This window comes from Mycobacteroides chelonae, assembly GCF_016767715.1.
GTDB lineage: Bacteria > Actinomycetota > Actinomycetes > Mycobacteriales > Mycobacteriaceae > Mycobacterium > Mycobacterium gwanakae.
Genome location: NZ_CP050145.1, coordinates 1,092,407 through 1,148,943, shown reverse-complemented (window position 1 = coordinate 1,148,943; position 56,537 = coordinate 1,092,407). Strand labels below are relative to the sequence as shown.

Sequence of the window (56,537 nt, the reverse complement as noted above, 5' to 3'; positions counted from 1 at the left end):
GAACGCGGCCAGCCGACTCTCCTCCTCAAGCCCAGCGCGGCCGAGTGCAGCAATGAGTGCATCGATCACCGCGAAACCGGCAGGCGAGGACATTCGACGGGTGAGCACCAACGGGATGGCGGCCGGGTGCTTACCTACCGCAGTCCAGATGCCCCGCGCGATCCGTTCGACATCGGACCGCCAATTCGCAGACGGCTTGTACGCCGGCACGGCGGCCATCACCGCCGTCACCACCAGCTCCTCCAGCCCTTCCTTGTCATCGACATAGTTGTAGAGCGTCATCGGCCCGGTACCCAGCGCCGACGCCAACGATCGCATGCTCAGCGCTGCCAACCCCTTGGCATCTACGAGTTCCAGTGCGGTAGCCGCTATCTCATCCCTGGTGAAGCGCGCTTTCATCAAGCTCCCTTGACAAGTACATCGTACGTATTGCAGTCTCGATCTATACGTACATCGTACCTATAGAACTCAGGGAGAGACCTCATGACGACCTCCACTACCGAACGTGTCGGATTCTCATCTGCCGGCATTCGATGCGCCGGATGGCTCACCCGCCCCGCCGAGCCCGGGCGCCATCCCGCGGTGGTACTAGTGCACGGCCTGGGCGCCACCCACGACATGATGCTGCCGCAGTACGAGAGGCACTTCGCGTCGGCGGGGATCGCCACGCTGGCATTCGACTACCGCCACACAGGCGCCTCCGAAGGTTCACCGCGCCAACAATTCTCGATGCGAAAGCAACGCCACGATGTCGAGTCGGCCATCGCGTTCCTGCAGAACCACCCAGATATCGATGGCGATCGCATCGCGTTGTGGGGCACCAGCCTCGGAGCCATGCACGTGACATTGGTGGCCGCCGGTCGTGACGATCTCGCCGCAGCGGTCATCCAGTGCCCCATCGTGCACGGGCCCGGGGCCGCGCGCACTTCCAGCCTCTGGTCGATGATGCGGCTCGGCCTCTCAATCGTCGAAGATCTGCTGCGCATGGCATTCGGTCGACCGAGACGGTATGTGCCGATTGTGGGACCACCGGGAAGCTCAGCACTGGTGAGCACCGATGGCGCCCTGGCCGGCTGGGAGTCGACCTGCCCACCCGGCCATGAGTTCGACAACCGGATGACGGCCGCCGAGGCATCCACACTGGTATTCACCTCTGCCCTGCGTCGCGCACGGAAAATTTCCGCACCACTACTGGTCTGCGTCTGCGACCGCGAGGAACTGACGAGTCCCCGTTATGCCGAGCTGGTGGCGCGTGGCGCGCCCCGCGGCGTCGAACTCCACTACGAGTCAGGCCATTTCGATATCTATCAGCCACCGGTGCTGGAGCGTGCGCTCTCCGAGCAAACCCTGTTTCTTCGAGAGCACCTTCATGTCGCACGCTGACATCCTGCGCGCCAACGACGCGAGGTTCCTCGATGCCGTGGCGGACCTCAGCCCGGCGGACTGGCTGGGCCCCAGCCTCTGCACCGAGTGGTCGAACCACGAGGTGTTGGCGCATCTGGTGATTGGATGCAGCGCCCCGGTACGCGGCATCACCGCGGGAGTGATCCGACAATGGTCATTCGACCGAGAAAACACCAGAACGGCAAAAAGTCTGGCAGCCGATCGATCGCCCGAGGAACTCCTGGGCGATTACCGCGGGCTCATCAACCGACCCACCGGAATCGGCAAGGTGTTTCCGCGCAGCCTGCTCCTGGGTGATCACGTGGTCCACGAACTGGACATCCTGTTCGCACTCGACCGCGCATCTTCGATACCCGCGGACATTCTCGTCAAGGTGCTCAACACTCAAGTGGGACTGCCGAATCCGTTTGTCCCCGCATACTTCACCGCACGTGGGCTCCAGTTGCGTGCAACGGATGTCCGCTGGGCTCACGGAAGATCGGGCCCGGAGGTGCACGGCCCGGCCGCCGCGTTCACATCGGTGCTGGCCGGCAGGCCACGAATGCTCGAGTGCCTGAGCGGTGAGGGCGCCGCGGTGCTCACGGAACGACTCGGATCACATGCGCGACGGTAACGGCGCTTAGATGACGAGGGCCACCGATGTCGAGCGGCGCAGCTTGCCGGACGGCGTCTTCGGAATGCTGCCCGGTCCAAGCACCACCACGTTGCGCGGACGCACATCGACCTCGGCAACGACCTCGTGCGCGACCTGCTGCTCGATCCGGCGAACCTCATCCGCGTTCTCGAATGCGTTGGACTCCACCACAACCGCGAAGGTCTCGCGCTGATTCTTGGGGTCCACCCCGGCTTCCAGCCGCACGGCGACCGCACAACCCGGCCGCACACCCTCGACGCGGCCGGCCGCACGTTCGATATCGGTCGGGTAAATGTTGCGGCCCGCCATGATGATGACGTCCTTGACACGACCGCAGACCACGACGTGACCCTTCTCGGTCAGGTATCCGAGGTCACCGGTGTTGTACCAACCGTTTTCGTCCTGCGCGGCCAGGAAACCACCCATGGTCACATAGCCGGGGGTCACCGACTCACCCCGCAGCTCGATGACGCCAACGCCGCGCGGGGGCAGCACATTCAGGTCCTCATCGATGACACGCGCCTCGATGCCGGGCAGCAGCGGGCCGAGTGTCGCCAGGTGGCGCAGATTTCCGCGGGTGGCGGGAACCGCGCGACGCAGGGCGGCCAACAGGTCGGCGTCAACCTCGTCGACGATGAGACCGGAGGCTTCAACCTCCGAGAAGGACACGGCCAAGGCGGTTTCGGCCATGCCGTAGGCAGGAACCATCGCGGAGGGCTTGAACCCAAAGGGCTTTCCGGCATCGCACAGGTCGTGGACCACGGCCGGATCCACCGGCTCGGCGCCGGAGAGCACGAATCGCAGGGTCGAGAGGTCGAAGTCGCCCGGCTTGGCCTGGTTGCGCAGCCGCTTGGCGAACAGCGAGTAGGCGAAGTTCGGGGCGGCCGTCATGGTGCCCTTGTACTTGTCGATCAGCCTGCCCCACAACAGAACATCGCGCATGAAGTCCATCGGGGTGATCTTCACCAGCTCGGCACCGAAGAACATCGGCACCGTGAGGAAGCCGACCATGCCCATATCGTGGAACAGCGGCAACCAGCTGACCATCACGTCGGACTCGGGCTTGTACTTGGAGGCGACGTACATGCCGTGCGCGTTGGCGTAGAGGTTGCGGTGGGTGATCTTGACCGCCTTCGGGGAACCCGTCGACCCCGAGGTCAGCTGCATGAGCGCCACAGCATCCTCGTCGACATCCAGGGGCTCGATCGCATCGGCGTCCCACAGATCCTTGATCTGGACGACGATGACGCCCTTCTCCTCCAGCACCGGTGCGGCGGCGTCGAACGGGGCAGACACGATGACGGCCTTCGCCCCGATCATGTCGACAACCTTGAGGGTGTCCTCGGCCCACACGGCGAGGTCGGTGCGCGGGGTCGGCTGGTGCAGCATCGTCAGCGAGGCACCACGCATCCACACCGCCTGGATCGCCGGGGCGATCTCGACGGGCATACCCACCAACATGCCGATCGCATCGTCAGGTCCGAGACCTGCGGCGGCCAGACCACCGGCCAGCTGCTTGGCGCGCTCGTGGACCTGCTTCCAGGTGTGCCGAACGGGGGTGTCGGGTTCGCCGGTGACCATGCCCTTGCTGCTGGACAGCGCATTGGCGTAGAGCTCGTCGGTAAACCTGCTCACAGTTCCTCCTGGCCTAGGCCTGTTGGGCGAGTCACGCGTCCTTATCGGATGGTCCGCCACAGCTGCCGCGACGCGCGGTAGGCGCGCGCGGGGCCGTTAGCAGCGGATTCATATCGTTCAGGTGACAGTCCGGATGCCTTCGTACGATCCCGTAGCATCTTAGGCTTTTCTTAATCGCCGTCAAAACCCACTGTGATCTGGCCGTTCGGCGTGTCGCACTATTCGGCGTGTCTAGCCGTCGCTGCGGCCCTGGATGACCTGCGCGCCATGCACGGGCCCGCTGGCCACCCGGACGGTCCGGCACACGCCGGCGCCGGCGAGCTCGGCACCCACCTGCACCGCATCGTCGGCCGAGGTACACAAGAACGCACACGTGGGGCCGGAACCGGACACGATTCCGGCGAGAGCGCCCGCGGATTCCCCTGCCCGGAGCGTGCGCCGCAGCCCCGGATTGAGACTCACCGCAGCGGCCTGCAGCTCATTGCCCAGCAGCGGCGCCAACCGGCGTGCATCCCCGGCAGCGAGCGCCCCGAGCAATTCGTCGGACTCGTCGAGCCGCGGCGGATCGCCGTTCTCGCGCAGCCGGTCAATCTCCCGGAACACATCGGGTGTCGACAAACCCCCGTCGGCGAACGCGAACACCCAGTGAAAGACGTTGCGCGCCAAAACCGTGGCCAGCTGCTCACCCCGGCCCGTGCCCAGGGCGGTTCCCCCGTGCAATGCGAACGGGACATCGCTGCCGAGCCGCGCGGCCAGGTGGTGCAGATCGCGGCGCGGCACACCGGCGCGCCAGAGCTCGTTCATCGCGACCAGCACCGCGGCCGCATCGGCGGATCCGCCGGCCATACCGCCTGCGACCGGGATGTCCTTGTTGATGAAGATCGACACGTCGGGGGCGCGGCCCACATGGTCGGCGAAGAGTTCGGCAGCCTGCCAGGCAAGGTTGCGCTCGTCGGTGGGCACCGTCCCCTCGCCCTGCCCGACGACGTCGACCGACAGCACGTCGGCATCCCGAACCGTGACGTCATCGGCCAGTGACACCGCATGGAAAACGGTGGTCAGCTCGTGATAGCCGTCGTCACGCAGGTCTCCGACGGCGAGGTAGAGATTGACCTTGCCGGGCGCCCGAACGGTCACCGCGCCGGTGGGCACCCAATCGGAGACGGTCTCGGACACGCCCATGAGGGTACGTTCTGGCGGCGCACTTGGCCGTTACCCGTCCAACAACGAAGACATCGCGGCTTTACCTGACTAAAGTCAGGTAAATGACCGATGCCCTGGTCGACGGGTTGCGCAGCTTCAACAGAACCGTCACCCAACGAATAGGCGTCCTCGAGAGCGAATACCTCACCCGGGACCGCCCTCTGGGGCAGTCGCGGGTGTTGTGGGAGATCGGCGCCAACGGTTCCGGGCTCTCGGGGGGATGCGATATCCGCGAGCTGCGTGCCCGCCTGGGACTGGACTCGGGGTACCTCAGCCGGCTGTTGCGCGCCCTGGAAGGCGGTGGGCTCATCGAGGTGAATGCCGCGGACGGCGACACCCGGGTGCGCACCGCGCGCCTGACGCCCGCAGGCCACACCGAACTGTCCGAGCTGGATCGTCGCTCGGACGACCTGGCGCGTTCGATCCTGGAACCGCTCAGCTTCAGCCAGCGGCAACGGCTCGCCGATGCCATGGCTGAAGTCGAACGACTCTTTGTGGCCTCGCAGGTTCAGATCGCCGTCATGGACACCCGCTCCCCGAAGGCCCGGTATTGCATTCGCGCCTACTTCGACGAGATCTCGGCGAGATTCTCGGGCGGGTTTGATCCCGCGCTGACGCTCCCCGCCGGCGACGCCGAACTCTGCGCCCCCGCCGGACTGTTCCTCGTCGCAACCCTGCACGAAGAGCCCGTCGGCTGCGGTGGGCTCAAGCTCCTCAGGGACGCTGGCGGCATCATCGAAACGGCCGAAGTCAAACGAGTGTGGATTTCCCCCAATGTCCGCGGTATGGGACTCGGGAAACGAATTCTCGCCGAGCTTGAGCAGCGAGCAATCACCCACGGCGCCCGCACGATTCGCCTGGACACCAACCGGGCTCTTACCGAAGCGATCGCGATGTACCGCTCGGCGGGCTACAGCGAGGTCGCCGCGTTCAACGACGAAAAGTACGCGCACCACTGGTTCGAAAAGCGGCTGAGCTAAGGCGTTTTCGCGGCCCCGATGCAGGTGGCGGTGAGCAGCCTCGTCAGCGTGCTGGCGAAATCCGTGTCCCAGTCTTGCGGAAAGCCCGGCTCTTCCTTGAAATCGTGCTCAAGCCCTTCGGGGGGATGAGTGAACTGCCACAGCATTCCGGACAGCGCGAAGGCCGAAGTGACGATGTCGAGCGCGCTGTTGCGGTCCAGCTCCGGCACCGCGCGTTCTATCGCGTCGACCATCGTCATCGCCGCCGCCTGGTTGACCCGCTGAGCCTCCCGGACCTGGCCGAGTTCGACCTCGTGCTCAAGGTGCAGATAATGACTGCCCAGCAGATCGCAGAACAGCGGTGCCTCGATGAGAGCACGCGACAGCACGGCACCGACATCTGCGGGCGACCGCTCCCGCGAGCCGTCCAATTCCGAGCACACGGATTCGGCCAACGCGGCCATACCTTCTGTCGAGAGCCTCAGCAGCACCTCTTTATGGGAGCTGAAGTAGCGGCGCACCGCGGAGTGATGGACACCCGCACGATTGGCCAAACCCGTGAGAGTGACCGACGCGACACCGGACTCCAGCGCCAGCGAGCGCGCCGCTTCCACGATCGTTGCCGCACGTTGACGCTTGTTCTCCTCCGAACGTGCGCGCCGGAAACCCAGATGTGTCATCCACCTCAAGATAACGCACGGCGTGTGACTTGCGGGCGCACTTACCCGCTGGTAGGTTGCCTGTAACGCACACGCTATGCGTTATACGTGAACGCTTCATGCACTTTCCGGTAAACGATCTGTTCGACAGCACACGGGTGAAGGGGTCCTGCGATTCTCAGCGCATTGAAGCGGGCGTGGATCCCGATGGTCATGGTGCTTGTCCTGGCTATCGCGGGTTTTGCGGTATGGCGCATTCGCGGCATCTTCGGTTCTCATCAGCTGCCCACCTACGCCGGCAGCATGACCGACGACAAAAACAACTCCAAGCCCAAGCACGTGGTCTACGACATCTTCGGCCCGCCCGGAACCATCGCCGACATCAATTACATCGACAAGGAAGGGGAGCCCCACCAGATCAACGGGGCGACGCTACCGTGGTCGATTGAGATCGTCACGACGGCACCGTCGATGACGGGCAACATCCTGGCTCAAACCCGCAATGCTGACGGACTGGGCTGCCGCATCACGGCCAATGGCGAGATAAAAGACGAGAGGTATACCAACGAGGTGAGCGCCTACGTCTACTGCTTTGTGAAGTCCGCATGAGCGGGGCACACGCCAACGGCGAGCCCACATTCATCGCCAAATGGATTCGGCGCCTGTCGGTTCCCATCGTCATCGCATGGGTGGCGGTCGTCGTCATCCTCGCCCTCTCGGCGCCTCAGCTGGAACAGGTCGGTCAAGAGAACACCGTTTCGCTGAGCCCCAACGACGCGCCGTCGATGAAGGCCATGAAGAACATGGGACGGCTCTTCCAGGAGTCGGACTCCAACAGCGCGGCCATGATCGTGCTGGAGGGCGACCAACCGCTGGGCCCCGGCGCGCACAAGTTCTACGACGAAATGGTGACGCAGCTGCGCGCGGACACCAAACACGTTCAGCACGTTCAGGACTTCTGGGGCGATCCGCTCACCGAGTCCGGCGCGCAGAGCACCGACGGCAAGGCCACCTACGTACAGGTGAACCTGGCCGGTGACATGGGCGAGACGCTCGCGAATGAATCGATCGAGTCCGTCCGCGACATCATCAAGAAACTGACCACCGACGCGCAGGGCAACCCCAAGCCGATGCCGGACGGGCTCAAGGTCTACGTCACCGGGCCCGCCGCCCTGCAGACCGACTTGGCCCACGCCGGCGACAGCAGCATGATCAAGATCACCGGGCTGACTTTCATCGTCATCATCGTGATGCTGGCGTTCTTCTACCGATCGTTCTTCACCGTGCTGTTGGTACTGCTCATGGTGGGCATCCAGCTGGGCGCCGCACGCGGAGTGATCTCGGTGCTCGGTGACAACCACATCATCGGACTGTCCACCTTCGCGGTGAACCTCCTTGTGGTGCTGGTCATCGCGGCGGGAACCGACTACGCCATCTTCCTCATCGGGCGATATCAGGAAGCCCGGGTCAAGGGGCTGGATAGCGAAGCCTCGTACTACGACATGTTCCATGGCACAGCACATGTCATCTTGGGCACGGGATCGACGATCGCCGGCGCCATGTACTGCCTGAGCTTCACCCGCATGCCCTACTTCCAGACCCTGGGCGTGCCCTGCGCCGTCGCGGTTCTGACGGCCGTGGCCGTCGCCCTCACCCTGGGACCGTCGCTGATCACCATTGGAAGCCGCTTCGGCCTGTTCGAGCCCAAGCGCGCCATGCGAATTCGCACCTGGCGCCGTATCGGTGCCGCGATCACCCGCTGGCCGGGCCCGATCCTGGCCGCATCGATGGCGATCGCGATCATCGGACTGGCCGCGCTTCCCGGCTACCAGACCAGCTACGACGACAAGAAGTACATCCCCAAGGACATCCCCGCGAACCAGGGCTTCCAGGCCGCCGACCGGCACTTCGACCCGGCCCGGATGAACCCGGAAATGCTGGTGCTGGAGTCAGATCACGATATGCGGAACTCCGCGGACTTCCTGGTGATCGACAAGCTGGCCAAGGCTGTCTACAAGGTTCCGGGTATCGCACGCGTGCAAGCGATTACCCGTCCTCAAGGCACCCCGATCGAACACAGCTCCATCCCCTTCCTCATCAGCGCCCAGGGCGTCGGCCAGGTTCAGAACATGAAGCTGATGAAGGACCGGATGGCCGATATGAAGGTCCAGGCCGACCAAATGGGCCTCATGGTGAACACCATGAAAAAGATGCTGGCCAACATGACCGAGCTCACCGGCGTGATGCACCAGATGATCGTCGAGATGCACACCCTGCAGGGCACCATCCACGACATGCGGGACAGCCTCGAGAACTTCGACGACTTCTTCCGCCCCATCAAGAACTATTTCTATTGGGAGAAGCACTGCTTCGATATCCCGGTCTGCCAGGCGTTCCGATCGATCTTCGAGGTGCTCGACAAGATCGATGAGCTCACCGAGAACATGGACGGCATGGTCCTCTCGATGGAGAAGATGGACGTCATCATGCCCCAGATGGTTGCCGATATGCGGGACATGATCCCGCTCATGGAATCCATGCAAAACATGATGTTGACGATGTACAGCACCATGGGCGGCATGTACAACCAGATGGACGAGATGAGCAAGGACTCGACCGCCATGGGCAAGGCCTTCGACAAGGCCAAGAACGACGACTCCTTCTACCTGCCGCCGGAGATCTTCGACAACCCCGACTTCAAGCGCGGCCTCAAGATGTTCCTGTCCCCCGACGGCAAGACGCTGCGCATGATCATCTCGCATCGCGGTGATCCCACATCGCCCGAAGGACTTTCACATATCGAGCCCATCAAGCTGGCCGCGATCGAAGCCGTCAAGGGCACTCCCCTTGAGGATGCCAAGATCGAATTGGGCGGCACCGCAGCGACATTCAAGGACATGTCCGACGGCGCCCGATACGACCTGATGATCGCCGGCATCTCCGCGCTGTGCCTGATCTTCCTGATCATGCTGCTCATCACCCGAAGCTTCGTGGCCTCGCTGGTGATCGTCGGCACCGTGTTGCTGTCTCTGGGCGCGTCATTCGGCTTGTCGGTCATCATCTGGCAGTACATCCTGGGGCAGGAATTGCACTGGATGGTCATGCAAATGGCGATCATCGTGCTGCTCGCCGTGGGATCCGACTACAACCTGCTGCTGGTGTCCCGGCTCAAGGAAGAACTACCGGGCGGGTTGAAGACGGGCATGATCCGGGCAATGGGTGGCACCGGCAGCGTGGTGACATCCGCGGGCCTGGTGTTCGCCTTCACCATGATGGCCATGGCCATCAGCGATCTGACGATCATCGGCCAGGTGGGTACCACCATCGGTCTGGGTCTGCTCTTCGACACCCTGGTGGTGCGGTCGTTCATGACACCAGCCATCGCGACCCTGCTGGGCCGCTGGTTCTGGTGGCCGCTGAATGTGCGCACCCGGCCATTGCCGCCGCCCAGAACACCTCAGCCGGCAAGTTCGGTACCGCCTCCCCCAGCGCCGGTCGGTGCGGGACCAGATCCGGTGACCACAGAGTTCCCCAGACACGCGTAGTAGGACGAAATCCGCCACCACGCTGGGCTACTCGTGACACCCTCGGTGCATGCCGGTACCGGGTGGCGAATTCCATGGCTACGTCATCGACGCTGTGGCGGGCCGTGGCGGTACGGCACAGGTCTTCCTGGCGCACCGCGATGACGGTCCGGACGTCGCCCTGAAGGTGCTGGATCCACGGCATCGAAACCCCGAGAGTATCGACCGGTTACACCGGGAATTTGATTTAGCCCAAAGATTTTCGCACCCGCGCATCATCACGGTCTACGAACGTGGTGACGATTGGCTGGCCATGGAAGCACTCACCGGCGGCTCGGCGAAAGACTTGGTGGGCACAGATCAAAGCTGGATCATGCCCATCAAGCTAACTACCCTTCAACAGATCGCCGGAGCGCTGGACTATATCCACGACGCCCAGGTGGTGCATTGCGATGTGAAGCCGTCCAACATCATGCGCCGGCGCTCGGGCGGCGCCGTGCTCACCGATTTCGGTATCGCCCAGGAACTTGCTCTCGCCTCCGGGCCGCGCAGGCCCGTGGTGCAGACGTCGCTGCCCTACGCGGCACCCGAGGTGCTGCGCGGGCAACCCGTCACGGCGGCCACCGACCAGTATGCGTTGGCCTGCACCGCGGTCGAACTGTTCGACGGCAAACCCCCCTTCACCGCGCGCACGGCGATGAGACTCGCTGACCTGCACCTGAACGCCACTCCGTGGCCGATCTCATACCGCCATAAGGACATCCCCCGAGCGTTCGATTCGATCGTCGCCAAGGCCATGGCCAAAGATCCGTTAAGCCGCTATCCGACATGTACGGAGTTCATAACACTTTTGACACACGCGATGACCTAATCCCCGGTACCGTCGCCCCATGGCATCTCCAGCTAATTACGATACGTCCGCCCTCACTCGCGAGGACGAGGGATATCACAAAGGCCTGAAGAACCGCCAAGTCCAGATGATCGGGATCGGCGGTGCCATCGGCACCGGCCTGTTCATGGGCGCCGGAAAACGACTGCATGAGGCCGGGCCAAGCCTGTGGCTCGTCTACGCGGTCTGCGGCATCTTCGTCTTCTTCATGCTGCGCGCCCTCGGCGAGCTGGTGCTGCACCGCCCGTCATCGGGGTCCTTCGTGTCATACGCGCGCGAATTCCTCGGGGAGAAAGCCGCTTACGTCGCCGGCTGGATGTACTTCGTCAACTGGGCAGCCACCTCGATTGTGGATGTCACCGCGATCGCCCTGTACATGCACTACTGGGGATCATTCAAGGCCATTCCGCAGTGGACCATCGCACTGATCGCCCTGGTCATCGTGCTCACCATGAACATGATCAGCGTCAAGCTGTTCGGCGAGATGGAGTTCTGGGCCGCACTCATCAAAGTCGTTGCACTCGTAGCCTTCTTGATCGTCGGCATCGTGTTCTTGGCGGGACGATTCACCGTCGAAGGTGCAGCCACCGGGCCCTCGATACTCGCCGACAACGGTGGACTCTTCCCTACCGGACTATTGGCCCTGGTGGTGGTCACCTCCGGTGTGGTCTTTGCCTACGCCTCAGTGGAATTGGTGGGCACCGCAGCGGGTGAGACGGAAAACCCCGAGAAGGTCATGCCGAAGGCCATCAACGCCGTGGTGATTCGTATCGCCGTCTTCTACGTCGGCTCATTGATTCTGCTGGCATTGCTGCTGCCCTACACCCTCTACAAGGAGGGCGAGAGCCCATTCGTGACGTTCTTCTCCCGGGTGGGTCTGCCCTACGCCGGCGACATCATGAACTTCGTGGTGCTCACTGCCGCGCTGTCGAGCCTGAACGCGGGCCTGTACAGCACCGGCCGCATCTTGCGTTCCATGTCGATGAATGGCAGTGCACCGCAACTCTTGTCCCGCATGTCATCCAACGGCGTCCCTTTCGCAGGCATCGCACTGACCGCGTGCTTCACCGTCGTCGGCGTCTTCATGAACATGGTCATCCCGGCCAAGGCGTTCGAGACCGCGCTAGATGTGGCAGCACTCGGAATCATCGCCTCGTGGGCCACCATCGTCATCTGTCAGCTGCGGCTGTACCAATGGACGCAACGGGGCATCTTGCAACGCGGCAAGTTCCAGATGCCCGGCGCTCCCTACACCGGGTACGCCACACTCATTTTCCTGCTGGTGGTGCTGGTGCTCATGTGTTACGAAAACTATTGGAACCTGGTGGCTCTGGGTATCTTCACGCCGCTGCTCATCATCGGCTGGTACCTATCCAAGGAACGCGTCATGCAGCTGGCCCGCGAGCGCGTGGGCTACACCGGGCAATACCCGGTGATCGCGGAGACTCCGATGATGGACGATCCGCCCAACCTCGGAGACAAGTAGAACCTAGACGATCGCCGAACGCTCCAGCAGCCGGGCGAAATCGGCGACATCCAGCGTCTCGCCGCGACGCGCCGGATCGATACTGGCAGCCAGCAGCCGGCGTGCCGACTCGTCACCCGAGCCCGCCCACTCCGCGAATGCGTTACGAGAGGTCTTGCGGCGCTGGGCGAATGAGATGTCGATGAGGTCGAAGAGCTCCTTACGGAACCCGGCGTCGGAGGGCCAGATCGCATCAGGATGGCGGTCGATGCGCACCAGACCCGAGTACACCCGCGGAATCGGCCAGAACACCGCGGGAGACACCGTACCGAGACGCTTCACCTTGCCGAAGTAGCGCACCTTCACACTCGGCACACCGTAGATCCGCGAACCCGGCTCCGCCGTCAGCCGATCGGCCACCTCGGACTGGACCATCACCAAAATGGTCTTCACCGACTCGAATTCGGTCAGAATCCGCAGCAGTGCCGGGACCGCGACGTTGTAGGGCAGGTTCGCCACCATGGCCGTCGGCGGATCCCCGGTGATATCGGCGGGGGTGAGCTTCAGTACGTCTTGGTGAATCACCGAGAACCGGTTGAACTCGCTGTGCGAGTGCTCCTTGACGGTGGCCGGAAGGCGTCGAGCCAACACCGGATCCACCTCGACGGCGGTCACCGCGCAGCCCTTGTCCAGCAGCCCCAGCGTCAGTGAGCCCAGGCCGGGCCCCACCTCGATGACGTGATCACCCTTACCGACACCCGATGCCGACACAATCCGGCGAATGGTGTTGGCGTCGTGAACGAAGTTCTGGCCCAGCGTCTTCGTCGGTCGGAAATCGAGATCCTTGGCCAGTTGTCGGATCTCGGTGCGGCCGAGCAGCCTGATGGTCAGCGGGCACCGACCCTCGCGCTGCATACCGGCCAAGCGCCCCAACCCTGCACAGCCAGCGTCTTCTCGGCGATGGCGATCTGTTCCTCACGCGTCGCCAGGTCGGCACGCGGTGCGTACTTGGCGCCGCCATGGGCCAGCCAGGTCCCGTAATCGAACTGCACGCCGCCGTAGAAGCCGTTGCCCGTGTTGATCGCCCAGTTGCCACCGGCCTCACAGGAAGCCAATGCGTCCCACGCCGAGCCACGAGTCACCGCGGGCACCTCGGTGCCCGGCTTGGCGCCAACCCGCAGCACCGAGTCGCGGGCGGGGGTCAGCACGTTGTTGGACACCGGCATCCGCCCGGTTTCGCGGCCATTGACCGTCAGCACCGAGTACACGATGTCCTGAGTACCGGGAGCGCCCGGGTCTTCGACGACCGAGCGGCTCATGTTCATGTCGGCGTCTTCGATCTTCTGAGGAGTCGGCGCCAGCGGTGCCTGTTCGGTCACCTTGCTGACGCGGATACGCGTCACAGTGATCGGCATATCGGCGGTCACGGGAGTGCTCGGCGCGGGATCGACGGTGTCGAACTGCTGCAGCGGGTTACCGATGGCCTCCAGGAGCGTTCCCACGGTGGGCGCGGCGATACGCGGGGTGCTGATCGCGCCGCCGTCGTTCAGGCGCACGGTCTTGGCACTGACCACCGCCAGTGACATGCCCTCCAACGGGAGACGGCTGCCACGTGTGGCGGCGGTCGGGGCGGTGTCGGTCATGGACAGCTGAGACAGCGCGTCGTTCACCGTGTTGGCGGTGGTCCAGACCTGCTGGGTGCCCTGCCCGTCCACGGAGATGTCCAGCGGGCGCGAGCGCTTGAGCACGATGGTGTCGCCGTCGCGCACCGCGTCGTGCTTGGCGGGAGCGACATCGTCACGATCCGTCAGCGCGTATCCGTAGTCGGCCAGGACCTCGGACACCTGTGACTTGACGGTCGTGACCGTCATGGCGTTCCCGTCGACGTTGAGCGTCAGGGTCTTGTGCGCAGCGATGGCGTAGCCACCGCCCGCGCCGATCACCACCAGCAGGGCGGCCACAAGGGCGCGCAGCAAGGGCGATCGCGTTGCGTTGAGCTTCGTCAGTGCATTCACGAGTAGGAGATTCCTGCGTTCGTTTCGGTGCCTCGATACCGGTAGTCAACGGTGACACCACCCGGCAATCTGATCACGACACGGTAACGAAAGCATCGCGCCGAGGCAACTCATCAACCATCTTGAACACCCTTACTGCCGTCGCCGTGGACGCGGCCGCTAATCGCTCCGGGCGTTGCCCGGTTATCTCGGCGAGGGCCCGGACGGTGTACGGCAGACAGTACGACTCATTCGGTGCACCCCGATACGGATGGGGGGTCAGGTAGGGGGCATCGGTCTCTACCAGCAGTTGTTCGTCGGGAATGAGCGCGGCGGCCTCCCTAAGCGCATGCGCGTTCTTGAAACTCACCGTCCCTGACAAGCTCAAGATCCAGCCCTCAGCGACGCATCTCTTCGCCATCTCAGCATCCGATGAGAAGCAGTGGAAGATAACCGTGGCTGGCGCGCCCTCCGACTTCAGCACATCGAGCACTTCGGCGTCGGCATCGCGGTTGTGAATCATCAGCGCCTTGCCCGTCCGCTTAGCCAGTTCGATATGCCAAGCAAATGCTTCGCGTTGAACCGAGGGCTCCGCGCAGCCCTCCAATCGGCCCGGCCAATACAGATCCAAACCGGTCTCCCCGATGGCCACGACGCGGGGATGTGCGGCCAGATTTTCCAACTCCGCACGCGCACCGTCGGTGAGATCACCGGCACGGGTGGGATGCAGCGCCACGGCGGCGTACACCCGCGGATCACTCGCGGCGGCCGACACCGCCCACCGCGCCGACTCAAGGTCATCGGCCACTGTCACCACACGTCCCACACCTACGGACTCCGCGCGATCGACGATGGCACGCACGTCCTGGTCCGTGACGGCGCCGCATGCATCCAGATGGGTGTGCGCATCGATGAGGGGCGCGAGCGGCTCGGGGTTGGGCGGGGCTTGCCTCTTATTGCCGGGCGTCATCAGAACACCAGTCTATAAAGTTGCTCAGACCATGCCTGAATCATTGGATCCGTTCTACATCACCACCGCCATCGCGTACCCCAACGGTGAGCCGCACATCGGCCATGCGTACGAGTACGTCGCGACCGACTCGGTCGCCCGCTTCAAGCGGCTGGACGGCTTCGACGTGCGTTACCTCACCGGTACGGACGAACACGGCTTGAAGGTGGCGCAGACGGCCGCGGCAGCCGGAATCCCGACGGCGGAACTGGCCCGGCGCAACTCCGACGTGTTCGAGGCGTTGCAGCGCAAGCTCAACATCTCCTTCGATCGGTTCATCCGAACCACCGACCCCGATCACTACGAGGCGTCGAAGGCGATCTGGCGCCGGATGGCCGACAACGGCGACATCTATCTGGACACCTACTCGGGCTGGTACTCGGTGCGTGACGAGGCGTATTACACCGACGCCGAAACCACCGTGGCCCCCGACGGCACCCGCACAGCCACCGCGACGGGAACCCCGGTCGACTGGACCGAGGAACATTCCTACTTCTTCAGGCTGTCGAACTACCAGGACAAACTGCTGGCGCATTACGAGGCCCATCCGGAGTTCATCGGCCCGGCAGTGCGGCGCAACGAGATCGTCAGCTTCGTCTCCGGTGGTCTGCGCGATCTGTCCATCTCCCGCACCACGTTCGACTGGGGTGTGCCGGTGCCCGACCACCCCGAACACGTCATGTACGTGTGGGTGGACGCCCTCACCAACTATCTGACGGGAGTGGGCTTCCCCGACACCTCGTCGGACTCGTTCACGCGGTACTGGCCCGCCGATCTGCACATGATCGGCAAGGACATCAGCCGGTTCCACACCGTGTACTGGCCGGCATTTCTGATGTCGGCCGGAATCGAACTGCCCAAGCGGGTTTTCGCGCACGGCTTCCTGACCAACAAGGGCGAGAAGATGAGTAAGTCGATCGGCAATGTGGTCGACCCGATCAACCTCATCGACACCTTCGGGCTGGACCAGGTGCGCTACTTCCTACTGCGCGAGGTTCCCTTCGGCCAGGACGGCAGCTACACCGAGGACGGCCTGATCGGGCGGGTCAACGCCGACCTGGCCAACGAACTGGGCAACCTGGCACAGCGATCGCTGTCCATGGTCGCCAAGAATCTCGACGGCATCGTGCCCGAACCGGGCGACTTCGCACCCGAGGATCTGGAACTACTCAGCGCCGCGGACAGCCTGCTGGAACAAGCCCGCACCCATTTCGAGGTGCCGGCGATGCATCTCGCGCTGGAGGCGATCTGGCAGGTGCTGGGCGCGAGCAACCGGTACTTCTCGGCGCAGGAGCCCTGGGTGCTGGGCAAAAGTGACAGCGCCGAGGATCAGCTGCGGTTCGGCACCGTGCTGTACACCACGTTGGAGGTGGTGCGGATCGTCGCGCTACTGGTGCAGCCGGTGATGCCCGAGTCCGCGGCCAAACTGCTGGATCTGTTGGGCCAGTCCGAAGATCAGCGGGACTTCTCCGCGATCGGGACGCGGCTCAAGCCCGGTGTGAGCCTGCCCGCACCGACCGGTGTGTTCCCGAAGTATCAGGTGCCCAAGTAGGTCGCGAAAGTGATCCCGGTCACGGTCTGTCACAGATTTCGTCGCGCCGGTGTCTTAAGGGCATCAGCGACTGAAAGGAAGTCACCGAAATGACCGAGAACACCCGAGTGATCGTGATCGGCGGAGGCTACGCGGGAACCCTGGCGGCCAACCAATTGCTCGCCAACAAGAACCTGACCGTGACCCTCGTCAACCCCCGACCGCACTTCGTCGAACGAATCCGGCTGCATCAGCTGGTCGCCGGAAGCAGCACCGCGACCGCCGACTACGCCACCCTGCTCAACCCGGCCATCCGCCTCGTGGTCGACAAGGTCACCCATATCGACGCCGGTGCCCAGAAGCTGGAGCTCGCCTCCGGCACGGTGCTGCCGTACGACTACCTCGTCTACGCCGTCGGAAGTACCACCACAACCCCCGACATCCCCGGTGTGGCAGAACATGCGTTGTCCATCAACGAGTTCGAACACGCCCAGCAGGTACGGGCCCGGTACGAGAGGCTGGCGTCGGACGCGCCGATCGTGGTCGTCGGCGCGGGGCTGACCGGCGTCGAGCTGGCCGGAGAACTGGCCGAGGTCGGTCGCCGCGTGACGCTGATCTGCGGCACACAACTGTTGCCGTCCCTCGGCGATCCGGCCCGCCGCGCGGCCGCCAAGCGACTGGACAAGCTGGGCGTCGAGGTGCTGGTGCCCGCCACGGTGGTGCGGGTGGACGAGGATTCGGTGACGCTGTCCGACGGACGCGTGCTGCCGACCGCGCTCACGGTGTGGACCGCGGGATTCGGGGTGCCACAGCTGGCCTCCGACAGCGGCCTGAGCACAGATGCCCTGGGCAGGCTGCTCACCGACGAGGCACTGGTCAGCGTGGACAACCCGCGCGTCATCGCGGCCGGGGACGCCGCCAGCCCCTCAGGTGTGCCGCTTCGGATGAGCTGCCAGGCCGCCGGACCACTGGCTGCCCGCGCCGTCAAGACGGTGTTGGCGCTGGTCGATGGTCTGCAGCCGGAGGCACGGAGCCAAATCTTCACCGGACAGAATGTCAGCATCGGGCGCAACGCTGCCGTCATCCAGTTGGGCCACACCGACGACACCCCCCGCAAGCTGTATGTGGGCGGGCGCGCAGGCGCCGCCATCAAGGAAATGGTGTGCAACGGAACGCTTTCCATCCTGGCAACTGCCGCAAAACACCCCACGTGGTACTTCTGGCCCCAGGGCGGCAAGCGCGCCGAGGCCCTCAAGGTGCAGGCCTAGCGGTGTCCGACTCCGCCCATGCCGAGCTGTTCACCCACCTGCGCCCGCTGCTGTTCACCATCGCGTACGAAATGCTGGGTTCCGCAACGGAAGCCGACGACGTACTGCAGGAGAGCTATCTCCGGTGGGCGCAGGTGGACCTGAACACGGTCACCGACACCAAGGCCTATCTGGCACAGATCGTCAGCCGCCAATCACTGAACACCTTGCGGGCCAACAGCCGTCGGCGCGAGGAGTACGTGGGACCATGGCTGCCGGAGCCGGTGCGGGTGACCTTCGACGGCAGCACCCACGACGCCTCGACCGACGTGGTTCTGGCCGAGTCGGTGTCCATGGCCATGCTGGTGGTGCTGGAAACGCTGGCGCCGGATGAGCGTGCCGTGTTTGTCATGCGGGAGGTCTTCGGCTTCGACTACGCCGAAATCGCCTCCACGGTATGCAAATCGGAGTCCGCGGTACGCCAGATGGCGCACCGCGCCCGCGAGCATGTGCAGTCGCGCCGGCGCCGGTTCACCCCTACTGATCAGCAGACCGAGGAACTGACCACCAAGTTCCTGCTGGCCGCCGCGGGCGGCGATGTCGACGCACTGGTGGAAATACTCGCCCCCGACGCGGTGTGGACATCGGACGGCGGCGGGAAGGTCAGTGCCGCGCGGCGGCCGGTGTACGGGGCCGACAGAGTGGCGCGCGTCGCCATCGGGCTTTCGCGGGCGGCCGCGTCATTCCCCGACGTGCGCATGGAACTGAGCACGTACAACAGCACGCCCGCGCTGCTGATCTACAGCGAAGGCCGCCTCGACGCCGTGCTGGCGGTATCGATCACGGACGGCAAGGTGGCGCACGTTTTCGCGATCCGCAATCCCGACAAGCTGGCCACCGCCGAAACAGCGCGCCACATCAGCAGATAACCGGTGGCGGCCCCGGCGGGTTGTCAGACACAATCACCGGCGTGTTCTGTGACATCGATACCGCCGCGCGCATTGAGCGCGCCGAAGCCGACACGATTGCCGCGGGAACCGCGCGATGTGACGACGGTGTCGTGATACCGCTGGCCGGGGGCGTCGCGTCCTATGCCGGACCCGATTCACCGATGAACAAAATCGCCGGACTCGGGTGGGGTGGCGTGCCCACCGCATCCGAGCTTGAGGCCGTCGAGCAGATGTTCGCCGACCGCGACACCCCGGTGCAGGCCGAGGTCTCGAGCCTGGCCGATCCGGCGATCGGCGAGCTGCTGACCCGGCGCGGTTACCTGCTGGTGTCGTTCGAGGACGTGCTGGGCCTGACGCTGCGCGATATCCCCGCGCCGGTGCTCCCGGATGACATCACGGTGCGCCACAGCGGGGTCGATGAGCTGGCCAGCTGGCTCGACGTCATCGTCGAGGGGTTCGCGGTCCCCGATGACCAGGGCGTGCCCTCCCACGAATCGTTTCCCCGCGAGGTGCTCTCCCGTGCGATCGATGCACTGTCGACGACGGAGGGTGTGCGGCGCTACATCGCCCTGCGGCAAGGCGTTGCGGCGGGCGGCGCAAGCATGCGCATCCTCGACGGGGTGGCCCAGCTCAACGGCGCGGCGACCGCCGCGCCACATCGCCGGCGCGGTATCCAGTCAGCACTGCTGACCACCCGGCTTCATGAAGCCGCAAGTGCCGCTGCGGATCTGGCCGTGGTCACCACGCAGCCCGGATCGAAATCTCAGCAGAACACCCAGCGTCAGGGCTTCTCACTGCTGTACACCCGCGCGATCCTGGTGAAGGGTCTGCGAAACTAGACCCATGCGCGTCCAGCAGCTCGGCGATCTCGGCGCACCGCCAGCCGTGCTGCGATCCCTTGCCGTCGCCGCGCGCGAGACGGGACGCCCGGCACCTGCCGCATTGACCGGATGCTGGTTCGACTCACGGGCGATCATCGCCCCGTCCCTCGCCGCCCGTGCAGTGCTGCCGCGACAGGCGTTCAGTGGCAATACTTCTCATGTGAACACCGCTCCGCCGGGCGCGGTGGGAGGCGGTTGGATCGGCTATCGGGCATATCCGGACCTGACCGCAGACGCCCGGGCCCCACGGCTCCCCGCTTCGGCCGGAGGCTGGAGTGATGCGGTATTGCGCCTGGATAATGACGAATGCTGGTGGTATGAAAGCCTTCTCGACGAAGAATGCCCTGCGTGGATAGTCCAGGGGCTCACCCATCCCCGCGATCCCGAGGTGTGGTCCATCGAGTGGACGGCTCCCGATCGCGAGCGCCATCGCACCGCCGTCGGCCGCTGCCTGGAGGCCATCGCAGCCGGGGAGGTGTACCAGGCCTGCGTGTGTACGCAATTCCGCGGGGCATTGACGGGAGATCCGGTGGACTTCTTCGCCGATGCGATCACCCAGACCGCGCCGGCCCGAGCCGCCTTCGTGTCGGGCGCCTGGGGTGCCGTGGCCGCGCTGTCACCCGAATTGTTCTTGCAACGCAAAGGATCTGATGTGCGTTCCAGCCCTATCAAGGGCACCCTCGCGGCGACCGAGGACCCCGCCGCGTTATTGAACTCGGTGAAGGACGTCGCCGAGAACATCATGATCACCGACTTGGTTCGCAATGACCTCGGGCGCATCGCGATCACCGGCACTGTCACCGTTCCCGAACTTCTCGCCGTCCACCCGGCACCCGGTGTGTGGCATCTGGTGTCCACCGTCGCCGCGCAGATACCTACGGAGGCCACTGCAGCAGATCTGCTGGCGGCCGCATTCCCGCCCGCCTCGGTGACCGGAACACCGAAAACCCGTGCCCGCCAACTACTGCGCCAATGGGAATCGGATAACCGCGGGGTGTACTGCGGCACCGTCGGCATGCTGTCGCCGGTGGCCGGCCTGGAACTCAACGTCGCGATTCGCACCGTGGAAATCGCACCCGACGGATCCGCCGTACTCGGCGTCGGGGGCGGTATCACCGCAGACTCCGATATCGAAGCCGAATGGCAGGAGTGTCTGCACAAGGCCGCCGCCACGGTCGAGCTCACCGCGACCGCATTGCTCACACCCGGGCTCAAGCCCGCGCTTTGACCACCGCGTCGTAAAGGTCGCGCCTGGACAGCGTCGCGCCGGACTCCCCGATGGCCATCGCGCACGACTCACGCAACCCCATGCCGTCGTCCATCAGCTCCTCCACCCTGGTCACCAGGGTGTCGATTTCGGGGACGGCGGGGCGACCACCGTCGAGCACCACCGTGATCTCCCCCAGCACCTCGCCCTCGGCCCAGACGGCCAACTCACGCAGGGTGCCCCGCAACACTTCTTCATGGGTCTTGGTCAGCTCGCGACATACCGCCGCACGGCGTTCGGGGCCCAGCACCTCCACCGCATCGGACAGAGTCTCGGCCAGCCTGCGCGGCGACTCGAAGAACACACAGGTGCGGGGCTCCGCCGAAAGCTCGGCAAGCCAACGCCGCCGCGCCCCCTGCTTGCGCGGCGCGAACCCCTCGAAACAGAAACGGTCGACCGGGAGCCCCGAAACGGCCAATGCCGTCGTCACCGCCGACGGCCCGGGTAGGCATTTGATCGGTATCCCCTGTTTCACGCATGCGGCGACCAAGCGATACCCCGGATCGCTGATCGAGGGCATCCCCGCGTCGGTGACCACCAGCACGTCGTACCCGGCCTCCAGATCGGCCAGCAGCGGCTCGATGCGGCTGGCTTCGTTCTGGTCGTAGAAACTGATGATCTGGCCGCTGATCTGCACATCCAGCGATTTGGCGAGCGCCCGGACCCGACGAGTGTCCTCGGCGGCCACCACCGCGGTCTTGGCCAGCGCCTCACGCAATCGGGGCGAGGCATCCCCGGGCTCCCCCAGCGGTGTCGCCGCCAGCAGCAAGTTCCCCATCACGCAAGACTAAATCCCCTCGTCGCTCTCGCTCCAGCCCGCCGCACCAACAGGCCCGGGCCGGGCCCTCCCTTACGATCGAGCGTGTGACCGTGCCCGCAACCCTGCCGCCTACGGGGGAGACGTCTCGGAGCTCGGACGGCACCGAGTCCCCGGGGCCCCGGATACCGCCTGCGGATTTCGGGCCCACCGACCGGTTCCAGGGCTGGGTGATGACCGCCGTCATCACGGCAATTGCGGCGCTCACACGATTCATCAATCTCGGCGCCCTCACCGATCGCGGCACCCCTGTCTTCGACGAGAAGCACTACGTGCCACAGGGCTGGCAGGTGGTCACCAACAACGGCGTCGAGGACAATCCCGGCTATGGGCTGGTGGTGCATCCGCCCATCGGCAAACAGATGATCGCCCTCGGCGAATGGCTCTTCGGATACAACGCATTCGGCTGGCGGTTCGCCGCCGCACTCTCGGGCACCATCCTGGTGCTGCTGGTTGCCCGGATCGCCCGGCGGATCGGCCGGTCCACCCTGATGGGCGCCATCGCGGGACTGCTGCTGATCGCGGACGGCGTCAGCTTCGTGACCGCGCGCACCGCATTGCTCGACGTGTATCAGGCACTGTTTGTGGTGGCCGCCTTCGGCGCGCTGATCGTCGACCGTGATCAGGTGCGGGAGCGGCTGCACAACGCATACCTCGACGGGCGCATCGGCGAGACCGCGTGGGGGCCGCGTCTGGGCGTGCGGTGGTGGCGTTTCGGTGCCGGAATCCTGCTCGGATTGGCCTGTGGCACAAAGTGGTCAGGGCTGTACTTCATCGCATTCTTCGGAGTGCTGTGCATCGCCTTCGATATCGCGGCACGGCGCGCCTACGGCGTGCAGCGTCCCTGGGCGGGCACCGGGGTACGCGATCTGGGGCCGGCCCTATATGCGCTGGTGGTCATTCCGTTCCTCGTGTACATGGCCTCGTACTGGTCGTGGTTCGCCTCCGAGACGGCTATCAATCGGCATGCCGAGGGCCGTCAGATCGGTGTCGGCAGTTGGGTACCCGATGCCCTGCGCTCGCTGTGGTACTACACGCACAGCGTCTACACATTCCATTCGACGCTCACCAACGCCAACGGCAATCATCATCCGTGGGAATCCAAACCGTGGACGTGGCCGATGTCGCTGCGACCATTGCTCTACGGCATCGAAGACAAGAACATTCCCGGCTGTGGCGCCAATTCGTGTGTGCGCGCAGTGCTGTTGGTCGGCACCCCGGCCATCTGGTGGCTGGCGGTCCCGGTGCTGTTGTGGGCCACGTGGGCGACGGTGGTCCGGCGCGACTGGCGCTATGCGGCGGCACTGGTCGGCTACTGCGCGGGATGGCTGCCCTGGTTCGCCAACATCGACCGGCAGATGTACTTCTTCTACGCCACCCCCATGGTGCCGTTCCTGGTGATGATGATCGCGTTCATCATCGGCGATTTCCTGCGCAAGCCGGTGGCCAATCCGGAACGAAAAACGTTGCGAATGTTCATCGCCACGTTCTATCTGGCCGTGGTGGTTACCAACTTCGCGTGGCTGTATCCGATCCTCACCGGCGCCGCCATCTCACCGTTCATGTGGAACATGGAGATGTGGCTGCCCAGCTGGCGCTAGAGGAGATCGCGCGATATCGGACAGGACATGCAGCGGGGTCCGCCCCGGCCCGTGCCCAACTCCGATGCCGAGATGGCAAGCACCTCCACACCCGATTCCTCCAGGCGCGCATTGGTCTCCACATTGCGCTCGTAGGCGACAACTACACCGGGAGCCAAGGCCAGGGTGTTGTTCCCGTCATCCCACTGCTCGCGTTCGGCGGTCACCGGATCCAGACCGGTATCGATGACACGCAGCTTCCCGATGCCCATCGCGTCGGCCGCCGCCTCCACGAACGGTGCCGAACCCGAAATGCTGACCCCACCATCGTTACGACGAATGGTGAACGCCGACAGCGAATCCTGAATCGCCGGATACATCACGACGGCGTCGGTGTCGACCATCGTGCAGACGGTGTCCAGGTGCATGGACGCGCGTTCCTGCGCGATGGGCACCGCGAGCACGGTGTGGGCCAGGTCATCGTCGAACAGGCTGCGCGCCAGGGCTTCCGCACCTGCGGGCGTGGTGCGCTCCCCCACACCGACTGCCACCACCCCGGGCCCCAGCAGCAGCACGTCGCCGCCTTCGACGGGAGCCGAATGCGACTCATAGGCCCGCCGCACCCCGAGGAACCGCGGGTGATGGGCATAGATCAGGTCGGTGAGCGAGGTCTCGCGGACGCGCGCCGGAAGTGCCAGCGAGGTGATCGCGAACTTACGCCCGATCCAGAACGACGAGTCGCGCGTGAACAGCAGATTGGGCAGCGGTTCGATGACGAAATCCGATCCGTGGTGCATGGTGCGCACCAACGACGGCTGCGCCACCTTACCGCCCACCGGTAGTTCGTCGAACGTCATCCCACACATCAACACGTAGGCGAGATCGGCCGCGTCCAGCGACCGCAGGTATTCCGAAAGATCCTGCGCAAGCGCATAACCCAACCTGCGTGCGTTCACCGCCGCCGATATGCCCTGCACCCTGGCAGCGCCACTGGCCAGCGCCTCACGCAATAGTTCGGAGAGCAGCAGCACCTCGACACCCCGCGAGCGCAGCACCTCGGCGAAGGCATCGTGCTCCTCCTGAGCGCGCGCCACCCAGGGCAGACCATCGAACAGCAGCTGGTCGTTGTTGCGCGGAGTCAGCCGCTTGAGCTCGTCACCGGGCCGGTGCAACACCACCGCCCGCAGCCGTCCCACCTCTGAATTGGCACCCAGCACTGGCGCATCCGTCATGAGAAGACGCTAGCTTGCCGCGCAATCGAACATGTGTGCGATACCATGAAGGTGTGACAGCCTCTCCACACGCTGTGCAGGCATCCCTGTTCGGCGCCCCACCGGTCCCGCGCCGCGAGTTGGCAGGCGGCGCTTGGCTTGAGGTACACCATGAATGGCTTGGACGTGCCGACAATCTCATGGGTCAGCTGTTGGCGCAGGTACCGTGGCGCGCCGAGCGCCGCCGCATGTACGACCGCACCCTCGACGTCCCCCGGCTGGTCAGCTTCCATGATCTGACCGCGGGCCCGCCACCGCATCCGGTGCTGGAGGCGATCTGCGACCGCCTGAACAGCGAGTACACCGCCGAGCTCGGCGAACCATTCACCACAGTGGGCCTGTGCCAGTACCGGGACGGCACCGACAGCGTCGCCTGGCACGGTGACACCATCGGGCGCGGGCTACGCGAAGACACCATGGTCGCGATCGTAAGCATCGGCGCGACACGCACTTTCGCGTTGCGGCCACGCCTCGGGGGCGAATCGATTCGCATCCATGTGGGCCATGGCGACCTTTTGGTGATGGGCGGCACCTGCCAACGAACCTGGGAACACGCGATCCCCAAGACGTCCAAGCCGGTGGGTCCGCGGATCAGCTTGCAGTACCGGCCCCGCGATGTGCGTTAAGAACGGACGGCGGCCACTGCCTTGACCAGTAGATCCGATGCGCGCTTGCCGTCGGGCAACGCGGGCGGCACCTTGCCGACCGCAACCGGGCTGACCGTGACGACCACCATGTAGCGACCGAGATATGCCGAGTAGTTCAGTATCTCTTGACCGACGGCCCTGCCCGAGGTTCCGCTGAGGACGTCCCGCTTCATGGCGAGGGTGCGCGCACCCTCGATGGCGGGTGCGTCGATCACCTCGGTTTGCCCGGCGATCCCGTTACCGCGGAAGCCGACCTTCTTGCATTCCGCCGACACCGCCGGGTCGAAGGGGACCTCCTGCGAGGTTTCCACCGCGACCGCCACGTACTGATTTCCGGCGCCCGTGGCGGTGAGTGCGGCCATGTTCCCCTTGAGCCCGGCCGGTACGGCACTGCCGCCGCTGTACTTGGCGCAGCCGGGCGGATCCACCGTCATCCCCTGGGGCAGCGGTGCCGGGGAGAGCAGCTTGGGGTCCATCCCCGCCGGTTCCATGGTCTTGACGACGAACTCCGGTCCGAACTGGCTCTTCAGTGAGGCGATGTTTCCGATCTTCACGTTGTGATTGACGGGGTTCTGGACGGTTCGGCCACAGCCCGGCACAACGAGCGCCAGCGCGCAGGTGGCCCAGATTCCCCAGCTCTTGACGGTCACCGGCTTCAACACCCGGCCACTGTATCGATTCGGGCCCAAAAATCGATGGCACCTATAGGGAACAATGTCTGTGTGGCCAAGAGTTAACACCTGTGAGGACGGTATGAGATGAAGACGGCGGCTCGCCTAACGACTGCGGCACTCGGTGTCGGCGCGTTGATGGCTCTCACTACCGGGACGGCGCTCGCCGATGACGCGCAATCGGTCATCAACCAGTACCAGTCGCAGGGCTATCAGGTCATCATCGACCGAAACGGCTCAGCCCCCACCAATAAGTGCACGGTGTCCAACATCCGTAACGGGCAGGACGTCTACCGCACCGAGTATCAGCGGACGTGGATGCCCAGCGGCAAGTGGCTGGTGCTGCCGGTGCGCGTACTCGACCATAAATTGGTGTACATCTCCCTTAACTGCAACGTCTAGTTAGCCTAACCTAACCAGATTTGCCAGTTCGCTGGGCGTTGCACGCCCCACGGGCGGGTACGCGCGCCGCCTGAGAGCGGGCGCAGACGAGAATGTGAATTTGACGTTAATTTCCCCGATTGGGAATCAATCTGGGTATTAGTGCGTTGGACTGGACAGATTCACGAGCGTTGATGATTTAGCGAGTCGGGGATCGGGCATTCGTGTGGTATGCGGACACATTTCCGTAACGGCGATGCCACGAGGAGTGAGGCGAGAGGAGTGAAATCGTGAAGAGATTGTTATTTGCAGGTATTGCCGCAGTCGGCGTCATCGGGGCGTCGCTGGGATCGGCAAGTGTCGCGCTCGCCGGTCCATCGGGATCGGGCGATGCCAGCGCTGTCATCAATGACCTCAAGACCAATGGGTACCGAGTGATCGTCTCCAAGACGGGCGCTGCGGACCTGAGCAAGTGCACCGTGGCGTCTGTCACGCAGGAGTCGCCGGTGAATAATGTTCAGCCGGCCCGGGATGTGCGTAACAACCCCACCACCGTGCCGACTGTCGATCGCAAGGTCGCGCATGTCGCGCTGAGCTGCTGACACAGCAGACACCTGACAATGGCCCGGGCCACAAGCCCGGGCCATTGTTGTCTCTACTTCAAATGATCGACCAGCGTGCCCTCGGCACCGAACAGTTCGGTCCGCCACCGCTCCAGGAGCACTTCGGTGTCGAGATCGTCGGGATGGAAGTCCTTCTTCATATAGACGGCCAACCGGCCGATCATCCCGTCGTTCAACAGAGGTCCGCGGATCAACCCAACCGTCTCGCGCAGCACGCGCCCCGGTTGACGCCGTCCATCCGAGTCGCTCCACGCTATGGAGAACCAGGAGCCCGCGGTGGCGAATGGCACCGTACCCGTCCAGATGACGGCCATCACCGCACGTCGCAGCCATTCCGGCCCACCGACCGCGCGGTAGACGTCGAAGGCGACCGATTTGTGCTCGAGCTCCTCGATGGCGTGCCAGTACAACAGGTTTCGCACCTCATCATCGGTCACCATGGCCTGCAGGTCGCCGCTTTCCAGCAGACGCTCTGCCAGAACCGCGGTGTAGTGCTCGAGTGCCGCGGTCGCGGCCAGCATGGTCAACCGGATGTATTTGAGGCGGTCCATGTTGGGTAGGTACTTGTCGACCAGGTCTTCGACCTTGCCTGATCGGCGCCCGATGGTCTCGACCATCTTGCTGCGGTAGCCCATTTCCGTGAGCTTCTCGTTGAGCTCGCGATGGTGCAGACCGTGCGTGACTTCTTGACCGATGAACCCGGCGACACGTTTTTTGAGTGTGGGCTCGGTGATCCTGTCGGCGTAGCGACGCACGGATCGGACGAAGAACTCCTCCCCCGGCGGGAACACCGCCGAGGCACCCGCCAGTACATGGCTCAACGCGATGTCGTTGTCGGCGAAGTGCCTTCGCATCGGGACCGGGTCACCAAACCAAAACCTGATGCGCCGCGTCTTCGGGTATGAGGCCGTTACCGGAGCAGCCATGTCGCACACCTCCACCTTGATCGTGTAACTCAGTGTTACACGAATCGCTTACGTATTGAAGTAGTGCGTAAAAGTTGGTGTCTTAGGTCCCTACAGCAGCCCCGGAACGATCGCCTTGCGCTCGCGCGGGTACTCGTCAGGGAATGTTTCGCGGTACCACCGATGGATCGAGAGCGCCCGCGGCAGCAGATTGGCAATCGAGAACAGCACGAAGATCAGACTGGGCAGCGTCCACGCCATCAATGCCCAACCGGCCCAGAGGATGATCTCGCCGAAGTAGTTGCCCGCCGACACCCACCTGAACGCACCGCCATACGGAATGCGGTATCCATCGAAACCATCGGCTCGCAGGTTGATGAGGATGCGGTCGGCCTGGAAGTTCACCAACCAGCCACCGAGGGCCACAAGGACTCCGAGAATGAACCGGGGGTCGGTGAACCAGGCGGCACTCTGCAGATGCGCGGCGAAGGCGACCGCATACCCGTTGGCAAAACCATTGACCGCGTTGAAGACGAAGCCGAAGGCAATCCCGCTGTAGGGGAATCGCTTTCCACTGCCCTTACGGGAGAGCGGATAGATCAGTCCGCGGTACAGGTAGTGGCCCTGCCACAACGCATACAGCACGAGCGCCGGTGCGCCGTGGTCGTGCGCGACGGTCCAGAAGGTGACGGTGAACGCCCACCACTGCGGGCATTCGAAGATCAGCCAACCGATCTTGGCGGGTGCGGTAAACCTCTCGTCAGGCTTGGCGAACCGGCCGTAGGGATTGGTGAACCAGAAGCCGCTGACGAAGGTGACGATGGCCAGGACCACGAGGAAGACGACCGCAGCGTGATACAGCTCTGTAAGCACATCGGGACAGTACCGAGTAGACGCTCGTTCTAAGCAGGGTCGATGATGTTCGTCTTCATTTGATTGGCAACCTGACCGGCGACCTCAGCGTTGTCGGTGGCACCGGACGAGGTCACCCCGTACACCGCGTTGCCCGTGGTGTGGATGTGCGTGGCACCGGTGTTGTCGGCCCAGGTGATCGTGATCGGGTTGCGCATGCCGAACGTGTACGCGCCGGGCGAATGCGCCTTGCACGTGTTGAAAGCCTCTGTGATGCGGCGGAATTCGGCTTGGGCGGCGGGCTTGTCGGGATAAATCGCAATGGCCTCGCGCAGTGTCTGATGCGGGTCCGCACTGCTGTCGACATTCAGCTGGCGAAACGCCTGCCAGCCGTCGCCCAAGTCGCCTTGCGACGCCGCGTGCAACACGCCGCACGGGTCCGACGGGTTGATGGCGGGCCCGTAGACCGGCGCCGTGTCGGTATGTGTGGTGTCCGCCGTCGGGAAGCCGAGCGACTTGACCACATCGATCCCGGCGAACAGCGAATCCGCGGCGGCGGCACTGACTTTGAGTTCGGTTACCTCAGGCGTGGAGGTTTCCACCACCGGACTCGCAGGCTGCGAGCAACCGGCAACCGCGACGAGTGCGAGGAGGCCCGATCCGACCCATACTGTCCGCGCCATCTGAGAATTGTGGACTCTCAACCTGGGAAATTCCTGGGTGTTCGGGGTCTAGCAGGTGAAATCTGACGACAAGACCCCCGGCGAGAGCACCATCGCAAGGGCCGAAATGATGAGCAATGCGACATACGCCCAGGCGTGTGCGACATCAGAAAGCCGCGGCGGATGCCGCCGCAGCCACACCACGATCGGCAGCGCTCCGACGAGAAGCGCAGCGGCAGATCGCACATCCACCGCGCCGATGACGTACGGATCGTCCGCTGCTGCTGACGTGCCGGTGAGAAAGACAGCCAATGCCGACACGCTGATCGCCAGTGTCAAGGGATTGGCCAGGGCGGTGGCCATACTCATCGGCTGTCCGCTGCGGCGCAGCAAGGGAACCGTCATCACGCTGCCGCCCACTCCCAAAAACGATGCGACCGCACCGATAGGCACGCCCAGCAGCGGGGAGATGGCGAAGTCAGATAGGGAGCCCTCGATCATGGTGGGGCGGCGCAGGAATCCGGGACGTGCCAGCACATCGGTGATCGTCACCGCGAGATAGAGCACGAATCCCCACATCGCGAGGTGCGGTGGCGCCAGCCTGGCCAGCCCCGCACCGAGAACGCCCCCGCACCCCAGCAATGCGATGAGTGCTACCGCACTTCGTAAGCGTGCCAATACGGCTCGCGGAGTTGCCATGGTGGCGACGGCCGCGTTCACCACCATGACGACCGCCGAGGTCGCCACCGCCACCTCGGCGGCACCCGCGGCGAGCGCACTGTCGGCCCAGACGATCACCGGAACGGTGACGAATCCGCCGCCGAAACCGAACAGCACCGTGGTGAGCCCCGCCAGAATCCCGATCACCACCAACACGATCATGCACATGAGTCCAGTCCAGCCGACGGGGATACTGCGGACAATCGAATGCCAGCTCGATTCATTCGAATTTCAGCCATACCCTGTGGGGATGCGGAACGTACCGCTCGCCGATGTCGACCATCTGCCCCGCGATGTGCTGCCCATAGCCACCGACTACACCAACGGGCAGCTGCTGGATTGGCATGAGCACCGACGCGCACAGTTCCTCTACGGATCCACCGGAACGATGATCGTGGACACCGACGACGGAACCTGGACAGTGCCCAGCCGTCGCGCGGTCATGATCCCCGCGCGCACCCGTCACCGAGTGCGGATGCTGGAGGTACGCACCGGAAGCCTCTACATCGAGCCGTCGGCAATTCCGTGGTGGCCGTCGTCGTGCGTTGTCGTAGACGTCAGCCCATTGATGCACGAACTACTGGGCGCGGCAGCGGATCTGGCGGCCGACTACGACCTCGCGGGGCGCGACGGAGCACTTACCGCACTCCTGCTGCACGAACTGGCATCCTTCACCGCGCTGCCGTTGCATGTCGATGTGCCGCGCTCACCCGACCTGGCACAGCTGTGTCACGAGTACCTCGATGCTCCGGAGGTGTCGGTCTCCAATGCTCAATGGGCGCATCGGCTGAACACCACCGAGCGCTCGCTGACTCGCCGGTTCCGCGATGAGGTCGCGATGAGCCCGGCGGCGTGGCGGGTGCGGGCGCGACTACTCGCAGCGGTTCCGCTGCTACGGCGGCAGTCGGTGACCCAGGTTGCCGGGCGGCTCGGCTATGCCACACCCGCCGCGTTCTCCTACGCCTTCACCCGCGCGTTCGACATTGCCCCGTCCAGCATCCGATGACCTAGAGTTCACAGCTATGAGCCGGACCGCGATCATCATCATCGTCGGAGTTATCGCAGCACTAGCGTTTCTCGCCGTCGGTGCGCTGGTCAAGAAGGTCGGCATACAGGCGGCCGTCACGCACTTCCTGGTTGCCTGGGCCGGCGTTGCCGTGTTCAACATGGGGGTGGGTGTGTTTGAGGCCGGGTACGGCGTCGCCGAAGAACTACCCGTGTTGCTGGCGGTGTTCGGGGTGCCGGCGGCGGTCGCCGGGATCGGCTGGCTTGGCGCCCGGCGCCTCTCGCGGTCCTGACGGCCCACGCCACAGCCTCGACGCACAGGTCAGCGCTTGACGATACTGTGGGGCGTATGACGACAACGTTCGTCGGGATAGCAGCGATCGTGGCGATGACCTTTATCGGTATCGGCATGAACGCCGGTCTCTTCAATACCCGCAGGGCACGACAGGCGATTCCGCCGTTGGTGGCTCGCGCGGCGGCTCCTGTGTATGCGCTCAACCGCCGTATCGGCAATCCGGGCCGCGCCGCGAAGCCCACGGAAGAGCCCGAATCACCTGGCGAACCGCAGAAATGAAAATCCCCCGGGCAAGCCGGGGGTTTTTCTTGGTGGAGCTAAGGGGAATCGAACCCCTGACCTTCTCGATGCGAACGAGACGCGCTACCAACTGCGCTATAGCCCCAAGACGCTAAGACCTTACCAGCCGGTCCCGCGTCAGACCGAATCGTGCGATGAGCCGTAAAAAGCTAAGAGCGTCGACCCCGGCCTACTGACCGACAGCGTGCGGCATGCGGTACTGCCGTGGTTCGTCGTAGTAATCCAGGTGCTCGAAAACCGGGTCCTCGTCATCGATTTCGAGGACGGCGGCACCAGGACGGCGCAGCCGCTGCGGGACCACATCGAGCTCACGGTCCGCGACGTTCTCCACGCCCACCACGCGCGCCCGCTGGTAACGCGCGGCGCGACGACGACGCAGCTGCTCCTCGATGCGGGTCTGACGGCGCAGGTAGCCCAGGTAGAGCACCGCCGCCACACCCAAACCGCCGCAGGCCCACCACGCGGTGCTGGTCGCTGTCGCCGCGACTACCCCGGCGATGACCATTGCGGCGACCAGACCCATCAGCACGCGCTTACGGAAGGCGAACTTGCGCGCGTTCTCCTTGGCCATGACGTCGGGGTCGAATCGGCGGCGACGCGACGAGCTGTACACCGGCGGAGCCTGGTGCCGCTCCCGTGTCGGCTCGGCAGGGATTGCCAGACCCGAGGTGTCGTCCACGTACTCGTACTCATAGCTGCGCGAATCGGTTTCGGCGACGGGCGCCTCTTCCAGATCCTCGAGGTCGTCGGACAACGCGGCCTCGCCCGCCGGCAATGCGGTCGCATCCTCGTCGATGACGTCGACGTCTACAGGCTCGTCGGTCTCGATCTTTTCGGGACGAACCTTGCGCACGGCCATGGCCTTGACGGCCTGCGCGGCGTCCTTGTCTTGTTCGGTGGGCTCGCTGGCGATGACGCCGGTCGAGTCTTCGTCCTCGTCTTCGAGTTCGTCGATGTCCTCGCGACGGAAGTCGGGGTCACTACGGTGACCGGCAGCAGGGCCGGTGCGGCGCAGCAGCTTGGCGGCCTTCCCGTTGAGAACCCGGGTGGCGAGGGCGACGTCGCTCGTGCGCTTCACCACGTCACGCTTGTTGATCAGCATCGGCACCAGGACGAACAGCCACAGCACGACCAGTCCGATCCACAACACCGATTGGGGGATGCTCGGCATCTCGGCCTGCTCCTTTCTGTGCGCGTCAGGTGTGCCTCTGCGCCTTAAGCCTCAGGTCAAGGCTAGGTTGGCGATCTGCGCACGTTATGAGGCGCGCCGATACCAATTACACACCTGTAATTCTACAGGGGCAAGCATCACAGGCCCCAATAGTCACATCAGTCTCAGTAATATTTCGCGAGCCTGCGCCTCACGACGGTTTTTCTCCCGAAAGCGTCGCGAGACGCAGACTCGCTAAGGGGTGTCGGAGCGCGGTGGGACGCTGCGCGCCATGGGGGACATTCCGTGGCCATTTCGCTCAGCCGACGTACTCGCATCCGGTGCGATCTCCGAACGCCGGATGCGCCGGTTGTATCGGCAGCTGTACCCCGGCGTATTCGTGCCAAGAGATGCGCAGCTCTCGGCGACCGAACGAGCGGTCGCGGCCTGGCACTGGTCGCGGCGCCAGGGCATTGTCGCCGGACTGTCGGCATCTGCCCTACACGGTGCGAAATGGATAGACGGCGATCGACCAGCTGAACTCGTGTTTGACAACTACCGGACACCGTCCGGATTGACAGTCCATCAGGATTCGCTACTCGCCAACGAAATCACCGAGGTCCACGGCACGAATGCCACGACGCCCGCACGTACGGCGTTCGACCTCGGACGGCGCCTGCCCCTCGGCCACGCCGTGGAGAGAATCGATGCCCTGATGAACGCGACCGGCCTGACGACCGCCGAGGTTCACGCGGTGCTGGCCCGCCATCCCGGCGTCCGCGGCGTCGTGCGCCTACGCGAAGTGCTTGAACTCGTCGACGCAGGAGCCGAGTCACCACAGGAAACCCGCACTCGCCTGCTCCTGATCCGCAGCGGATTCCCCAAACCTCAGACGCAGATACGGGTGCTCGACAGATTCGGTGACTTCGTGGCACGTGTGGACATGGGGTGGGAGGACGCGAAGGTAGGAGTCGAGTTCGACGGCGCGCAGCATTGGACGGATCCACGCCAACGTTCCCGGGACATCGACCGTGCCGCAGCACTCACGGATGAAGGCTGGACGATCATCCGGGTGACCTCAGAACTGCTTCGGCACCGCCCCGGCACGATCGTCAGCCGCGTCGACGAAGCACTTCAGATGGCGAGTCTGCGTCTCACGACGGTTTTCCCCCCGAAAGCGTCGTGAGACGCAGACTCAGCAGGAACGAGCTCAGGCCCAGGCGGCGTTTCCGGATCGCACCAGCATCGCGGCCACCGATCCACGCACTTCCTCGACCGTCATCGCCACCAACAGATGGTCACGCCAGGCACCGTCGACGTCGAGATACCGCTTGAGCAGCCCTTCCTCACGGAAACCGACCTTGGACAAGACCGCGCGGCTGGCCCCGTTCTCGGGCCGCACCGTCGCCTCCACCCGGTGCAGGGTGACCGGCCCGAAACAGTGATCGAGCCCCAGCGCGAGCGCCGCGGTTGCCACCCCTTGCCGGGTAACCGTGCTGACCACCCAGTACCCGATCCAGGCCGAGCGCAGCGCGCCATGCGCGATATTGCCGATCGTCAGCTGCCCGACGAAATTCCCGTTCAGCTCGATCGCGCACGGAATCATCCGCCCCTTACGCGCCTCGGCCCGCAGACCCGAACACAACGCGGGCCAGGAAGACACGCCGTGGCGCGCCATCCAGTCGACCTCCGAGGACGGTTCCCACGGTTGGAGATGCGTCTGGTCGGCCAGCCGTGCCCGGCTCCACGCCATCCCGTCCCGCAACCGGATGGGCCGCACCGACACCACTCCCGCGGGCACGCGCAGTTTTCCCAGCGGCATCGGCCAACCGGGATGTGCACTCTCTTGACGCCAGACGCTCATCCGCGCTGCGCCAGGAACGCGACCTCGACGATCTCCCCGGTACGAACCTGTTCCACCTCGGCGGGCACGATCACGAGGCAATTGGCCTCCGCAAGCGTGGCGAGAAGATGCGAGGACGCACCCGGCGCGCCCAGGATCTGCACCAGATACTCACCGGTGTCCTGATCACGCATCAGCTGGCCACGCAGAAAACCCTTGCGCCCGGCGATAGAGGTAATAGGAGAAACTGTGCGCGCCTGGACAATTCGGCGCTGCGCGTGCCTGCGCCCCAGAGCCAGGCGGATCAGCGGCCGCACCATCACTTCGAACACCACCAGGGCGCCCACCGGGTTCGCCGGCAACAGGAAGGTCGGCACCGCGTCACGACCCAGCTGACCGAAGCCCTGCACCGAACCCGGATGCATCGCGATGCGCCCGACCTCCATATCGCCCAGCGCCGACAGCGCCTCACGAATCCCCTCCGCGGCGGCACCGCCGACGGCGCCGGAGACGACGACAACCTCTGCCCGGTTCAGCTGACCCTCGAGCACCTCGCGGAATGCGGCGGGCTCCGCGCTGACGATGCCCACCCGGTTCACATCGGCACCGGCATCGCGGGCCGCGGCCGCCAGCGCATAGGAGTTCACGTCATATACCTGGCCGTTGCCGGGCGTGCGGTCGACGTCGACAAGCTCGCCACCCACGCTGATCACCGACAGCCGAGGACGCGGATGCACCAGCACCCGATCACGCCCCACCGCGGCCAACAACCCAACCTGCGCGGCGCCGATGATCGTGCCCGCACGGACCGCGACATCACCGGGTTGCACGTCATCACCGGTGCGCCGCACGTAGTCACCCGAACGCACCGCGCGCAGCACCTTGACCCGCGACTCACCACCCTCGGACCAGCGCAACGGCAGCACCGCATCGGCCAATGTCGGCATCGGGGCACCGGTCTGCACCCGCACGGCCTGCCGGGGCTGCAGCCGAGTGGGAGTGCGCTCCCCTACCCGCACCGTGCCGACCACGGGCAACTCGACCGTTCCGATCTCGCCGCTGGATTCCGCGAGGTCATCTTCCTCATCCGGGGCGCCTTCACCCGGGCTGATCACACGCACCACACCACCGGCAGCCTGCACATCCACGCTGCGCACGGCGTATCCGTCGATGGCGGCCTGGTCAAACCCGGGTAGCGGCCGAGCGGTCACCACTTCCTCGGCGCACAACAAACCCTGGGCCTCGGCGATCGCCACCCGAACCGGGCGCGGCGCGACCGCAGCCGCCGTCACTTTGGCCTGCTGCTCCTCGACCGAACGCACTGGTGCCCTTCTCTACTTGAGCGTTACTCGGAATCAGGCAGCGTGGCAGGTCCCAGACCCAGCCGCTCGACCAACCACTGCCGCAAGCCCGGACCGTAGTCGTCGCGGTCCAACGCAAAGTCAACAGCAGCCTTGAGATAGCCGCCAGGATTTCCCAGGTCGTGTCGGGATCCGCGATGCACGACGACATGCACCGGATGTCCCTCATCGATCAGCAAGGCGATGGCGTCGGTGAGCTGTAGCTCGCCGCCCGCACCCCGTGGAATCCGCTTGAGCGCATCGAAGATCACCCGATCCAGCAGATACCGCCCGGCGGCGGCATAGTTCGACGGCGCGTCCTCGGCCTTAGGCTTTTCGACCATTCCCTTGACGCGCAACACATTTGGGTTGGCAGCATCGGGCACGATCTCGACGTCGAACGCACCATAGGAACTGATCTCCTCGGGCTTGACCTCGATGGCGCAGAGCACCGAGCCGCCGCGCTTGGCCCGCACCTTGGCCATGGTCTCCAATACGCCCCGCGGCCACACCAGGTCATCGGGCAGCAGCACCGCAACGGCGTCTTCGTCGTCGTCAAGGACCGGCTCCACACAACCCACCGCATGCCCGAGGCCAAGCGGCTCGGCCTGGACCACCGATTGCACCTTGATGAGTCCGGGTGCGCGGCGCACCTTCTCAAGCATGGCGTGCTTACCGCGGTCCTCGAGCGTGCCCTCCAGCACCAAGTCCTCGACGAAATGCGCGACGACGCCGTCCTTGCCCTCCGAGGTGACGATCACCAGGCGTTCGGCACCGGCCTCGGCCGCCTCCTCCGCCACCAGCTCGATACCCGGGGTGTCGACCACCGGGAGTAGTTCCTTGGGCACAGTCTTGGTGGCCGGCAGAAACCGGGTGCCCAGACCTGCGGCGGGCACCACGGCGGTGCGCGGGATGGACACGTCAGGGGCCGTCATAGCCACTCACCCTAACCACTGACCACGGGATTGCGTGGTTAAGGCGGTACCGTCACGGAATCGGCTCTCCCCAGAACACCCCAGAGAACATCAAGGACGTCCTGCGGCAACAGATTGTGCAGGCACGACGGGCGATGTCGCCTACCGATCGCGAAAAACAGAACGCCGCACTCGCCGCGCATGTCGCAACCGCGGCTTCGGGGCTCTCGGTGGTCGCCGCCTACCTGCCGGTGGGATCCGAGCCCGGGACGGTGGAGATGCTCGATGCCCTGGCCACCCGCGGTGTCCAGGTTCTGCTCCCCGTCGCACGTCATGACGCGATGGGGACCCCAACCTCACTGAACTGGGGCCAGTACCGACCCGGAGAGCTCATGGACGCACCTTTCGGGCTGCGGGAACCAGCGCCGCCGGTGTTCGGCCCCGCCGCCCTTGCCGACGCCGAGCTGGTATTCGTCCCGGCACTCGCGGTGGACAGACGGGGAAACCGGCTGGGCCGTGGCGCAGGCTTTTATGACCGATCACTGAGGTTCGCCGCAGCCTCGGTGGCGTTGATCGCACCCCTCTATGTCGGCGAGATACTCGATGACATTCCGGCCGGTCCGCACGATGTACCGGTGACCCAGGCGCTGACGGCAGACGGATTGGTCACACTCGGCTGAATCCCCAGGTTGCCCAGTGGCGGACCTAGCACTCCAAACGGTAGAGTGCTAGTGGCGTTTCATGGCTTGCCAGTTCCTGGAGGACCCCTCATGCCCACCTATTCCTATGCGTGTGCCGACTGCGGCGAGAAGTTCGACATCGTCCAGGCGTTCACCGACGATGCCCTGACCGTGTGCCAGAAGTGCTCGGGCAAGCTGCGCAAGCTGTTCAACTCGGTGGGCATCGTGTTTAAGGGCAGCGGCTTCTACCGCACCGATAGCCGCTCGGGCAGCGTGGACGCCGCCGCGAAGGGCGATTCCGGCAGCAAGAGTGAATCCAAGTCCTCCGAGTCCTCGGCGAGTAGCTCATCGACGTCGAGCACTTCGAGTTCCTCCAGCTCGACATCCACCGCCACCGCATCCGCTGCCGCCAGCTGACGAGTTATCCACAGCGGCACATTGCCTGCTGACGTGGGGCTGCGCGTCGTCCTAGCGTGAGGGCATGGCCCGCTCGCCTCTCGATCCCACTGCGCTGCAGCGCGTATCGGCGGCACTCCGCCCCGATTGGGCACGCTCAGCATTGGCCCGGCGCATCGCGGCGGCGATCCTGGTGCTGTTCGCGGCCGTGCTGGCATTTCGCCCCGATCCGGCCGACGATCGTGTCGAGGTGATGGTCGCCGTCCATGACCTGCATCCCGGCACGATCCTCACCGGCGATGACGTACGACTCGAAAAGCGTTCCTCGACAATCCTTCCGGACGGGGTCAGCACCAATGCGGGAACCATTGTGGGTGCGACGCTCGCCGGGCCGGTTCGCCGAGGGGAAATGCTGACCGATTTACGCGTGTTGGGCCCGCGATTGGCAGAGTCGGCCGCCGGCAAGGACGCGCGCATCGTCCCGGTGCCGCTGGGCGATGCCGCCACCGTCGACATGATCCGCACCGGAGATATCGTCGACATCCTTACTGTGGCCGATCGTGGACCCGGCGCACCGGATACAGCGCCACCCGAACCCGCCGTGCTGGCCACCGGCGCCGTGGTGGTGCTGGTGTCGCCGAAACCCTCAACCAAAGGCGTTGGGACGCAGCGGGTGGTAATGGTCGCATTGCCGCCGCAGCAGGCAAATCGTGTCGCCGCAACCGCGTTAGTCCAAGCGATAACGCTGACCTTGCGTTAGTGTCAGACCATGCTCAAGGGATTCAGAGATTTTCTGCTGCGCGGCAACGTCATTGACCTCGCGGTCGCCGTGGTCATCGGCGCGGCATTCACCGCATTAGTCACCAAATTCAGCGACGCCGTCATCCAGCCGCTGATCAATCGGATAGGCACCGGCCCCGATTCGGATCACCCTGCGCTCAAGGTGGGGATCGGCGGCGGCCAATATCTGGACTTCAACGTCCTGATCACCGCCACCATCAACTTCATCCTGATCGCGGCGGTCGTCTACTTCCTGGTGGTGCTGCCGTACAACACGATCAAGGAGCGGTTGGCCAAGTCGGGTGAAGAGCCTGCCGCTCAAACCGAGGCGGAATTGCTCGTCGAGATCCGCGACCTGCTGGCCGAGCAGAAGAAGACGTCCTAACTCTTCTGCCCGGCCCGCCAGGGCAATTACTTCATGTCCCAGGTTTCGCCGTAGGTGGTGACGCTGTCACCGGCGCTACTGATCAACCGGGCGTAGGGGCGCAGCAGCACACCACCGGCCGCACCGGTCACCGTGCCATGGGCATTACTGACCGCAACGGCACCCTTGGGTCCGGCGATCGCCACCGAGAACGTCGCCACTTCCTGGATACCGGGGCCGTTGCCCAGGTCAACGTTGATACCCGCCGAGGGCAGCAGGTTGGTGGTCTGAACGTATGAGGCTTCCGGAGTGCCACCGAAGGCGTTCGGAATACCGTAAAGAATCGAGGTATTGGGGGTGGTGTAGTTGAAGTTCAGCCCCACACCCAGCGACCAGGGGTAACCCACCTGATAACCCAGCTCCAGGGTGCCCTCAAACGCGTCAGAACCGTCGCCCGTCACCTCATACGCGGCGCGGCCCGAATGGAACCACTCACGGGTCAGGCGGTTGCGGTCCAACGGAAACACACCATTCAGGAACGTGTCCCACTGCTGAATCCGCAGTGTCCGACCCTTGCCATCAACCAGGGTCAGCTCATCGTCCAGACCCGCATGCGCCGTCGCCGTCCCGATAACTGCCAGTCCCACAACGCCAGCCACCGCGAGTATCAATCGCATGAGGGTGTTGTGCATGACCTGCCAGATGCCACCTGTTCTCATTTAGCTCCCTCAATACTCGGGCGGATACACGCCTGGACAATGCCTATTTCGCCCGGACCACATTGTTGCCCAAGCGGGCCAAACGTAACGGCCAAATCATCCCTACGAGTTTCCCGAATGTTTCCGGCAAGCTAACTCACAGCCGATGCACAGATTCTGTGATTACGCACCGTTCTTAACTGCGCAGCATCCTGCCGCGACGCACCTATTGAGTAATGGCAATTACTTCATGCCCCAGGTTTCGCCCCGAGTGGCGACACCGTCATCCGCGGAGTCAATGCCGGGCATGAGGACGCAGCAGCACCCCCGCCCCGTCACACCGCTGCACCACGCGACCTAGAGGGAGAAGTCAGCCGCCAAGCGCAGCCATCCCCTGGAGCGGCAGGGGCACCCGCCTCGTCTCGGAACTCCCTTGACCGCGCGATGACGACCTCGCCCTAGGCAAGGCCGCCCATCCTGCGCGAAGAATTCTTGCGTGAAAACGCCTGGTGCCCAGAAGTCAGCGAAAGCTCGCTACTTCATGTCCCAGGTTTCACCGTAGGTGGTGACGCTGTCACCGGCGCTACTGATCAAGCGGGCGTAGGGGCGCAGCAGCACACCACCGGCCGCACCGGTCACCGTGCCGTGGGCGTTCGATACCGCGACGGCACCCTTGGGTCCGGCGATCGCCACCGAGAACGTCGCCACTTCCTGGATACCGGGGCCGTTGCCCAGGTCAACGTTGATACCCGCCGAGGGCAGCAGGTTCGTGGTCTGAACGTATGAGGCTTCCGGAGTGCCACCGAAGGCGTTCGGAATACCGTAAAGAATCGAGGTATTGGGGGTGGTGTAGTTGAAGTTCAGCCCCACACCCAGCGACCAGGGGTAACCCACCTGATAACCCAGCTCCAGGGTGCCCTCGAACGCGTCTGCTCCGGGGCCCGTCACCTCGTAGACCGCGCGGCCCGAATGGAACCACTCACGGGTCAGGCGGTTGCGGTCCAACGGAAACACACCATTCAAGAACGTGTCCCACTGCTGAATCCGCAGTGTCCGGCCCTTGCCATCAACCAGGGTCAGCTCATCGTCCAGACCGGCATGCGCCGTCGCCGCCGTCGCAAAGAGAGCAACAAGAGTCATGACTAGGGCGCCAACCGCCAACAGACCGTGGCGGGCCCAGCCCGATACCTTGCTCAACAGCTTCATTCTGTTCCTATCAGTCCACTCATGGCGAACATGAGAATTTCCTAAGCGACGGACAGAAGGACGATATCGGCACGGTGACCACGCGGCAATCTGAACGCGAGTTCTGTTCGCGGTGGACTCACCCAACTCTGGGCACGTACGTGAAGCCGAAGTTAGCCGAACCCAAGACATCCCCGGGTTAACAATTGGGTGAACGAGCAATTTGCTGGGAAACGCCCAGGCACGACGGGGGAACCGACACCCCGAATGGGTATCCAGGCTTCGCGACCTGCCGGATTTACGCGTTCGATATGCGGGAATTCCTTAGCCGTGATGGGGCGGCACGTTATCGCGCAACCACCGATCACTTTCGTGCAAGCCGCGCGAATCGTTCACATCGCGTTCATCTGGACCCAAACACGGCATCGCCTGGCCGAAGATCCTGTCGATGTCCGCATTGCTGACCGTTGTTCCCCCTTCGCCACTTTTGTGGCGAAGGTCACAATCAGGGCCCTCCGAGGTCGGCACCCGATCAGATCTCCAGACTCGATAGCTGTTCGATGATCTGAATCGCCATCGGTGTCACCGTGGCCATTCCATCGCGCACCGCAGCTCGTGTTCCCGCAATGTTGACCACCAGGGTGCTTCCCGAAATACCCGCCACGCCGCGTGACAGACCAGCCTCGGTGACACCTGCCGCAAGCCCCGACGACCGGATGGCCTCGGCGATGCCGAGCAGCTCACGGTCGAGCAATGGCTGAGTGGCCTCGGGGGTCACGTCGCGCGGGGTGACGCCGGTGCCACCCACGGTCACCACGAGATCCACACCGCCGATGACCGCGGTGTTGACCGCATTCTGAATCTCGGTCAGGTCTCCCTCGACCGCCACCACACCGTCAACCACGATTCCGGCCTCCGAGAGCAACTCGGTGACCAGCGGACCACTGGTGTCCTGGTCGCCGTGGGCCGTTCTGTCGTTGACGATGACGACCAGAGATCGCCCCACCGGTAGCACCTCAAGCTCTGTCATGGAAGCAACCGTAACGGCTCGCAGGGACATCTGAGTCATCGGGCGACCTCACCCAATGTCACATCCACGGTCTTCTCCGGTCCGCCGTTGCCATCGGTGTAGGTCAGCGTCACCTTGTCTCCCGGCGCCTTGGAACGCACGGCGGCCACGAGGCCGTCGGCGCTGTTCACCGGGCGGTTGTCCACCTTCGTGACGACCGACCCGTTCGGCACTCCGGCCTTCTCTGCGGCACCACCGGCAACCACCTCGACGATCTTGGCGCCCTGGATCTCCTTCTCATTGCCAACCCGAACTCCCAGAGAAGCGTGGGTGGCGTGGCCGTTGGCGATCAGCTGATCGGCGACCCGCTTGGCTTGGTCAACCGGAATCGCAAAGCCCAGGCCGATGGATCCACCTTGTGTCTCGCCGCTGGAATCTCCACCCATGGTCGCGATGGCGGAGTTGATGCCCACCAGCTCACCGTTCAGGTTGACTAGCGCACCACCGGAGTTGCCCGGGTTGATGGCGGCATCGGTCTGGATGGCGTCCAGCACGGTGTCCTGGTTACCCGCCTGTCCCGCGGTGAACACCGGGCGGTTCAGCGAGCTGACGATGCCCGTGGTCACCGTGCCGTCCAGACCCAACGGAGAACCGATCGCGACAACCGACTGCCCCACAACAAGATTCGCGGAGGAGCCAAGTGCGACGGGCGTCAGGCCCGAAGCGCCGGTGATTCGGATCACGGCGATGTCGGTGGCGGGATCGATCCCCACCACGGTGAAGGGCGAGTTCTTGCCGCCCGCGATGGTGGCGGTGGTCTTGGCGCCGGGTTCACCCGCAGCCTGAACGACGTGCGCGTTGGTAAGCACCAAACCATCGGCGGAGAGGATGACCCCTGATCCCTCTTCACTCGAACGACCCATGATTGTTTCGAGCTTGACGACACTCGGAAGCACCTTGGCCGCAACCTGTTCCACCGATCCCGCGGGCAGCGCGGACACCTGTTGCGCAGCGGGCTGACGGCCCGGAGCAATAGGAGTCAAGCCGGTGCTGCCGCTGGTGACGACGGGCGCCTTGTGTTGGCGGTCGGCGACGACGGCACCCACAGTTCCGCCCAGCCCACCGGAGACCAGAGCCAGGACGGTCGCACCCACCACGAGCCCGCCACTGCGCTTCCCCCGGGGGGCCTGATTCTGCGGCTGAGGGGGACGCTGCTGGTTCGGCGGCTGCTGCTGTGAGTATCCGTATGCCTGGCCCTGATAGTGGTGGCCGGACTGCGCATGATGCGTCGGCGCTTGTTGCCCGGAGTAGTGACCGGACGGCCGGTAGGCCCAATTGCCGTGGGGGTCGTTGGTCATAGGTACTTCCTCACCCGTCCTTCATAGGCGTTCACGATCGACTAGCTCGGGTGCCACGCTGCCGGAGCGGACTGAGAATCCACTGAGATCTCCCTCGCGTTTGGCGCAGACTTCCGGCGCCCGGCGGTGTCACCACCGTCGGGGTGCCCGACGGGTCCGGGACGGCCCGGAAGAAGCACGTGCATCGACGTACCCGGGGCCGGACTGCCGTCGACCACCGCACCGGGTTCCGTCTCCTCGACCTTGATCGCGCCACCATGTTTGAGCACAACTTGCTTCACGATGGCCAACCCCAAACCCGATCCCGGCATTCCCCGGGCCGGGGTGGCCCGGTAGAACCGCTCGAAGACCAGATCCCGTTCGGCGGGCGGAATCCCAGGCCCACGATCGGAGATCACCAGCTCGGCGTGCGCGGCGTCCACCTGGGCCAGCCGCACCGATACCGTGGTACCCGATGGGCTCCACTTCGCCGCATTGTCGAGCAGATTGAGAACCGCACGCGACAGCCCTGCCGCGTCTCCGTAGACCTGCCACGGCTGCATGACGACGTCGAATTCGATGTCATTGCGACGGCGGCGGACTCGTTCCAAAGTGCCCTCGACCACCTCGACCAGGTCTACCGGCTCATGCACGATGTCGGCACCGTCACCACGTGCCAGATCGACCAAATCGCCCACCAATGTGGACAATTCCTCGATCTGGGCGATCACATCGAGTTGCAGCGCTTCCATTTCCTCGTCGGGTAGACGGGGAGCGCCCGGTTGCATGGCCGCCATCAGCAGCTCGGTATTGGTGCGCAACGAGGTCAGCGGCGTGCGCAGCTCGTGGCCCGCGTCGGTCACCAGACGTGCCTGGCGGTCTCGGGACTCGGCCAGGGCACGCAACATGGTGTTGAAACTGATTGTGAGCCGCGCTAATTCGTCGCTGCCGGTGACGGCAATGGGTCGCAGATCATCGGTTCGGGCGACGCGTTCGGCGGCATCGGTGAGCCTGGCCACCGGCCGCAACCCGGTGCCGGCCACCACGGCTCCAGCGGCGGCCGCTACCGCCACGCCTACGCCGCCGACAATCAGCAGCACCCAGCCCAGTCGCCGCAGCACGGTATCGGTGGGGTCGAGCGATTTCGCCATGATCAACGTGCTGCCATTGTCGAGTCTAAGTGCAAGCACGCGTTGATGATTGACGGTGCGCAGCGACTGCTCGAGCTCGCCGCGGGTGACCGCCTGCTCGGGAGCACCGTAGGGAATGATCTGTCCCTGCTGTGTCGCCGAGAACGTGATGAGCCCCGGAAAGATCAGCTTGGCGTTGACATCGGCGGAGTACGCGGTGCCTTCGATGGCGCGACGCGGGTCCACCGACAGCAGCCCACTGCCGATGAGCAGATTGGCGCGATCGTTGAGCTGCTTGTCGACATCGCGATACAACGCCGTGGATACCAACAGGTATGACGCCACGGCCATCAGCACCACGACCATCGCCACCATCGACATCGCGAGCAGCATCACGCGCCAGCGCAGCGATACCGATGAGCTGGTTGCCCGTAGTGGAGAGAACAGTGCAGACGTCGGTCTGCGCATCCGTAGTGTCGCCATAGGGATTACGGAGGGGTCTCCCGCAGCACGTAGCCGACACCGCGAACGGTGTGGATGAGCCTGAGCTCCCCCTCGGCTTCGGTCTTGCGCCGCAGATAACCGACATACACCTCAAGTGCATTACCGGACGTTGGGAAGTCGAATCCCCATACCTCTTCGAGGATGCGGCTGCGCGTGAGCACCCGCCGGGGGTTCGTCATGAGCATTTCCAGCAGTGCGAATTCGGTACGGGTCAGGCTGATCGACCGAGTGCCCCGGTAAACCTCGCGGGTGACCGGATCGAGCGTGAGATCACCGAAGCTCAGCGTGGCAGCGTCCGCCGACTCGTCGACGGTGGTCCGGCGCAGCAGCGCCCGCATCCGGGCCAGGAGTTCCTCAAGCGCGAAAGGCTTGGGGAGGTAATCGTCGGCGCCCGCATCCAGACCCGCCACGCGCTCGGAGACCGAGTCTCGTGCGGTGAGCACCAGGATCGGCAGATCATCTCCGGTGCTGCGCAGGCGACGGCATACCTCGAGTCCGTCGAGCTTGGGCATCATCACGTCGAGCACCAGCGCATCCGGCCGGTCGGCCGCGATGACATTCAGCGCATCGACGCCGTCCTCGGCCAGATCCACCGAGTACCCATTGAAGGACAGAGACCGTCTCAACGACTCGCGCACAGCGCGGTCATCATCGACTACAAGAATTCGCACAGGTACCAGTGTTAACCGTGCGGCTGAGATATTACTGAGGAAGCCTGAGAATCAGGTCTCGCGTCGTTCAGCGACGGTCGAGATCGATGAGCCCGAGGCGGGCAGCCTTGAGCAGGCGACGGGGAACCTTGTGGTTCTGTCCGCCGACAGTGACATTGACCAGCTCAGTGGCAGTGGCCTTCCACTGCGAACGCCGGCTACGGGTGTTGGAGCGGGACATTCTCCGCTTGGGGACGGCCATGGTCGCGCCCTCTCCTTATTTCTCAGGTTTCTGTGTCATTCGCCCGCGCCGCGCCAACATGTCGGGCGCAGCGAGCGACAATCACCACACGATAGCCGGTGGCGGACATGAGCTGCAAATTTGCTTGGATCAATCCGCGCCGACACGCCGTATCGCGGCGGATTCGTATCGCATTTTCTCACCATAAGACGGCGTGTCGACGCCATCACCTTTGCTCGGCCAACCACTTGGTTGGACCGCTAGATTGACGTTTTAGTGCGTGGGGTAATTTGGCAGCGCACGAGCAGTCGATGCCGACCTCGAGAGGACCACCGTGACCACTGCGCCGGTACGAATTGGGAACTGTTCAGGCTTTTACGGTGACCGAATATCGGCCATGCACGAGATGCTCACCGGCGGTGAACTCGACTACCTGACCGGCGACTATCTGGCCGAACTGACGATGCTCATCCTCGGGCGCGACCGCGCCAAAGCCCCCGAACGCGGCTACGCCAAGACGTTCCTGCGTCAGCTCGAGCAGTGCCTGGGCCTGGCCCAGGACAAGGGCGTGAAGATCGTCGCCAACGCCGGCGGTCTGAACCCCGCGGGTCTGGCGGAGGCCATCCGCGCACTCGCGGAAAAACTGGGAATCGCGGCCAATGTCGCACATGTCGAGGGCGACGATCTCCTGCCCCGTGCCGCAGAGCTCGGACTGGGGTCACCGCTCACTGCCAATGCCTATCTCGGCGCCTGGGGCATCGTGGAATGCCTCAATTCCGGGGCCGACATCGTGGTCACGGGCCGGGTCACCGACGCCTCCGTGATCGTCGGCCCCGCCGCCGCACACTTCGGGTGGCGCCGCGACGACTACGACAAGCTCGCCGGTGCGGTCGCGGCCGGGCACATCATCGAGTGCGGCACCCAGGCCACCGGAGGCAACTACGCCTTCTTCACCGAGATCCCCGACCTTTCGCGTGCCGGGTTCCCATTGGCCGAGGTACATGAGGACGGTTCGTCTGTCATCACGAAGCACACGGGTACCGGCGGCGCGGTCAGCGTGGGCACCGTCACCGCACAGCTGCTCTATGAGATCACCGGGGCGCGGTACGCCAACCCTGATGTCACTACCCGGATCGACAGCATCGAGCTGACCCAGGAGGGCCCCGACCGGGTGCGGGTCTCCGGCGTGACGGGCGAGGCACCACCACCGGACCTGAAGGTGTCGCTGAACGCATTGGGTGGCTTCCGCAATCAGATGACGTTTGTGCTCACCGGACTCGATATCGACGCCAAGGCGGATCTGACCCGCAAGCAGTTGGAGTCCGCCCTGTCTTCCCCCGCGGGAGCCCCGCAGGACATCCAATGGACGCTGGGCCGCACCGATCATCCGAATGCCGACACCGAACAGGCGGCCAGCGCCCTGCTGCACGTGATGGTGCGCGACTCCGACCCGAACAAGGTAGGGCGGCAGTTCTCCAACGCTGCGGTGGAGCTGGCCCTGGCGAGTTACCCCGGCTTCCACGTCACCACGCCTCCCAAGGACGGTGAACCGTACGGCGTGTTCACTCCGGGATACGTCCCCGCGGAGAAGGTTCCGCATGTGGCCGTGCTGGCCGATGGCTCGCGTATCGATATCGCACAGGCCTCCCAGACACTGCCCCTCGCCGACGCTCCGGCAGCGGCGCTGCCCGAACCGCTTCCGGCCGGGCCGGTACGCCGAATCCCACTGGGAACCCTCGCGGGTGCTCGCAGCGGCGACAAGGGCGGCAGCGCCAACGTCGGCGTCTGGGTGCGCACCGATGAGGAATACCGCTGGCTTGCGCACGCCCTGACTATCGACGCGCTGCGTGAGCTGCTGCCGGAAACCGAGCAGTTGGAGGTGGCGCGCTACCTGTTGCCCAAGCTGCGGGCCGTGAACTTCGTCATCCAGGACATTCTCGGCAAGGGTGTGGCCTATCAGGCCCGGTTTGACCCACAGGCCAAGGGAATTGGCGAATGGCTGCGTTCCCGTGAGATCGACGTCCCCGAATCCCTTCTGAAGGAGACAATCTAGTGGCCCAGTGGAACACCCCGGAGCGCAAGGCGCTTCGGGAGACCGTACGTGACTTCGCCGAGCGCGAGATCCTGCCGCATGTCAACGAATGGGAACGTGACGGCCTGCTTCCTCGTGAATTGCACCGCAAGGCCGGCGATCTGGGTCTGCTCGGTCCGGGCGCGCCCGAGGAGGTCGGCGGTGGCGGCGGAGATGCCATCGACCCGGTGATCGTGTGCGAGGAACTGCACTATGCCGGTGTGCCCGGCGGCGTGTTCGCTTCCCTGTTCACCTGCGGCATCTCCACACCGCACATCATCGCCTCCGGCGATCAGCGCCTCATCGACAACTACGTCAAGCCCACCCTGGCCGGTGATCTCATCGGATCGCTGGCCATCACCGAACCCGGCGGTGGGTCCGATGTCGGGCATCTGACCACCTCGGCCAAGAAGGACGGGGATCACTACATCGTCAACGGCGCCAAGACCTTCATCACCTCCGGCGTGCGCGCCGACTACGTGGTGACCGCGGTCCGCACCGGCGGACCGGGGGCGGCCGGAGTCTCGCTGCTGCTGATCGACAAGGACACCCCGGGGTTCGAGGTCGCCCGCAAGCTCGACAAGATGGGCTGGCGCTCTTCGGATACCGCCGAGTTGTCCTTCACCGATGTGCGGGTACCCGCCGAGAACCTGGTGGGTGGCGAAAACACCGGCTTCGCGCAGATCGCCGGCGCCTTCGTATCCGAGCGAATCGGCCTTGCCGCCCAGGCATATTCGAGTGCGCAACGCTGCCTGGACCTGACCGTGGAATGGTGCAGGAACAGGGAGACCTTCGGGCGCCCCCTCATCTCCCGTCAATCCGTGCAGAACACCCTCGCGGAGATGGCCCGCCGCGTCGATGTGGCGCGGGTGTACACCCACGCGCTGGTCGACCGCGCGATTGCCGGTGAAACCAACCTCATCGCCGAAGTCTGTTTCGCCAAGAACACCGCCGTCGAAGCCGGCGAGTGGGTGGCCAACCAAGGCGTCCAATTGTTCGGAGGCATGGGCTATATGACCGAGAGCGAGATCGAACGGCAGTACCGCGACATGCGCATCATCGGAATCGGTGGCGGCACTACCGAAATCCTCACTTCCCTGGCGGCCAAGCTCCTGGGGTTCCAGTCGTGACAATCCTGCGTACCGCCGTCAACACCAGCTCTCCCGAATACGTCGACGCGGCAGCGGCCATGGCGACCAAGCTGGCCGAGGTCAATGCCGAAACCGCGAAGGCACTCGCCGGTGGTGGCGACAAATACGTTGCCCGCCATCACGAACGCGGCAAGCTGCTGGCACGTGAGCGCATCGAGCTGCTCATTGACCCCGACTCCCCGTTCCTGGAGCTGTGTCCGCTCGCGGCCTGGGGCAGCGACTTCACCGTCGGGGCCTCGCTGGTCACCGGCATCGGCGTGGTCGAGGGTGTCGAGTGCATGATCGTGGCCAACGACCCCACCGTCAAGGGTGGTACCAGCAACCCCTGGACACTGCGTAAGGTGCTGCGGGCCAACGATATTGCCTTTAAGAATCGCTTGCCCGTGATCTCACTGGTGGAATCCGGTGGTGCGGACCTGCCCACGCAGAAGGAAGTATTCGTTCCCGGCGGACAGATGTTCCGCGACCTCACTCGGCTCTCGGCCGCGGGCATTCCGACGATCGCTCTGGTGTTCGGCAACTCGACCGCCGGTGGCGCCTACATTCCCGGTATGTCGGACCATGTCGTGATGATCAAGGAACGCTCCAAGGTGTTCCTGGCGGGTCCGCCGCTGGTCAAGATGGCGACCGGCGAGGAGTCCGACGATGAATCGCTCGGCGGCGCCGAAATGCACTCCCGCGTTTCCGGTTTGGGCGACTACCTGGCAGCCGATGAACAGGACGCCGTACGGCTCGGTCGGCAGATCGTCGCGCGCCTGAATTGGGTCAAGAAGGGCCCCAAGCCCGCGGCGGTGATCGAACCCATCGCAAACCAGGAGGAGCTACTCGGCATCGTCCCCGGGGACCTGCGCATCCCGTTCGATCCGCGTGAGGTCATCGCGCGGATCGTCGACGGTTCGGAGTTCGACGAGTTCAAGGAGCAATACGGCTCCTCATTGGTCACCGGCTGGGCCCGGCTGCACGGGTACCCGATCGGCATCCTCGCCAATGCGCGCGGCGTGCTGTTCAGCGAGGAAGCGCAGAAGGCCACTCAGTTCATCCAGCTGGCCAACCAGACCAACACGCCACTTCTCTTCGTACACAACACCACCGGATACATGGTGGGTAAGGAGTACGAAGAGGGCGGCATGATCAAGCACGGGTCGATGATGATCAACGCCGTGTCGAACTCGACGGTGCCGCATCTGTCCCTGATCGTCGGGGCCTCCTATGGCGCAGGGCATTACGGCATGTGCGGCCGCGCTTACGATCCCCGGTTCCTGTTCGCCTGGCCCAGCGCGAAATCCGCGGTCATGGGCGGCACCCAGTTGGCCGGCGTCATCTCCATCGTGAGCCGTGCCGCCGCGGCGGCACGCGGCCAGGCCGTCAACGAGGACGCGGACGCCGCTATGCGGGCTGCCATCGAGGCACAGATCGAGGCAGAGTCGCTGCCCATGTTCATGTCCGGACGCCTGTATGACGACGGGGTCATCGACCCCCGCGATACCCGAGCGGTGCTCGGTATGTGCCTGTCCGCCATTGCCAATGGACCGATCGAGGGGACGTCGAACTTCGGCGTCTTCCGGATGTGAGGGTTTGGAACATATGACTGCGCCTTCGATCACCTCTGTTCTGGTCGCCAACCGCGGCGAGATCGCCCGCCGCGTCTTCGCCACCTGCCGCAAGCTTGGGCTCGGAACTGTCGCCGTCTATTCGGACGCCGACGCCGACAGCCCACATGTGTCCGAGGCCGATGCCGCGGTGCACCTACCCGGCACCTCCAGCGCAGAGACCTACCTGCGCGGTGAGCTCATCATCGCCGCGGCCAAGGCCACCGGCGCCGACGCAATCCATCCCGGTTACGGATTCCTCTCCGAGAATGCCGATTTCGCTCGCGCGGTGGCGGACGCCGGCCTTACCTGGATCGGCCCGCCGGTCACGGCAATCGAGTCGATGGGCTCGAAGATCGAGTCCAAGAAACTCATGGAAGCCGCCGGCGTGCCGGTGCTGGGCCAGCTCGACCCCGACACCGTCACCGCCGATCAGCTTCCGGTGCTCGTCAAGGCCTCCGCCGGTGGCGGTGGCCGTGGTATGCGGATCGTGTCAGATCTCGACAAACTTCCCGCTGAAATCGCTGCCGCACAACGGGAAGCCCAATCCGCATTCGGGGACCCGACGGTCTTCTGCGAGCGCTACCTGGGCACCGGCCGGCACATCGAAGTCCAGGTGATGGCCGACAGCCACGGCACGGTGTGGGCCGTGGGTGAGCGCGAGTGCTCCATCCAGCGCCGTCACCAGAAGGTCATCGAGGAAGCACCCTCGCCCTTGGTGACCCGAATCGACGGCATGCGCGAGCGGCTCTTCGAGGCGTCACGTACCGCCGCGGCGACAATCGGTTATGTGGGCGCGGGCACCATGGAATTCCTGGCCACCGAAGACGGCGAGTTCTTCTTCCTCGAGATGAACACCCGCCTGCAGGTGGAGCACCCGGTGACCGAGTGCACCACCGGTCTGGACTTGGTGCTGTTGCAGATTCAGGTGTCCGAAGGCGGACGGCTCGATCCGGAACCTCCTGCGATCCACGGTCATTCGATCGAGGCGCGGCTGTATGCGGAGAATCCGGCCGCCGAGTGGCAACCGCAAAGCGGCACCGTGCGGCGCTTCGACATACCTGGGGCCAGTGCGGAATTCCAGCTGCCTGGACATCCGGGGCGCAACGGGATCCGCTTGGACTCGACCATTGTCGACGGCAGCGTGGTGTCGGTGCACTACGACCCGATGCTTGCGAAGGTCATCACGGTGGCGCCGACGCGCACCGAGGCCGCCCGGCTGCTGGCCTCGACGCTGGAACGCGCGCGGATACACGGGCTGACCACCAACCGTGATCTGTTGGTCAACGTGTTGCGTCACCCCGCGTTCCTCGCCGGTGACACCGACACGTCATTCCTGAACAAGCACGGCCTGGACATCCTTGCCAAACCGCTGGCTGATGAGGCGGCGCACCAGTACTCGGCGCTTGCCGCGGCACTTGCCGACGCGGCCGCGAACCGGGCCTCGGCGGTAGCCTGCGCGGCCCTTCCAAGCGGCTGGCGCAACCTGGCGTCCGGCTTCCAGACCAAGGAATTCGCGGTCGGCGAGAGCGTCATCTCGGTGCGGTATCGCCTGACCCGGTCCGGCCTGGAGCTGGATGGCGACTGGCCATCCATTGACTTGGTCTCGGCGACACCGGATCACGTGGCGCTCGTCATTGACGGCGTCCGGCGTGGATTCGACGTGTCCTTCTACGGGGCAACTGTGGACGTCGACTCCCCACTCGGTCCGGTGGCACTGGCCGTGGTGCCCCGATTCACCGACCCCAGCACCGAGGTGGCGGCGGGCTCGCTCATCGCGCCGATGCCAGGAGTGGTGCTGCGGGTGGGTGCCGCGGTGGGAGACACCGTCACCGCGGGTACACCCATTGTCTGGCTGGAGGCCATGAAGATGGAGCACACCATCGTCGCCCCCGCCGACGGCGTTCTAGAGATCCTCAATGTCGAACCGGGACAACAGGTCGAGCTCGGCACCGTACTAGCCCAGTTGGCCGCGGAGGCCAATACCGAAGGAGAGCCCACATGACGCAGACCAATCCGTACGTAGAGTCCGACGAGCGCAAGGCGCTGCGCCAGGCGGTGGCCTCGCTCGCCGGTAGCTACGGCCACGAGTACTACCTGGAGAAGTCCAAGACCCACGCACACCTGAACGAGCTGTGGGATGAGGCAGGAAAGCTCGGCTTCCTGGGAGTGAACATTCCGGAGGAGTACGGCGGCGGCGGCGCCGGCATGTACGAGCTCGGGCTCGTGTTCGAGGAGCTTTCGGCGGCCGGGTGTCCCCTGCTGATGATGGTCGTCTCCCCCGCCATCAATGCCACGATCATCGCCCGCTACGGCACCGATGAGCAGAAAAAGAACTGGCTGCCCTCGATGGCCGACGGCACCTTCACCATGGCGTTCGCCATCACCGAACCCGACGCCGGCTCGAACTCCCACAACATCATCACCACCGCCAAGCGCGACGGCGGCGACTGGATTCTCAACGGGCGCAAGGTCTTCATCTCCGGCGTCGACCAGGCCAACGCCGTGCTGGTGGTGGCGCGCACCGAGGAGGCCAAGACCGGCAAGCTCAAGCCGGCGCTGTTCGTGGTGCCTACCGACACCAAGGGATTCGAGTACACACCCATCGATATGGAGCTCACGCTCCCGGAACGGCAGTTCCAGGTGTTCCTCGACGACGTGCGCGTGCCGGGTAATGCGCTCGTCGGCTCCGAGGATGCCGCGCTGATGCAGCTGTTCGCCGGTTTGAATCCCGAGCGAATCATGGGCGCCGCCAGCGGGGTTGGCCTCACCCGGCTCGCGCTGAGCAAGGCCACCGACTACGTCAAGACGCGCCAGGTGTGGAAGACACCGATCGGCGCACACCAGGCCATTGCGCACCCGCTCGCCGAGATCAAGGTCGAGCTGGAGCTGGCCAAGCTCATGATGCAGAAGGCCGCCACCCTGTACGACCACGGCGACGACTGGGGCGCAGCGGAGGCGGCCAACATGGCCAAGTACGCCGCGGCGGACGTGGCCTGCCGGGCCGCCGACCGGGCCGTGCAGTCCTTGGGCGGCAATGGATTGACCTCTGAATACGCCGTGGCGCCGCTGTTGAACCTGTCGCGCTTCGGGCGTATTGCCCCGGTGAGCCGGGAGATGATCCTCAACTTCGTCGCGCAGACATCGCTCGGCCTGCCCCGCTCGTACTAAAAGGAGACACCCCATGAGTGACACTCTCGTCCAGTACGAGGTGGACGGTCGCGCCGCCCGTCTGACGCTCGACTCACCGCATAACCGCAACGCGTTGTCCAGCGGCTTGGTGCGGCAATTACGAGAGGGGCTGCAGCGCGCCGCCGCCGACAAAACGGTGCGCGCCGTGGTGCTCACCCATACTGGCAACACGTTCTGCGCGGGCGCCGATCTGTCGGAGAGCTCAGCGGCATCATCCGATCCCCAGGATGTCGCCAAGGATCGGGCGGGCCAACTCACCGCATTGTTGCGCGACATCCTGGAGCTGCCGCTACCGGTCGTCATCGCCGTCAACGGCCATGTGCGAGCCGGCGGCTTCGGCCTCGTCGGTGCCGCCGATATCGCGGTGGCAGGACCCGACAGCACCTTCGCACTGACCGAGGCGCGCATCGGCGTGGCGCCGTCGATCATCTCGCTGACACTGCTGCCGCGCCTCACCGGCCGCGCTGCCGCGCGCTACTTCGTCACCGGCGAGAAGTTCGACGCACGGGTGGCCGCGGAAATCGGGTTGGTGACCAAGTCCGTCGACAGCTCCGAAGCAGTCGAGGCGGCAGTGACGTCATTGGTCGATGACATCGCGCTCGGTTCGCCCCAGGGGCTGGCGGAGTCCAAGAAGCTCACCACCGCGCCGATCCTCGCCGATTTCGATGCTCGTGCAGTCGAGTTGACGGAAACGTCGGCGCGTCTGTTCGTCTCGCCGGAGGCGCAGGAGGGCATGTTGTCGTTCCTCCAAAAGCGTCCTCCCGCCTGGCAAGTGTGAACCAGTCGGCACTACGCGTGTAGTGCGCTGAGCAACACGAATGAACCGCGTGCCTTTAAGCGCCGTTCGTCGTAGGCTCGGCGGTGATGAGCAACCTCCCTGAGCGGGTTACCGCATCGATGCGGGCCGCAGACGCCGATCGCATGCGTGTCGCGCAGCTGTTATCCGACGCAGCGGCGCAGGGGCGGCTGGAGCTCTCCGAATTCGAGGAACGCCTCACCAAGGTGTACTCGGCAAACACATACGGTGAACTTGATCAGCTCAGCGCCGACCTGCCCGCCGTCGCTACCGCCCAGGTTCGAGGTAAAGACAGCAAGCCAGCACCATCAACGGTGCTGATGGCGATCATGAGTGGATTTGAACGACGGGGCCGCTGGAACGTGCCCGGCAAGCTCACTTCATTCGCGCTGTGGGGTGGCGGCGTGCTGGACCTGCGTTACGCCGACTTCACTTCCAACGAGGTCGAGATCCGCTCGTTCTCCATCATGGGTGGCCAGACGATCCTCCTGCCACCAGAGGTCAATGTGGATGTCCGGGGCGTCGCCGTGATGGGTGGCTTCGATCACTCGGCGAGCGGCACCGGGGTACAGGGCGCACCACATGTGACGGTCAAGGGGTTCTCGCTGTGGGGCGGGGTAAACGTCAAGCGGAAGCGGCGCAAGCGGCGTGAGTCGATGGAAGAGCGCTGACAGCGTCGAAAGCACCGAAGCGCCACAGCGTATTCACAATCTGACGGCGCCGATCGACATCCAGTTCTGATGCCAGGACGGCATCAAGATCATCCAGGGTGAACTCGCCGGACAGCGCTAGGAGTCCGTCAAGATTCACCGCGCCGCCGAACGCTATGTCCCGGCCACGGGCCACCAGATGAGTCCGATCCGCACCGACGATTGATTGCACCACCGCGGGGTAGGCCCAGCCGAGCGGGACACCCGCAGGGGCATCACCGGTGCGCAAGGCCGCCACCTTAGGGGGCCGCAGATACCCGGCGGTGCGCTGTTTGGCCGCCGCCAGTTCCATGGCTGTCGCCAGCCCCGACATCGCTTCGGGGTCGCCGAGCGTGTTGAGCACCAGCCGGCGGAGGTCATCGAAGCTGCGCGGCTCGTGTGCCGCGTCCAATTGCGCGCCGAAATGGTCGATCATCCAGTCCGAGAACGACTTCCGGATGTTGGGCGGGAAGAGTGTAACTCCCAGAAAGACAGAAGGGCCGGCATTGCGGAACAGGTGATAGCGCCCCCGGGGAATGCATATGAAGTCACCCGGAGTCAGGGTGTAGCGGTGCGCTCCGGGCAGCAGTCGGTCGAAGTCAAACGAGACCTTGCCCAACGACGGGTTCTCGAACAACTGGTGGTGGTCGATTCCATCGGCGGGCCACACCCAGAGTTCCTTCACACCAGGGCCCAGATGGAAGATCAGCGATGGCTCGTCGTCCTTGTGTATCCCGAAGGGAGTCCACTCCACATCGGCGATAAACGTGTAGATATCGGCGCCGGACACCAGATCTCGTCCCGGAACAAGGCTGCGCACCAGGGCCTGAGCGAACGCGCCAAGGCCC

58 protein-coding genes and 1 tRNA gene (2 of these 59 running past the window's edge) are annotated in these 56,537 nt (G+C 64.6%); 31 read left to right on the top strand and 28 right to left on the bottom strand.

The features are described 5' to 3' along the window. A protein-coding gene (locus tag HBA99_RS05635) for a TetR/AcrR family transcriptional regulator (protein ID WP_070951445.1) crosses the window boundary here: on the bottom strand, window positions 1-399 show its 5' portion. It extends 210 nt beyond the left edge of the window; only the first 399 of its 609 coding nucleotides appear in the window; the start codon lies at window positions 397-399; the stop codon falls past the left edge of the window. Window positions 400-483: 84 nt separating this feature from the next. Between HBA99_RS05635 and HBA99_RS05630 the strand changes: the two genes are divergently transcribed. Then, window positions 484-1,383, top strand: a complete 900-nt coding sequence (locus tag HBA99_RS05630; RefSeq protein WP_070950122.1) for an alpha/beta hydrolase — start codon at window positions 484-486, stop codon at window positions 1,381-1,383. Continuing rightward, window positions 1,370-2,017 (top strand): maleylpyruvate isomerase family mycothiol-dependent enzyme, encoded by a 648-nt coding sequence (locus HBA99_RS05625; protein ID WP_070951446.1) that lies wholly within the window; start codon window positions 1,370-1,372, stop codon window positions 2,015-2,017. Before HBA99_RS05630 ends, HBA99_RS05625 begins: the two co-directional genes overlap by 14 nt. 6 nt (window positions 2,018-2,023) lie before the next feature. Here HBA99_RS05625 and HBA99_RS05620 read toward each other — a convergent pair whose 3' ends face one another. Next, the gene (locus HBA99_RS05620) at window positions 2,024-3,673 is read right to left on the bottom strand and encodes a fatty acyl-AMP ligase (protein ID WP_057969344.1); all 1,650 of its coding nucleotides are present in this window, start codon (window positions 3,671-3,673) and stop codon (window positions 2,024-2,026) included. Window positions 3,674-3,904: 231 nt separating this feature from the next. Next, entirely contained in the window at window positions 3,905-4,855 is a 951-nt protein-coding gene (locus HBA99_RS05615) for a 4-(cytidine 5'-diphospho)-2-C-methyl-D-erythritol kinase (protein WP_057963791.1), read from the bottom strand. Window positions 4,856-4,938: 83 nt separating this feature from the next. Here HBA99_RS05615 and HBA99_RS05610 point away from each other — a divergent pair, with 83 nt between their 5' ends. After that, the gene (locus tag HBA99_RS05610; RefSeq protein WP_070951447.1) at window positions 4,939-5,856 is read left to right on the top strand and encodes a bifunctional helix-turn-helix transcriptional regulator/GNAT family N-acetyltransferase; all 918 of its coding nucleotides are present in this window, start codon (window positions 4,939-4,941) and stop codon (window positions 5,854-5,856) included. Here the strand turns inward: HBA99_RS05610 and HBA99_RS05605 are convergent. Beyond that, window positions 5,853-6,515: a TetR/AcrR family transcriptional regulator gene (locus tag HBA99_RS05605; RefSeq protein ID WP_070922706.1), complete on the bottom strand. Its 663-nt coding sequence runs from the start codon at window positions 6,513-6,515 to the stop codon at window positions 5,853-5,855. The genes HBA99_RS05610 and HBA99_RS05605 overlap by 4 nt on opposite strands. A gap of 165 nt (window positions 6,516-6,680) precedes the next feature. Between HBA99_RS05605 and HBA99_RS05600 the strand changes: the two genes are divergently transcribed. From HBA99_RS05600 to HBA99_RS05585, 4 genes are read left to right on the top strand one after another with little or no spacing between them, the layout of a single operon-like run. Further along, the gene (locus HBA99_RS05600) at window positions 6,681-7,103 is read left to right on the top strand and encodes an MmpS family transport accessory protein (RefSeq protein WP_109418628.1); all 423 of its coding nucleotides are present in this window, start codon (window positions 6,681-6,683) and stop codon (window positions 7,101-7,103) included. After that, a complete protein-coding gene (locus HBA99_RS05595; protein WP_057968638.1) occupies window positions 7,100-10,039 on the top strand; it encodes an MMPL/RND family transporter in 2,940 nt (979 codons plus the stop codon). Before HBA99_RS05600 ends, HBA99_RS05595 begins: the two co-directional genes overlap by 4 nt. Before the next feature lie 49 nt (window positions 10,040-10,088). Beyond that, window positions 10,089-10,889 carry a serine/threonine-protein kinase gene (locus tag HBA99_RS05590; RefSeq protein WP_057963787.1) on the top strand — a complete coding sequence of 267 codons (801 nt, stop codon included), beginning with the start codon at window positions 10,089-10,091 and terminating at the stop codon, window positions 10,887-10,889. Window positions 10,890-10,908: 19 nt separating this feature from the next. After that, the gene (locus HBA99_RS05585; protein WP_057963786.1) at window positions 10,909-12,393 is read left to right on the top strand and encodes an amino acid permease; all 1,485 of its coding nucleotides are present in this window, start codon (window positions 10,909-10,911) and stop codon (window positions 12,391-12,393) included. Window positions 12,394-12,396: 3 nt separating this feature from the next. Here the strand turns inward: HBA99_RS05585 and rsmA are convergent, their stop codons facing one another. The 3 genes from rsmA to HBA99_RS05570 all read right to left on the bottom strand — a co-directional run bounded on the left by rsmA (window position 12,397) and on the right by HBA99_RS05570 (window position 15,336). Further along, a complete protein-coding gene (gene rsmA, locus HBA99_RS05580) occupies window positions 12,397-13,287 on the bottom strand; it encodes a 16S rRNA (adenine(1518)-N(6)/adenine(1519)-N(6))-dimethyltransferase RsmA (protein ID WP_057968640.1) in 891 nt (296 codons plus the stop codon). Then, window positions 13,260-14,387, bottom strand: coding sequence for a resuscitation-promoting factor (locus tag HBA99_RS05575; RefSeq protein WP_070922709.1), 1,128 nt, complete (start codon window positions 14,385-14,387; stop codon window positions 13,260-13,262). The genes rsmA and HBA99_RS05575 overlap by 28 nt, the downstream gene beginning before the upstream one ends. Window positions 14,388-14,460: 73 nt before the next feature. Continuing rightward, window positions 14,461-15,336: a TatD family hydrolase gene (locus HBA99_RS05570; RefSeq protein WP_057963784.1), complete on the bottom strand. Its 876-nt coding sequence runs from the start codon at window positions 15,334-15,336 to the stop codon at window positions 14,461-14,463. Between HBA99_RS05570 and metG the strand changes: the two genes are divergently transcribed. The 5 genes from metG (at window position 15,218) to HBA99_RS05545 (ending at window position 21,212) form a co-directional block, all read left to right on the top strand. After that, window positions 15,218-16,927 carry a methionine--tRNA ligase gene (gene metG / locus HBA99_RS05565; RefSeq protein WP_338095148.1) on the top strand — a complete coding sequence of 570 codons (1,710 nt, stop codon included), beginning with the start codon at window positions 15,218-15,220 and terminating at the stop codon, window positions 16,925-16,927. The genes HBA99_RS05570 and metG overlap by 119 nt on opposite strands. An 89-nt stretch (window positions 16,928-17,016) precedes the next feature. Beyond that, window positions 17,017-18,174, top strand: coding sequence for an NAD(P)/FAD-dependent oxidoreductase (locus tag HBA99_RS05560; protein ID WP_070951449.1), 1,158 nt, complete (start codon window positions 17,017-17,019; stop codon window positions 18,172-18,174). Between the two features lie 2 nt (window positions 18,175-18,176). Continuing rightward, complete coding sequence (locus tag HBA99_RS05555) at window positions 18,177-19,082, top strand: RNA polymerase sigma-70 factor (protein ID WP_070922712.1); 906 nt, start codon at window positions 18,177-18,179, stop codon at window positions 19,080-19,082. A gap of 41 nt (window positions 19,083-19,123) precedes the next feature. After that, window positions 19,124-19,942: a GNAT family N-acetyltransferase gene (locus HBA99_RS05550; protein WP_070951450.1), complete on the top strand. Its 819-nt coding sequence runs from the start codon at window positions 19,124-19,126 to the stop codon at window positions 19,940-19,942. Between the two features lie 4 nt (window positions 19,943-19,946). Beyond that, window positions 19,947-21,212 carry an aminodeoxychorismate synthase component I gene (locus tag HBA99_RS05545; RefSeq protein ID WP_070951451.1) on the top strand — a complete coding sequence of 422 codons (1,266 nt, stop codon included), beginning with the start codon at window positions 19,947-19,949 and terminating at the stop codon, window positions 21,210-21,212. Here HBA99_RS05545 and rsmI read toward each other — a convergent pair. Further along, window positions 21,196-22,029 carry a 16S rRNA (cytidine(1402)-2'-O)-methyltransferase gene (gene rsmI / locus HBA99_RS05540; RefSeq protein WP_057963779.1) on the bottom strand — a complete coding sequence of 278 codons (834 nt, stop codon included), beginning with the start codon at window positions 22,027-22,029 and terminating at the stop codon, window positions 21,196-21,198. The two genes, HBA99_RS05545 and rsmI, sit on opposite strands and share 17 nt — an antisense overlap. Before the next feature lie 86 nt (window positions 22,030-22,115). On the opposite strand from rsmI, the gene HBA99_RS05535 reads away from it, so the two are divergent. Continuing rightward, window positions 22,116-23,669, top strand: coding sequence for a dolichyl-phosphate-mannose--protein mannosyltransferase (locus HBA99_RS05535; RefSeq protein ID WP_109494160.1), 1,554 nt, complete (start codon window positions 22,116-22,118; stop codon window positions 23,667-23,669). On the opposite strand, the gene arcA is transcribed toward HBA99_RS05535, so the two are convergent. Then, entirely contained in the window at window positions 23,666-24,880 is a 1,215-nt protein-coding gene (gene arcA / locus HBA99_RS05530; protein ID WP_030094551.1) for an arginine deiminase, read from the bottom strand. The two genes, HBA99_RS05535 and arcA, sit on opposite strands and share 4 nt — an antisense overlap. Window positions 24,881-24,933: 53 nt before the next feature. Here arcA and HBA99_RS05525 point away from each other — a divergent pair, with 53 nt between their 5' ends. Beyond that, a complete protein-coding gene (locus tag HBA99_RS05525; RefSeq protein WP_030094550.1) occupies window positions 24,934-25,545 on the top strand; it encodes an alpha-ketoglutarate-dependent dioxygenase AlkB family protein in 612 nt (203 codons plus the stop codon). On the opposite strand, the gene HBA99_RS05520 is transcribed toward HBA99_RS05525, so the two are convergent. Further along, a complete protein-coding gene (locus tag HBA99_RS05520) occupies window positions 25,542-26,228 on the bottom strand; it encodes a DUF5642 family protein (protein WP_057968649.1) in 687 nt (228 codons plus the stop codon). The two genes, HBA99_RS05525 and HBA99_RS05520, sit on opposite strands and share 4 nt — an antisense overlap. 96 nt (window positions 26,229-26,324) lie before the next feature. Here HBA99_RS05520 and HBA99_RS05515 point away from each other — a divergent pair, with 96 nt between their 5' ends. Then, on the top strand, window positions 26,325-26,639 hold the full coding sequence (locus tag HBA99_RS05515; RefSeq protein WP_057963776.1) for a hypothetical protein: 315 nt from the start codon (window positions 26,325-26,327) through the stop codon (window positions 26,637-26,639). Window positions 26,640-26,908: 269 nt separating this feature from the next. Further along, window positions 26,909-27,220: a hypothetical protein gene (locus HBA99_RS05510; RefSeq protein WP_057963775.1), complete on the top strand. Its 312-nt coding sequence runs from the start codon at window positions 26,909-26,911 to the stop codon at window positions 27,218-27,220. Between the two features lie 53 nt (window positions 27,221-27,273). Here the strand turns inward: HBA99_RS05510 and HBA99_RS05505 are convergent, their stop codons facing one another. The 4 genes from HBA99_RS05505 to HBA99_RS05490 form a co-directional block, all read right to left on the bottom strand. Further along, a complete protein-coding gene (locus tag HBA99_RS05505) occupies window positions 27,274-28,167 on the bottom strand; it encodes a metal-dependent hydrolase (protein ID WP_070922823.1) in 894 nt (297 codons plus the stop codon). Window positions 28,168-28,257: 90 nt separating this feature from the next. Continuing rightward, window positions 28,258-29,019, bottom strand: a complete 762-nt coding sequence (locus tag HBA99_RS05500) for a DUF1295 domain-containing protein (protein ID WP_070930970.1) — start codon at window positions 29,017-29,019, stop codon at window positions 28,258-28,260. A 29-nt stretch (window positions 29,020-29,048) separates the two neighbouring features. Continuing rightward, window positions 29,049-29,681 carry a sensor domain-containing protein gene (locus HBA99_RS05495; protein ID WP_101312637.1) on the bottom strand — a complete coding sequence of 211 codons (633 nt, stop codon included), beginning with the start codon at window positions 29,679-29,681 and terminating at the stop codon, window positions 29,049-29,051. Window positions 29,682-29,729: 48 nt separating this feature from the next. Next, on the bottom strand, window positions 29,730-30,542 hold the full coding sequence (locus HBA99_RS05490) for a sulfite exporter TauE/SafE family protein (protein ID WP_070931117.1): 813 nt from the start codon (window positions 30,540-30,542) through the stop codon (window positions 29,730-29,732). Between the two features lie 88 nt (window positions 30,543-30,630). Between HBA99_RS05490 and HBA99_RS05485 the strand changes: the two genes are divergently transcribed. The 3 genes from HBA99_RS05485 to HBA99_RS05475 are packed head-to-tail and all read left to right on the top strand — an operon-like array spanning window position 30,631 to window position 31,959. Next, window positions 30,631-31,386 carry an AraC family transcriptional regulator gene (locus HBA99_RS05485; protein ID WP_070951452.1) on the top strand — a complete coding sequence of 252 codons (756 nt, stop codon included), beginning with the start codon at window positions 30,631-30,633 and terminating at the stop codon, window positions 31,384-31,386. Between the two features lie 16 nt (window positions 31,387-31,402). Then, window positions 31,403-31,678 carry a hypothetical protein gene (locus HBA99_RS05480; RefSeq protein ID WP_030094541.1) on the top strand — a complete coding sequence of 92 codons (276 nt, stop codon included), beginning with the start codon at window positions 31,403-31,405 and terminating at the stop codon, window positions 31,676-31,678. A 56-nt stretch (window positions 31,679-31,734) separates the two neighbouring features. After that, window positions 31,735-31,959 (top strand): hypothetical protein, encoded by a 225-nt coding sequence (locus tag HBA99_RS05475; protein ID WP_030094540.1) that lies wholly within the window; start codon window positions 31,735-31,737, stop codon window positions 31,957-31,959. A 30-nt stretch (window positions 31,960-31,989) separates the two neighbouring features. Here HBA99_RS05475 and HBA99_RS05470 read toward each other — a convergent pair. Both HBA99_RS05470 and sepX read right to left on the bottom strand, forming a co-directional pair. Further along, window positions 31,990-32,065: transfer RNA gene (locus tag HBA99_RS05470), tRNA-Ala, on the bottom strand. Between the two features lie 84 nt (window positions 32,066-32,149). After that, window positions 32,150-33,151 (bottom strand): divisome protein SepX/GlpR, encoded by a 1,002-nt coding sequence (sepX, locus tag HBA99_RS05465; protein ID WP_070916572.1) that lies wholly within the window; start codon window positions 33,149-33,151, stop codon window positions 32,150-32,152. Between the two features lie 271 nt (window positions 33,152-33,422). Here sepX and HBA99_RS05460 point away from each other — a divergent pair, with 271 nt between their 5' ends. After that, window positions 33,423-34,316, top strand: coding sequence for a DUF559 domain-containing protein (locus tag HBA99_RS05460; RefSeq protein ID WP_070922716.1), 894 nt, complete (start codon window positions 33,423-33,425; stop codon window positions 34,314-34,316). A gap of 24 nt (window positions 34,317-34,340) precedes the next feature. Here HBA99_RS05460 and HBA99_RS05455 read toward each other — a convergent pair whose 3' ends face one another. Genes HBA99_RS05455 through HBA99_RS05445 form a run of 3 tightly spaced genes read right to left on the bottom strand, consistent with a single transcriptional unit; the run spans window position 34,341 to window position 37,248 of the window. After that, window positions 34,341-34,994, bottom strand: coding sequence for a GNAT family N-acetyltransferase (locus HBA99_RS05455; protein ID WP_044104202.1), 654 nt, complete (start codon window positions 34,992-34,994; stop codon window positions 34,341-34,343). After that, window positions 34,991-36,295 (bottom strand): molybdotransferase-like divisome protein Glp, encoded by a 1,305-nt coding sequence (gene glp, locus HBA99_RS05450; protein ID WP_070922717.1) that lies wholly within the window; start codon window positions 36,293-36,295, stop codon window positions 34,991-34,993. The genes HBA99_RS05455 and glp overlap by 4 nt, the downstream gene beginning before the upstream one ends. Before the next feature lie 23 nt (window positions 36,296-36,318). Continuing rightward, window positions 36,319-37,248, bottom strand: coding sequence for a UTP--glucose-1-phosphate uridylyltransferase (locus HBA99_RS05445; RefSeq protein WP_030094535.1), 930 nt, complete (start codon window positions 37,246-37,248; stop codon window positions 36,319-36,321). Between the two features lie 29 nt (window positions 37,249-37,277). Between HBA99_RS05445 and HBA99_RS05440 the strand changes: the two genes are divergently transcribed. The 4 genes from HBA99_RS05440 (at window position 37,278) to mscL (ending at window position 39,468) form a co-directional block, all read left to right on the top strand. After that, window positions 37,278-37,907, top strand: a complete 630-nt coding sequence (locus HBA99_RS05440) for a 5-formyltetrahydrofolate cyclo-ligase (protein WP_420892101.1) — start codon at window positions 37,278-37,280, stop codon at window positions 37,905-37,907. 90 nt (window positions 37,908-37,997) lie between these two features. Continuing rightward, window positions 37,998-38,324 carry an FmdB family zinc ribbon protein gene (locus HBA99_RS05435; protein WP_070951453.1) on the top strand — a complete coding sequence of 109 codons (327 nt, stop codon included), beginning with the start codon at window positions 37,998-38,000 and terminating at the stop codon, window positions 38,322-38,324. 64 nt (window positions 38,325-38,388) lie between these two features. Further along, window positions 38,389-39,063 carry an SAF domain-containing protein gene (locus HBA99_RS05430; protein ID WP_070951454.1) on the top strand — a complete coding sequence of 225 codons (675 nt, stop codon included), beginning with the start codon at window positions 38,389-38,391 and terminating at the stop codon, window positions 39,061-39,063. A gap of 9 nt (window positions 39,064-39,072) precedes the next feature. Next, window positions 39,073-39,468, top strand: a complete 396-nt coding sequence (gene mscL, locus HBA99_RS05425; protein ID WP_030094531.1) for a large-conductance mechanosensitive channel protein MscL — start codon at window positions 39,073-39,075, stop codon at window positions 39,466-39,468. Window positions 39,469-39,494: 26 nt separating this feature from the next. On the opposite strand, the gene HBA99_RS05420 is transcribed toward mscL, so the two are convergent. The 8 genes from HBA99_RS05420 to rpmF form a co-directional block, all read right to left on the bottom strand. After that, window positions 39,495-40,124 (bottom strand): porin MspA, encoded by a 630-nt coding sequence (locus tag HBA99_RS05420; protein ID WP_070952325.1) that lies wholly within the window; start codon window positions 40,122-40,124, stop codon window positions 39,495-39,497. 555 nt (window positions 40,125-40,679) lie between these two features. Continuing rightward, a complete protein-coding gene (locus HBA99_RS05415) occupies window positions 40,680-41,285 on the bottom strand; it encodes a porin MspA (RefSeq protein WP_412457851.1) in 606 nt (201 codons plus the stop codon). A gap of 369 nt (window positions 41,286-41,654) precedes the next feature. Continuing rightward, window positions 41,655-41,858, bottom strand: a complete 204-nt coding sequence (locus tag HBA99_RS24795) for a hypothetical protein (RefSeq protein WP_081347609.1) — start codon at window positions 41,856-41,858, stop codon at window positions 41,655-41,657. 4 nt (window positions 41,859-41,862) lie between these two features. Beyond that, a complete protein-coding gene (locus HBA99_RS05410; protein ID WP_070943063.1) occupies window positions 41,863-42,399 on the bottom strand; it encodes a MogA/MoaB family molybdenum cofactor biosynthesis protein in 537 nt (178 codons plus the stop codon). Beyond that, entirely contained in the window at window positions 42,396-43,697 is a 1,302-nt protein-coding gene (locus HBA99_RS05405; protein WP_030094527.1) for a S1C family serine protease, read from the bottom strand. The genes HBA99_RS05410 and HBA99_RS05405 overlap by 4 nt, the downstream gene beginning before the upstream one ends. 41 nt (window positions 43,698-43,738) lie before the next feature. Beyond that, complete coding sequence (locus HBA99_RS05400) at window positions 43,739-45,274, bottom strand: HAMP domain-containing sensor histidine kinase (protein WP_030094526.1); 1,536 nt, start codon at window positions 45,272-45,274, stop codon at window positions 43,739-43,741. Between the two features lie 20 nt (window positions 45,275-45,294). Then, window positions 45,295-45,981, bottom strand: coding sequence for a response regulator transcription factor (locus HBA99_RS05395; RefSeq protein WP_030094525.1), 687 nt, complete (start codon window positions 45,979-45,981; stop codon window positions 45,295-45,297). A gap of 67 nt (window positions 45,982-46,048) precedes the next feature. After that, window positions 46,049-46,222 carry a 50S ribosomal protein L32 gene (rpmF, locus tag HBA99_RS05390; protein ID WP_005063395.1) on the bottom strand — a complete coding sequence of 58 codons (174 nt, stop codon included), beginning with the start codon at window positions 46,220-46,222 and terminating at the stop codon, window positions 46,049-46,051. 313 nt (window positions 46,223-46,535) lie between these two features. On the opposite strand from rpmF, the gene HBA99_RS05385 reads away from it, so the two are divergent. The 7 genes from HBA99_RS05385 to HBA99_RS05355 all read left to right on the top strand — a co-directional run bounded on the left by HBA99_RS05385 (window position 46,536) and on the right by HBA99_RS05355 (window position 55,671). Continuing rightward, complete coding sequence (locus HBA99_RS05385; protein ID WP_044104193.1) at window positions 46,536-48,254, top strand: acyclic terpene utilization AtuA family protein; 1,719 nt, start codon at window positions 46,536-46,538, stop codon at window positions 48,252-48,254. Next, entirely contained in the window at window positions 48,254-49,402 is a 1,149-nt protein-coding gene (locus tag HBA99_RS05380) for an acyl-CoA dehydrogenase family protein (RefSeq protein ID WP_057968659.1), read from the top strand. Before HBA99_RS05385 ends, HBA99_RS05380 begins: the two co-directional genes overlap by 1 nt. Next, the gene (locus HBA99_RS05375) at window positions 49,399-50,994 is read left to right on the top strand and encodes an acyl-CoA carboxylase subunit beta (RefSeq protein WP_070922719.1); all 1,596 of its coding nucleotides are present in this window, start codon (window positions 49,399-49,401) and stop codon (window positions 50,992-50,994) included. The genes HBA99_RS05380 and HBA99_RS05375 overlap by 4 nt, the downstream gene beginning before the upstream one ends. A gap of 13 nt (window positions 50,995-51,007) precedes the next feature. Beyond that, window positions 51,008-53,017, top strand: a complete 2,010-nt coding sequence (locus HBA99_RS05370) for an acetyl/propionyl/methylcrotonyl-CoA carboxylase subunit alpha (protein ID WP_070926079.1) — start codon at window positions 51,008-51,010, stop codon at window positions 53,015-53,017. Further along, window positions 53,014-54,183 carry an acyl-CoA dehydrogenase family protein gene (locus HBA99_RS05365; RefSeq protein ID WP_064407956.1) on the top strand — a complete coding sequence of 390 codons (1,170 nt, stop codon included), beginning with the start codon at window positions 53,014-53,016 and terminating at the stop codon, window positions 54,181-54,183. The genes HBA99_RS05370 and HBA99_RS05365 overlap by 4 nt, the downstream gene beginning before the upstream one ends. Before the next feature lie 13 nt (window positions 54,184-54,196). Beyond that, a complete protein-coding gene (locus tag HBA99_RS05360) occupies window positions 54,197-54,982 on the top strand; it encodes an enoyl-CoA hydratase family protein (protein ID WP_030094519.1) in 786 nt (261 codons plus the stop codon). An 86-nt stretch (window positions 54,983-55,068) separates the two neighbouring features. Then, entirely contained in the window at window positions 55,069-55,671 is a 603-nt protein-coding gene (locus HBA99_RS05355; protein WP_030094518.1) for a DUF1707 SHOCT-like domain-containing protein, read from the top strand. Here the strand turns inward: HBA99_RS05355 and HBA99_RS05350 are convergent. Further along, a protein-coding gene (locus HBA99_RS05350) for a cupin domain-containing protein (RefSeq protein ID WP_070922722.1) crosses the window boundary here: on the bottom strand, window positions 55,625-56,537 show its 3' portion. Its footprint extends 323 nt past the window's final position; the window shows 913 of its 1,236 coding nt (coding positions 324-1,236); its start codon lies off the right edge, out of view — the gene reads right to left on this strand; its stop codon occupies window positions 55,625-55,627. The genes HBA99_RS05355 and HBA99_RS05350 overlap by 47 nt on opposite strands.

Excerpts from the sequence above, each read along its gene's own strand:
- HBA99_RS05420 (WP_070952325.1), bottom strand. The coding sequence starts at position 40,124 with ATGCGATTGATACTCGCGGTGGCTGGCGTTGTGGGACTGGCAGTTATC.
- HBA99_RS05365 (WP_064407956.1), top strand. The coding sequence starts at position 53,014 with ATGACGCAGACCAATCCGTACGTAGAGTCCGACGAGCGCAAGGCGCTG.
- HBA99_RS05405 (WP_030094527.1), bottom strand. The coding sequence starts at position 43,697 with ATGACCAACGACCCCCACGGCAATTGGGCCTACCGGCCGTCCGGTCAC.
- arcA (WP_030094551.1), bottom strand. The coding sequence starts at position 24,880 with ATGACGGATGCGCCAGTGCTGGGTGCCAATTCAGAGGTGGGACGGCTG.
- HBA99_RS05585 (WP_057963786.1), top strand. The coding sequence starts at position 10,909 with ATGGCATCTCCAGCTAATTACGATACGTCCGCCCTCACTCGCGAGGAC.
- HBA99_RS05625 (WP_070951446.1), top strand. The coding sequence starts at position 1,370 with ATGTCGCACGCTGACATCCTGCGCGCCAACGACGCGAGGTTCCTCGAT.
- HBA99_RS05595 (WP_057968638.1), top strand. The coding sequence starts at position 7,100 with ATGAGCGGGGCACACGCCAACGGCGAGCCCACATTCATCGCCAAATGG.
- HBA99_RS05505 (WP_070922823.1), bottom strand. The coding sequence starts at position 28,167 with ATGGCTGCTCCGGTAACGGCCTCATACCCGAAGACGCGGCGCATCAGG.
- HBA99_RS05360 (WP_030094519.1), top strand. The coding sequence starts at position 54,197 with ATGAGTGACACTCTCGTCCAGTACGAGGTGGACGGTCGCGCCGCCCGT.
- HBA99_RS05485 (WP_070951452.1), top strand. The coding sequence starts at position 30,631 with ATGCGGAACGTACCGCTCGCCGATGTCGACCATCTGCCCCGCGATGTG.
- HBA99_RS05460 (WP_070922716.1), top strand. The coding sequence starts at position 33,423 with ATGGGGGACATTCCGTGGCCATTTCGCTCAGCCGACGTACTCGCATCC.
- HBA99_RS05615 (WP_057963791.1), bottom strand. The coding sequence starts at position 4,855 with ATGGGCGTGTCCGAGACCGTCTCCGATTGGGTGCCCACCGGCGCGGTG.
- HBA99_RS05545 (WP_070951451.1), top strand. The coding sequence starts at position 19,947 with ATGCGCGTCCAGCAGCTCGGCGATCTCGGCGCACCGCCAGCCGTGCTG.
- HBA99_RS05610 (WP_070951447.1), top strand. The coding sequence starts at position 4,939 with ATGACCGATGCCCTGGTCGACGGGTTGCGCAGCTTCAACAGAACCGTC.
- HBA99_RS05560 (WP_070951449.1), top strand. The coding sequence starts at position 17,017 with ATGACCGAGAACACCCGAGTGATCGTGATCGGCGGAGGCTACGCGGGA.
- HBA99_RS05590 (WP_057963787.1), top strand. The coding sequence starts at position 10,089 with ATGCCGGTACCGGGTGGCGAATTCCATGGCTACGTCATCGACGCTGTG.
- metG (WP_338095148.1), top strand. The coding sequence starts at position 15,218 with ATGGCACGCACGTCCTGGTCCGTGACGGCGCCGCATGCATCCAGATGG.
- HBA99_RS05400 (WP_030094526.1), bottom strand. The coding sequence starts at position 45,274 with ATGCGCAGACCGACGTCTGCACTGTTCTCTCCACTACGGGCAACCAGC.
- HBA99_RS05570 (WP_057963784.1), bottom strand. The coding sequence starts at position 15,336 with ATGACGCCCGGCAATAAGAGGCAAGCCCCGCCCAACCCCGAGCCGCTC.
- HBA99_RS05445 (WP_030094535.1), bottom strand. The coding sequence starts at position 37,248 with ATGACGGCCCCTGACGTGTCCATCCCGCGCACCGCCGTGGTGCCCGCC.
- HBA99_RS05430 (WP_070951454.1), top strand. The coding sequence starts at position 38,389 with ATGGCCCGCTCGCCTCTCGATCCCACTGCGCTGCAGCGCGTATCGGCG.
- HBA99_RS05630 (WP_070950122.1), top strand. The coding sequence starts at position 484 with ATGACGACCTCCACTACCGAACGTGTCGGATTCTCATCTGCCGGCATT.
- HBA99_RS05435 (WP_070951453.1), top strand. The coding sequence starts at position 37,998 with ATGCCCACCTATTCCTATGCGTGTGCCGACTGCGGCGAGAAGTTCGAC.
- HBA99_RS05490 (WP_070931117.1), bottom strand. The coding sequence starts at position 30,542 with ATGATCGTGTTGGTGGTGATCGGGATTCTGGCGGGGCTCACCACGGTG.
- HBA99_RS05410 (WP_070943063.1), bottom strand. The coding sequence starts at position 42,399 with ATGACTCAGATGTCCCTGCGAGCCGTTACGGTTGCTTCCATGACAGAG.
- HBA99_RS05515 (WP_057963776.1), top strand. The coding sequence starts at position 26,325 with ATGAAGACGGCGGCTCGCCTAACGACTGCGGCACTCGGTGTCGGCGCG.
- HBA99_RS05370 (WP_070926079.1), top strand. The coding sequence starts at position 51,008 with ATGACTGCGCCTTCGATCACCTCTGTTCTGGTCGCCAACCGCGGCGAG.
- HBA99_RS05605 (WP_070922706.1), bottom strand. The coding sequence starts at position 6,515 with ATGACACATCTGGGTTTCCGGCGCGCACGTTCGGAGGAGAACAAGCGT.
- rsmI (WP_057963779.1), bottom strand. The coding sequence starts at position 22,029 with ATGGGGAACTTGCTGCTGGCGGCGACACCGCTGGGGGAGCCCGGGGAT.
- rsmA (WP_057968640.1), bottom strand. The coding sequence starts at position 13,287 with ATGCAGCGCGAGGGTCGGTGCCCGCTGACCATCAGGCTGCTCGGCCGC.
- mscL (WP_030094531.1), top strand. The coding sequence starts at position 39,073 with ATGCTCAAGGGATTCAGAGATTTTCTGCTGCGCGGCAACGTCATTGAC.
- HBA99_RS05355 (WP_030094518.1), top strand. The coding sequence starts at position 55,069 with ATGAGCAACCTCCCTGAGCGGGTTACCGCATCGATGCGGGCCGCAGAC.
- HBA99_RS05455 (WP_044104202.1), bottom strand. The coding sequence starts at position 34,994 with ATGAGCGTCTGGCGTCAAGAGAGTGCACATCCCGGTTGGCCGATGCCG.
- rpmF (WP_005063395.1), bottom strand. The coding sequence starts at position 46,222 with ATGGCCGTCCCCAAGCGGAGAATGTCCCGCTCCAACACCCGTAGCCGG.
- HBA99_RS05415 (WP_412457851.1), bottom strand. The coding sequence starts at position 41,285 with ATGACTCTTGTTGCTCTCTTTGCGACGGCGGCGACGGCGCATGCCGGT.
- HBA99_RS05475 (WP_030094540.1), top strand. The coding sequence starts at position 31,735 with ATGACGACAACGTTCGTCGGGATAGCAGCGATCGTGGCGATGACCTTT.
- HBA99_RS05480 (WP_030094541.1), top strand. The coding sequence starts at position 31,403 with ATGAGCCGGACCGCGATCATCATCATCGTCGGAGTTATCGCAGCACTA.
- HBA99_RS05495 (WP_101312637.1), bottom strand. The coding sequence starts at position 29,681 with ATGGCGCGGACAGTATGGGTCGGATCGGGCCTCCTCGCACTCGTCGCG.
- sepX (WP_070916572.1), bottom strand. The coding sequence starts at position 33,151 with ATGCCGAGCATCCCCCAATCGGTGTTGTGGATCGGACTGGTCGTGCTG.